A 43,670-nucleotide genomic window follows, 5' to 3' on the forward strand; every position below is an offset into this window, starting at 1 on the left:
AGACAGCGCATACCATCTAGAATACTTAGAAGCTACATCCTACGTGTTTGTAGCAAAAGGTCGGTGTCACAATTTAATCAAAGTTATCAAGTGAATCTTAATTTATTGTATGTTCTGTTCCGTGGAGATTGGGTTGTTGATTAAAAAAGGCTGATTTTAAGGTATTGACTTTGCGAAAATTTAAGTATATGAAACTAAGTTAACTTCATAGGCTTTTTAGGGATGCAATTAGGAATTACTGAGGTAAACTTGCAAGCAAGCAAACACAAAATATTACTGGGCGGCTTGTAGGTCTGGGCATCATTTACAATGGAACACTGGCAATTTCTGATACAGAGGCAAGGCGATCGCTCGTGGCATATCCTGGAATCGCCAAATTTACAAATTTTGGCAGGGCATTATAGAGTTCTGGCTCGTTCTAGCCTGCTAAATACAGATGTGGAAGTGCGCGTCACTCACTTTTCAACACACGAAGCTACACCAAAACGCCGAATTTTCAAGCGATCGCGTCGCACTAACTCAGAAGGCTTAATGGCGGTAATTCCTTTTACTGACTTTGAGCCAGGAGTCTGGCAACTGCGCTGTTCCGGCGATTTGATGTCAGATATGCTCGGTAAATCTTGGCAATACAGTATCGAAGTGCAAGTGGTGTGCCAGGAAGCAGACAACCAGGGGAGTAGGGAAGCAGAGGAGCAAGAACCAATAAAAGAAGTGACACCAAGTGTTTTCTCCATACCTGTTACTAATGTCCCACAAGCATTACAAACTCCAGATCTGGCCATCGCTACCTCCGCAGAACTGCCAATTCCTACAGATAACAGCCCTGACATAGATGTTGTGCCAAATGTAACTCAAGAAACATTTGTGCCAAATTTAACTGATTTTGAAGATACAGCTAGCAATGCTGACACAGCATTTGTGCCAAATTTAACTGATTTTGAAGATACAGCTGTTGCCCTAGATGTAACTCAAGCAGAAGATACTGCTAGCAATGCTGACACAGCATTTGTGCCAGATTTAACTGGGTTTGAAGATACTGCTATTACCCTAAATGTAACTCAAACAGAAAATACTGCTAGCAATGCTGACACAGCATTTGTGCCAGATTTAACTGGGTTTGAAGATACTGCTATTACCCTAAATGTAACTCAAACAGAAAATACTGCTAGCAATGCTGACACAGAATTTCTACTAGATTTCACCCAACCAGAATATACAGCTAATAATACTGATATAGAAATCGTCCTAGATGTAACTCAAGAAGAATATACAACTAGTACTACTGACACAATTACTGCCCTAGATATAACTCAAGCAGAACATATAAGTAGTAACACTGATATCGGTATTTTACCAGATGTAACTCTAGAAGAATATACAACTAGTAACACTGGTATGGTTTTTGTGCTGGAAGATGTAACTACGGAAGAAGATATATATAGCATTACTAATACGACTATTGTTCCAGATACAACTAAAAAACATATACTTAACAGTACTGAAACAGATATTGTCACAGATGTAACTAATGAAGAAAATATAGGGAGCGATCGACCAGTCAGTCCTGTATGGTTCAAAGGTGAGACGGTAGAACAAATTTTACAAAATTTAATAGAATTAGCTTTACCTGCTCCTGAACCGCTAACTGAAGAAGAAAATGTTATGGATTCTTCAGAAACACAACAGCTACCGCCATTATTGCTGACTTTAGATCGGGATACTTATATTGCTCGTTGGGGACAAGCTCTCACAATTAATGGATACGTAGAACTTGAAGAAAAGACGAATTCAGAGCTTGCTGAAACATTATCACCAAAAATTGTCCGTGGACTAGAACTAAAAATTGAACTGCGATCGCCTTTAGAATCGCAAATCTTGACCCAGGTAGTGCAACCATTACCAGACCAAGAACTACCTTTCAATATCAATACCTCCATTGATATTCCTGCTGAATGTGAATCAAAGTTAATTTTGGCGGATATCATTTTGTATGGTAAATTCACTGACACCAGTGAAGCCACACAGTTAGCCAACCAATCCTTCACAATTACAGCAGATGTAACAGAATTACTGACAATCACAGCCGCAGCAAAATCTAGTACATCGTCCAATAAGGTAATAGCACCATCGCTGTCCTCTAGCGATTCCACAGAACCAGAGCCAACTTTTAAGCTTGATTTAAAACTATTGAACCTGGTTAAAGTTAGAAAAACAGACCAGCCTCTGGTAGGTAACCCATCTCCAAACACACCCCTACCACCGCAAATAAACCTCCAACTTCTGCGAGAAGCCACTCGCGGCACATCTGAGCAGAAAATTTCAGCTAGTTCGCCTCAATTACCAAAATTGCCTCCCATTCAAATTGATGTCAATACCCCCACAGATGTTGTTGCAGAATCTCCTTTACAAAACGAGCTTTTGGAAAAGGATGCTACCATTGCTGCCATCAACTTAGAGCAATTAGTCATCAGGCAACGTCGAATACCAATAATCGACACGACTTTTCCATACTTGAAACGCTTACCAACTGTCTCAACTGCTACAGAAGAAGTAAAAGATAATGCTCCAGATACATTGGAAATTGTAGCGACTGATGACACATCGCAATTGGACGCAATTATCGATGAAGATAAAAATACAGCCCAAACACCAGTTGACACAAATTTAGAAGTCCAAGAACAATCTGTCGCTCAAATACCACCTCAAGCCAATTCACAACTCCAAGAACAATCTCTCCCTCCAACACCACCTCAAGCCAATTCACAACTCCAAGAACAATCTCTCCCTCCAATACCACCTCAAGCCAATTCACAACTCCAAGAACAATCTCTCCCTCAAATAACAATTCAGACAAATTCAGAATTCATTAAAACAAAACTTTACTCATCTCCCTTGCTCAGGAAGTGGATGCACAGCCAAGGATATTCTTTCCCTGAACCCATAAATGAGCTACCACCCCAAGACCACGATAACTATGTTCCAGATGAACACGTATCGCTTTCTGTGAGTGCAGAAACCCCCAATAGTGATGTTGATGCTGTTGATGTCAACTTGCTGTCAAGTGTAGATGCCAACACAGAAATACTGGAAGATACAAATACAGTAGAAAAAGTAGACCTGGTTATAGAGGAAAATACGGAAGTAGAAAAAGTATCAGAAGAACCAACATTTTCACCACCTTTGTTATCAGAAATACCGCCTCCTCCGCCGATTCACAGAAATACAGCGTCAGCTTGGTTGTCAGAGGAAGTTGTTGTATATGATACATATAGTGACTTAGAAACTGATACAACCAAGAGTTATGCTTTGGAAGAAGAGGAGCAAGCATCACCAGATTTATCTAGTGTTCTAGCTATAAATGTCGAAGCACTTGAGCCTTTACCAATTCCACAACTGTATGTACCAGAAGGCGAACTAATAGCTGGAAAGTCAGTGATAATACGGGCAGTAATACCTGAAGTATCTCGACCAGTTGCTATCAAGTTATGGGTTGAAGATTGTCAAACTCGTTGGTTATTAAATGGGCCTCATTTACTGACAAATTTACTACCCAACACCTTAGGAGGGTTGGAAGTAATGACGCAACTGAACATTCCCTTTGGCTGTTTGGAAATTCGCTTAGAAGCGATCGCTCTCGATCCAGCAACCCAACAAGAGAGCCACAAAGTTACAATAGTGCGAAGTGTGATTCCTCCAGACTTGCCCAATTTAGAAATAGATGAACTATTAGGTATTTAGGCATTGGGCATGGGGCATTGGGCATTGGGCATGGGGCATTGGGCATTGGGTAGGGGAAAAGGTTAAAGGTTAAAGGGGAAAGGGAAAAGCAATAAATTTAATCTTTCCCCTTTTCCCCGGTTGGTGAGCTTGTCGAACCATACCCCTTTCCCTTTCCCCTTGTCTTCTGAGTAGGGGATTGGTGGTTGGGCATTGGGCATTGGGCATTGGGTAGGGGAAAAGGTTAAAGGGGAAAGGGAAAAGCAATAAATTTAATCTTTCCCCTTTTCCCCGGTTGGTGAGCTTGTCGAACCATACCCCTTTCCCTTTCCCCTTGTCTTCTTAAGTATGCCCCACGCCCCATGCCCCATGCCCAATATCTGCTGTGTTAAAAATCTTTAGAATTTAAAAAATCTGACTCACTTTGCAGTAAGCTCATCTTGAATTGTAGTGTGATTTCACAGGGACTTGTTCTATGGCATTTGAATTTTTGCCTACTATTTTGGCTAGCACTTCCTATTTGCCTGCTATCTTCGTTCCCATCATTGGTTGGGTTTTACCAGGTGCAGTGTTCGCTTTTCTATTTTTATACATAGAAAGCGAAGATATTGCTTAACTGGTTTATTCCTTCATTGGTAATTGGTAATAAATTACTTTGCTTTTTACCAATTACTTGATTATCACACCAGAATTCTGAATTCTGATTCAGGATTCAAAAGTAAAACATTCAAGTATAGGTCAATCCAAAATCCAAAATTGATTGACTTTGCTTGCAATCTGCTGTAACAATACCGCCTATCTCAAAGAGACAGGCGGCTTTTTAATGCTGATTTCTCAACAAATGCTAAAAAATTCAGACTTTATAGTATTGGCTTCAAACTAGTTTTAGATTGAAGAACCCAGTCCGGCATAGGCACCATAAAAGAAAATGCCCAACACTGTAATTACACCTAATCCTGCGACCGTAGCGACGACCCACAGGGGAATTCTCCCACTTCCAGACACAGCTTCTCTCCTCCCTTAACAACAAATCAACACACGTTCAATAAACAAAGATTAACAATGGTATTTCTAGTTAGTTAAAGAAGTAACTAGAAAACAGAATTCCCAGAACAAAAATTAGTAGTAGTCCCAGGTATAGTGAAGTCCGGTTTAATTCAACCGGTTGATTATTAGGATTGGGCGATCTTTCCATAACTTGCTCCTAGCGTTGAATAAATTGCATTGCGGCGATCGCGCCCAAAAAGAATACAGTTGGTACACCTAAGGTGTGAACTGCCAGCCATCTAACGGTAAAAATTGGATAGGTAACTGGTTGATTGATGTTATTGCCGCTAGTCATGATCTCAAACTACTTTCCAATAAATTGTTCAACTTGTTGTTTTGCATCAAAACGGTTCTTCACAATTGGTACTTCTTGCCGCACTGGTGTGAAATATTCATTGGGGCGGGGTGTACCAAAAGCATCATAAGCCAGTCCGGTGCTGACAAATAACCAACCAGCAATAAACAATGCGGGAATGGTGATGCTATGAATTACCCAGTAACGAACGCTGGTAATGATGTCCGAAAACGGACGTTCTCCAGTGGTACCTGACATTTAGATCCCTACCTTCATAAAGAATGTATTGAGTTTATTATCCTACAAAGTTTAGAAAGAGTTACAAGTTGCAACGTTCTTCTCAGAAATGTCATTGGGAATATGGGGGGGTGGGGTGATTGGGGTGGTGGGGTGAAATTCTCTCCCCATCTCCCCATCTCCCTAGCCCCTAAGCTGCTTGTGCAGAAGTTGTTTCAGGGTTTGGTATGTATTTGAGCAAAACACCGCGATCGCCAATGACAAATCCTTGGTCTGGTTGAAAGAAAACAATCTTGTACAAATTAGCAGCTACTTCTTCTACATCACGGTCTTTTTCCCAGGTTTTGCCGCCGTCGGTACTGCGTAGCAAATTACCGCTACCGCCACCTATCCAAATTTCATTGGGCGTGCGGTATGCTAAGTCGAGTAAACCCCAACTAGTGGATAATTCTGGAAATTCTGCTTTTTGCCACTCGTCAACTTTAGTTGGTTCGCTAAACTGGATTTGGCCTCCTCTAGCTAGCATCCACAACTGACCATTATCAAGAAAACCCATATTTTCTACCCGCCGAGAACTATTGCGGTTGTGAGGAACCCAAGCATTTTCCCCTGGTTCCCAAGTCGAGTAGAAATTACCTTTAGCAGAAACGGCAACATATTTGCCATCGGTAGAACGTTCTAAGTTACGCACTACTCCCACCGCTGATTCTACTTGGGCTTTCCAGTTTTTGCCGCCATCTGTGGTTTGATAGATGGCTCCCACATCAGTAGCCAATTCGGCTGTGTTGTCGGCTAGTGCCTTAATGGCAATGGGGTTACCTGGTAGCTTTTCGCTCAGAGGAATCCGCGACCAAGAAGCACCTTCATCATTGGTATGAATTAAAAATCCAGGTTCTCCTGCTATCCACCCTTCTTTACCCAGAAAACTTACTGAGTTAAAGCGATACTTTTGCTCATCTAGTTGCAGTGTTATTGGTTTCCAAGTATCACCTCCGTCTTTGGTTTCCAACAGAGTGGTATTGCTACCTACCAAATATCCATGCTGAGGATTACCAGTAAATGCAATATCCAGCAACTTCTCATTTGTTGGCACAGAAATGATTTTCCAAGGATTGTAGCTAATAGAGGGGACTTTGCTACAACCAATACACATCAGGACTACGAGTAACAAGGCAAATATTCGTTGCCAACTTTTCACAATTGAATGCATCAGTATCTCTTACGATTGATTCTAAATTTGTGTAGGGGTTTTCTAAAAGGTTTACCTTAAAGGCTACAGTTGCTCTACAGACTACAGAATTCAGAACTCAGGACTTAGAACTCAGCACTCAGGATTCAGAATTTAGAACTCATAACTCCTAATTCCTAACTCCTAACTCCTAACTCCTAACTCAGCCCTCCCAAGCGGATGTTATTGTAAGCCGTAGAGACTAAGAAAAAACAAAAAGACAAGAGCCAAAGCACCAAAAATGAGAACATTTTTTTGGGTTGGCGTTAAGCTGTTGACACCCAAACCGTAACCGAGATTTTCTTTAAAGCCAGATGCCGCACCTACAGGCCCGATGTTGGCAAAAGCCGTTTTCTTGGCACTACAAACTGGACAGCGCCAAGTTATCGGCAGTTCTGCAAAGGGTGTTCCTGAAGTAATGTCATGTTTGTCATCTCCCTTTTCGGGTTCGTAAACATAACCGCAGGCGCGACACTCATAGCGGTCTAACACTGAAGTCTCAACAGCTGGTTCGCTCATGGCTAAGGCCTCGCAGAGGAGAAATCTTAAATATACGTTAAAAATTATGACATAACTGTTAGACTTTTCTATCAATACTAAAAACGAATCAAATACCTGAAGTCTATTTGTTTCGTAGATTTCAGAAAAATCAAACGGATATAATGTAAAAGAAATGTAACGCAAATCAAGGGATTGGGCATGGGGCATGGGGTATGGGGAAAGGTAAAGGGGCAAGGGGAAAAGGGGAAAGATTAAATTTATTCCTTTTCCCTTTTCCCGGTTGGTGAGCTTGTCGAACCATTAACCTTTTCCCCTGCCTCAAAAGCCTCCCCTGCTCCCCCTGCTTTCTCATTCCCCAGTCCCTAGTCCAACCAAAATACTTCATAGCGGTAGATACTCATTGTGTTTGTCCTCAGCGGTTACGAGTACTTACTAGGCTTCTTAATTATCTGTAGCCTAGTTCCTGCCTTAGCGCTCTCAGCATCCAAGCTCCTACGACCCAGTGGTTACAGTCCTGAACGGCGTACAACTTATGAATCAGGTATGGAACCCATTGGGGGAGCCTGGATTCAGTTCAATATCCGCTACTACATGTTTGCTCTGGTCTTCGTAGTTTTTGACGTGGAGACTGTATTCTTGTATCCTTGGGCGGTAGCTTTCCACCGTTTGGGGCTATTGGCATTTATTGAAGCGCTAATCTTTATTGCAATTCTTGTAATTGCTTTAGTTTACGCATGGCGTAAAGGAGCTTTGGAATGGTCTTGAATTCTAACTTAATAACCCAGGACAAAGAGCAAATCATCAACCCCATTGAGCGTCCTACTGTCACTCAAGACCTTTCAGAAAATGTCATTTTGACTACGGTTGACGATCTCTACAACTGGGCGCGGCTTTCTAGTTTGTGGCCGCTATTGTTTGGTACAGCTTGCTGCTTTATTGAGTTTGCAGCTTTAATTGGCTCGCGATTTGATTTTGACCGTTTTGGTCTAATTCCTCGTTCTAGCCCCCGTCAAGCCGATTTAATCATTACGGCAGGCACGATTACCATGAAGATGGCACCCCAATTGGTGCGTCTTTACGAACAAATGCCTGAGCCGAAGTATGTAATCGCGATGGGTGCTTGTACGATTACTGGCGGGATGTTCAGTGTTGATTCTCCGACAGCTGTACGCGGAGTTGATAAACTGATTCCTGTGGATGTGTATTTGCCTGGTTGCCCTCCTCGTCCAGAAGCAATTATCGACGCGATTATTAAGCTACGCAAGAAAATCGCCAATGATTCGATGCAAGAGCGGAATAAAATTAAGCAAACTCACCGCTACTACAGCACGACTCATAACCTCAAGCCAGTGGAAGAAATCTTAACTGGTAAGTATTTGCAGTCAGATACTCGCTCTGTACCACCGAAAGAATTGACAGAAGCCATTGGTATGCCTGTACCACCCGCGTTGCTGACAGCAAAGACACAGAAGGAGGAACAAAGCCGTGGCTGAAGAAGAATCTAAACCAGTACCAGCAGCTAAAGAAGATTCATTGGTAGAAGCTGGTAAAGTTTCCCAGTGGTTGACGGAAAATGGTTTTGACCATGAGGTTTTGGCACCAGACAAAAACGGGGTGGAGATAATTAAGGTAGAGCCAGATTTCTTGCTCCCCACCGCTACAGCCCTTTATGCCTATGGGTTTAATTATCTCCAGTTTCAAGGTGGTATTGACCTAGGGCCAGGACAAGAATTGGTGAGCGTGTATCACTTGATTAAAGTCGGTGATAATGCAGATCAGCCTGAAGAAGTCCGCTTAAAGGTATTCCTACCACGAGAAAATCCCAGAGTGCCTTCAGTGTATTGGATTTGGAAGACCGCTGATTGGCAAGAACGCGAGTCTTACGATATGCTCGGCATTATCTATGAAGGACATCCCAATCTCAAGCGAATTTTGATGCCAGAAGATTGGGTGGGTTGGCCTTTGCGGAAAGATTACGTCTCGCCTGATTTCTACGAGTTGCAAGACGCTTATTAATTTAATTAGTGCTGAGTTTAACCAGTGATTAACCCCTTTCCGGTGGCGGAGAGGGGTAATGTTTTTGATGTGCATCTAAAGTTAACTGTTGACTGTTCACAGTTAACAGTCAACCGTCAACCGTCAACAATAATGAAATATTTTCCTTGAAAGTGCGTCAATTACAGTATCAGGTTAATGCAAAATATGAAGTCTTGAACTTACCAACCGCCTTATCATGCTAAATTACTAAAACTTGAAGTTGGGAAACTCCGGTGAAATTCTGGGACTGTGCCGCAGCTGTGATGGGAACGCCTAAGTCAGAATGCCAACTTTCATGTCCTCAGGACATACTCACCGTCTACTCCCTGCGTTGCACGGGGAAGGAGTTCTCAGTTTGGTTTCTGGATTTGCCACTTGTCCTGGCTTGTTTTACGCGACACCCGCCGAAGATGGTATACTGTCTCGGATGAGAATCCCAGGCGGGATGATTAATAGCGAACAGTGTTACACCATCGCAGACATAGCACAAGAGTATGGCGGTGGTTATGTGGATGTGACTAATCGAGCTAACCTACAAGTCCGCGAAATCCGCACTTCCATCGATGCTCAAGTTCTCCAGCACCTACAGGATATGGGACTGGGTTCTCGCAACAGCAATGTAGACCACATCCGCAATATTATGACCAGCCCAACTGCTGGCATCGATCGCCTAGAATTAATAGACACTCGTCCTTTTGTTCGAGGTTGGGATAATTATCTTGCTACACATCCAGCGTTATCAGCACTGTCAGCAAAATTTAGCGTATGTTTTGATGGTGGTGGAATTGTTGGAGTAAGCGATCGCCTAAATGATATCCTATTCGCTGCGGTCTTAGTTGATGGCGATGTTTACTTCCGCCTCCATTTGTGTGTAGGCGCAAACAATCGATTAGCAAACGATACAAAAATTTTGTTAACACCAAATGATTGTTTACCAGTCTTGGCAGCTTTAACAGATGTCTATCTGTATCATACTCAGATAGATAATCAGCGTCGGCTACGTTTAAGAGACTTACTAAATACCTTTGGTTGTGAAAATTATCTTCAGCAAGTCCAGCAACGTTTACCGTTTCCCCTGACTCGAAGTGAAACATGCCCAACTGGACAAAAAATAGATACTAACTTTCAGCATATTGGCATTCATCCCCAACGGCAGCAAGGATTATTTTACATTGGTGTTGTCTTACCTCTTGGACGTTTAGAAAGTCGGCAAATTCGGGGGTTAGCAGATTTAGCAGCAAAATATGGTAGCGGAACTCTCAGGTTAACTCCCTGGCAGAACGTACTCCTGGCAGATATTCCTCAATCAAAGCTTAGCGATGTTCAAAATCAAATTACTCTGTTAGGATTAGATTCCTCAGCCACCAATATCAAGAATTCATTAATTGCTTGTTCTGGTAAGAAAGGTTGTGCCGCTTCTGCCACCGACACCAAAAGTCATGCATTGGCATTGGCAGAATATCTGGAAAATCGCGTCACTCTCGAATACCCAATTAATATCCACTTTACTGGCTGCCAAAAATCCTGCGCCCAACATAGCCAAAGTGAGATTACTCTGCTCGGTGTCAACTTAGAAACAGATAATAAAACCATCGAAGCCTATCATATTTATCTTGGTGACACCAACAGCAACCACAAATTCGGTCGCGAACTATACCAATACGTCACTTTCCCCGAACTACCCTTGTTAATAGAGCAAATTCTACAAACGTATAAATTTGAACGTCAAAACTCCATCTGAAATCTCTAATTCTCTTTACGCCTGGAACGCCTGTGCGTACAAATTCATCACTCCCCGCCATGCCCGACTACATCCGAGACGCCAACGAAATCTACCGCAATTCCTTTGCCATTATCCGTTCAGAAGCCAACCTAGATATCCTGCCATTAGATGTAGCAAAAGTAGCAGTACGTCTGATTCATGCCTGTGGAATGACTGATATCGTCACTGACTTGGGATATTCACCCACAGCAGTGCAATCTGCAAGAACAGCACTAGCAGCAGGAGCGCCGATTCTTTGCGATTGCCGGATGGTTGCTGAAGGTGTAACCAGGCGGCGCTTATCTGCAAACAATCAAGTTATCTGTACCCTGAATTATCCTGAAGTGCCAGATATTGCCAAAAGTCTGAATACTACAAGGTCAGCAGCAGCTTTAGAATTATGGCGATCGCACCTCGAAGGATCGGTAGTAGCCATTGGTAATGCTCCCACTGCCCTGTTCAGATTATTAGAAATGCTGGATGAAAAAGCGCCAAAACCTGCTATTATATTAGGCTTTCCAGTGGGATTTGTTGGCGCGGCCGAATCGAAAGCCGCATTGGCAGCAGATAGCAGAAATGTACCATTTTTAACATTACACGGTCGGCGTGGTGGCAGTGCGATCGCCGCCGCCGCCGTTAACGCCTTGGCAACGGAGGAAGAATAATCATGAATACCAAAGGTCGTCTCTATGGAATTGGTGTTGGGCCGGGCGATCCAGAATTATTGACTCTCAAGGCGCTACGGCTATTGCGTGCGGCTCCAGTGGTAGCTTATCAATCAGCCACAGATCGTGAGAGTATTGCTAGAGGAATTGTGGCGCAGTATCTCACCGGGGATCAAATCGAAGTGTTATTCCACCTTCCCCGCGCCTTAGAACCAGAAAAAGCCAAATCTATTTACGACAAAGAAGTTGAACCAATCGCTGCTCATTTAGCAGCAGGGCGAGATGTGGTGGTGCTTTGTGAGGGCGATCCTTTTTTCTATGGCTCCTTCATGTACCTGTTCACTCGGTTATGTGACGAATACCAAATAGAAGTCGTCCCTGGAGTTTCCTCACTGATGGCTTGTCCGGTAGCTTTAGGCGTACCTTTCACCTACTACAACGACATTCTCACAGTCCTACCTGCACCGCTACCAGCAGAAGAACTCACCACACAATTGTTAATGACGGATGCAGCAGCAATTATGAAACTTGGTCGTCATTTTACCAAAGTGCGCGACATTCTGCACAAATTAGGACTAGCATCGCGGGCAAGATATATTGAACGAGCAACAATGACGCAGCAACGTATTATACCCTTAGATGAAGTAGATCCCGCACAAGTACCGTATTTCGCAATGATTGTGATCCCAACCAAAAATCGACTTTGAAGAAGAATACAGAATTCAGAATTCAGAATTCAGAATCAAGACGCTCTCTACGAGACGCTACGCGTAGCTTGCTTAAGAGCAGGGGTACGCGGACACGGCTTAGCTGGGGGATTCCGACCCGCCATTGATTGTTCGCGTAGCGTCTCCCCTTGGGAGAAGACCACCAAATTGAAAATTTGGTGGGGGAAATAGCGGTCACAACTGGATAATTAATTTTATGACTAAGCTGATTTTACTGGAATAATACCTTTATCAAAAACGCTATTATCAGTAGCGATCGCTTTTATTTCTATTCTATCGGCATACACTTCATAGACTGCAAAACTCAACCTTTCAGCAGAATATTCCGTCCACTCAGAACGCCCCACAGGACGAGTACCCGCACCACCACCAGTAATTAAATAAGTCGTTCCATTAATTGCACGGGTGCGTTCGTAATGATGTTCGTGACCATTGATATAAACTTGAACGCCGTATTTTTGAAACAAGGGAGTAAAAGTTTTAATAAACTCTGGATTACTTCCATATACACCAGAAGCATAAATTGGATGATGACCAAATACAACTTTCCAAGCAGCATTACTGCGACTTAATTCTTTTTCTAACCAAGGTAACTGGTTTTTCCAATCAGCATTACTATTAGTATCTAAAGCAAAAAATTGTACAGTTCCCCGGCGAAATGTATAATATCGTCTGCCGTTCATATTAAAACCGACATACTTCACTTGTGGGTCGCCATTTGCAGTACGAATATCATGATTGCCTAAACAAGCTTGAAATTTAACACCCTGCTTGAGCAAAGCTTGATATGGACGCTCAAAAACTGCACTAATTTTTTCAATTTCGCCGTTATTGTAAATGTTATCTCCAGCTAAAATCACTAAATCATAAGGATTTTGTTTGTGATAAAAATTCATTGCCCCAGCCACAGCGTACTGTCCTTTAGCGCCAGTTCCTGTGTCTGCAACAGATACAAAACGTAATAATAAGTCTTTTTTCGGTGGGTTGGCGGCTATGGCTGTTGTGGAATCGCTAAGATCGGCATTTTGATAATTTTTCTGGCTTAACATCCAGCCTAAAAATCCCGTACCGATAGCACCCAGACTACTTAAAAATAAAAATTGACGGCGTTTGAGGTTCATAAGTCACCAAATTTAATAAATAGTTCGTTTCCAGAGAAGTAATGTGCTTTTGAAGTGATACATTAAGGCAAAAGAGGCAGCACAGTAATAATGTACGTTGTTTGTCTTTGATTCGCTGCTTTTGGTGAAAGTTCCATGTCACAAGACAATCCAAAACCGACCGATGAGCAGGTAACTAAACCTCCCCAAAAACCTTACCAAAGAGTTCAGCCAATTTGGAAGGCTACAATTATCCAAATTCTCAGAGGGACAATTGGGGTTTTAGAAGTAACAGTGGAAAAACTAGAAACAGCGCCCCCAACTGGTGCTGAAGAAACTCCTGGTTTTTTGCAACAGCTTCAGTCGCGCTGGGGTGGACTATTAAGGACAGTCCGCTTATTTTTACCATCAAATTTATCAACAAAGTTATCGGATACAGCTTTAACGGGAATTATTGCTGGAATTGCCATAATTCTTGTTTGGACAACTACAACTATTTTTAGTGGTAAACCAACGGAAGTAGCAACAGTTCCACCAGTGGAAGAAGTTCCCACAGCAACACCAACCATAACCACTCCGCCGGAGTTAGTTACACCAGAACCACAGCCACCAGAAGAAATTACGCCACCGCCAGAAGAAGTTACGCCGCCAGAAGCGCAACAACCACCAGAGGAAATTACGCCATCGCCAGAACCGGAACCGGAACCAGAAGTAATTCCCACGCCAACACCAACACCAACACCAACTATAGAATTGACACCCGAACAAGCCTTAATTGTGGCTATTGAAAATCAGGTAGCCGAAATTAGCGATCGCATCGCCTCCGGTCTGATAAAGTCAATTCAAGCCAACTTCCGCACAAGTAATCTCACCGTCATTATTAGCAACGATTGGTACACTCTCCCAGAATCTCAACAGAATCAACTCGCTGGTGAAATTTTACAACGTTCTCAACAACTTGATTTTACTCATTTAGAAATTCTCGATTCCCAAAACCGCCTGATAGCCCGTAACCCAGTTGTTGGTACTGAAATGGTAATTTTTAAACGGCAAGCAACAAGTTCAACAACTAGTTAAAAATTGGCGTTGCATATTTTGAGAACCAGGATTTTTAGATGGCAATATCTAAATTCTATACCTGATTTGTGCAACGCCCTCAAACCCCAAAATTGTTAAAAAATAAAATGTATAAAATCTGTTTTATCTCACTTTTTGTATTCATTAAAAAATCGATGATAGCCTGTTGCATTATCTACGATATAGGTGTATTTTAGAGATTGACTTTTTCACAAATTACAACAAGGCTCAATTGATATTTATCATTTGCAGCAAAACTTGTGTTGTAAATTTTTATAATCACCTAATTTAAAAGTTGAGCTTCAAGCATTTATGTTAGACAACGTTTCGCTATTGCTCCAAGCTTGTGAAAATTTAAATATCAGCTATGAAATTATTTATCCTGCTGAAAATTTAATTAAAGTAAAATTCGATGATAGATACCATTATTTTTGTAATTATAGTACCCCGTTAATTAATCAAGCAGTAGCAAAAATTTTAAAAGATAAGGAATATACTTATCATATTTTAAATAAAAAACTTAAACTCCCTCAAACAATTGGTTTTCTTTCGCCCTACTGCGATCTTAAATATAAAATGTACTTAAAATTTCCAACTATTGAAGATATTATATTAGAAATTACAGAAAAATTTTCAATACCTGTGATTGTCAAAAGAAACTCTGGTTCCAGCGGACACAATGTGTTTTTATGCCAGAATCAAGATGAAATTAGAAATGCTGTAAAACAAATTTTTGATATCAATAATAATAGATATGATTATATTGCTCTAGCTCAAGAATTCATTAATATAAAATCTGAATATAGAGCAATTTTCTTAAATCAAGAATTAGTTTTACTCTATGAAAAAGATATAAGTAACGCAAATTTTACAGGTAACTTAAGTCCTCTCCACTGGGATGGTGCAAAAGCTCAACATATCAGCGATGCACAAATATTGTCAGAAATTAATAATTTTGCCAGACCAATTTTTGAAGAATTAGATCTTGATTATTGTGGCTTAGATATTGTCTTAGATAAAGATAATCAATATTGGTTAATTGAAATCAATTCTCATCCTAATTACACTATTTTTACCAGAGATAACGGTAAAGAACATGTGTTGAAAGTGTTTGAAAAAATGCTAACAAATTTAGCGTCAAAATAATATTGGGTATGGGGCATGGGGCATAGGGAGATAGGGAGATAGGGAGATAGGGAGACAAGGGAGAACAATTGTTAACTCCTAACTCCTCACTCCAAACTCCAAACTCCTCACTCCAAACTCCTCACTCCAAACTCCAAACTCCAAACTCCAAACTCCAAACTCCTAACTCCAAACTCCTAACTCCAAACTCCAAACTCCTAACTCCTAACTCCTAACTCCAAACTCCTAACTCCTAACTCATAACTCAAGACTCACCACTAACTTTCATTGTCTGAGTTGGTATCCATACAGTAAAAATTGAGCCAACATTCACCGTTGATTCTACTTCGATTCGACCGCGATGGAGTTCTACAAGTTGTTTAGTTAAAGCTAGTCCCAGTCCAGTACCTTCATAGCGGCGGCGATAGGGTGTATCGAGTTGCTGGAATTTCTCAAATAGTAATGGTAATTGTTCTTCAGGAATACCAATTCCGGTGTCTTCGACTTGAAAAATCGCGGTATCGTCTTCTACCCAAAGACGCAAAGTAACACTACCATTTTCGGGAGTGAATTTAATTGCATTAGTTAAAAGATTCCAGAGAATTTGTTCTACTCGTTCGGAGTCAGCGATAAAGCGATCGCGCCTTTGGTCGATTTGCAAATCAAGTTTCAGATTTACTTGTTGGCTGATTGCTTTTTGCCGTAGTGATTCTATAGTTCTTTCGGCAACATTCACTAAAGAAAATTCACAAATATTTAAAGCTGTCTTCCCAGCCTCGATTTGTGATAAATCGAGGATGTCATTAATCATTTCTAATAAATGTTCTCCACTATCATGGATTGTTTGTAGATAATCCCGTTGTCGTTGACTTAATTCACCCAAAGGCCAGCGTAACAACGTCGAAGACATACCAATTACATAAGTTAAAGGCGTGAGTAATTCATGACTGATGGTAGCGAGAAATTCACTTCTGAGGCGGCTAGCAGCTTCGGCGGCCAGTAAGGCGTCCCGTAGCGCCCTTGTACGTTCAATAACTCGTTCTTCCAGCGTTTGTTTTTCTTGGGTGAGGGTTTGCATTAACTCAGCTTGGTGAATAGCGATCGCTAATTGTTCGGCGATGGAACTGAGCAAATTTTTTTCGCTATCAGTCCATTGACGCGGTCGATCGCACTGATGAGCAATTAACAATCCCCAGAGTTTTTCTTCAAAGATAATCGGTGCAGCTAACTTTGCCCGGACTTGGCATTCCCTTAAAAAATTTAACAAACACTCTTCTAAAGCATAAGTTTTTTCCACATCATCCACAGCTAAAGTAAAGCCTTGGCGATACTTTTTCCAACATTGAGAAGTTGGTAAAAAACAATTTCTTTCTCTATAATTCAATACCGATGTAATACCATCTTTACCACGGGCTTCATAGACTACATAACCACGATAATTTTGATATTCTTCTGGTAGAGATTGATTATTTACTGATACAGAAATCGGGGGTCTATGGTTATCGTTATCAGTAGAAAAATTTAAGTTTGGGTTTCCTTTAATTGAGATTTCCGGTTTGATACCACTAGCTAAAATTCCTTCTGTTGTCGCCAGTGCCGTACCATTGAAATTCATACTATCAAACTGGTATTGTTGAGTCTTGACTTGAGAACCCTGAAATTTATAAATTACTAATCTGTCTAATTCTAGAAATTCACGCACTTGTGTAATTGCTGTTGCCATAATCACCGGCAAATCAAGGCTTTTGCGGATCTGCGTTGTTACTTGATTTAACAGCTGTTCTTGGGAAACTTGTTTTTTGAGGGCATCTTCTACTGGTTGACAAATATAAACAGCTGGCCCCATCGCACTGGGAGGTGATATGATTTCTTGGTTTGGCTGAGCTAGAAAATACTCTAATAACAACAGTGTAAATTTACTTTGCAGCGTGGGATCGTTAGGTCTAATAACTTGGCGATAGGTTTCGAGATTTTGGTAAGTATTGGAATCGCACTCAAACAAGTCTCTCAATTCCGATATAAAAGAAGCGATCGCCTCTAAATTAAATGTCAATGTAGCATCTAGTACTGAATCCTCAGTACTGAATTCTGAGTTTTCAGCAGGTACTTGTTCTTGTTCATCCTTGACTGTGGGGGTTAGCGCTAGCGTCTGTGAAAGAGAAGCCAAAGCTACATCTTCCGCCAAATTAGCCACCAACAGCACACTAAACTGCTCAGAAAGGACTACTGTAAACCTCTGCCTTTGCCACTCCACAGGTATGCGAATCGAAGCCAACATAGCTTCTGTCATTACCACAGCTTGACTTCCCAGCGTTTGAGCCATCTGCTCTAACAATTCCCCTAGCCGATTGAAGACAACAACAGGCAAGGTTCGAGAAAGGCTCAAATCTGGAGAACTCAGCATTTTCAATCATTCTGTAAGAGAGGGCTGAATGCAAAGACGAAAGTTTACTTTTCTTAAAAAACTCAGAACTCAGGAACAAAGATAGAGATGCTCCACCAAGGTGTCAGAATTCACGAGAAATCAGAGCTTGAGTCGGTGATGAGTATTAGTGGAAACGTCGTCCCCTTGTGGGCGAAACAAAGTTCAGAATTCTTCATTATTAAAAATCCACACTTTGATGTATGGAGTCTTCTGAATTGGTGAATTCTGACTCCTTTTTTATTGTGTACTAACCAATAGTTTAAGACGGTAATACAAGATTATGCATCGTATTAGTGGCATATCGGGTGGATTCAATCAGTCAGAAAGTTTAATTTTTATAGAGCAAACTCCAGCCACTTTGGTCTTAATTACGGCTGCTGATACCGACATTCAAACCTTGGCCGCTGCCCTTGGCAAATTACCTGCGTCCTTCCCCACATTCAGAGTCGCCAATTTGTTGCAATTGCAGCAACAAATAAGCATAGATACTTACGCAGAGCAGGTTTTAGAACATGCCAAGGTAATAATTCTGCGCCTTTTAGGAGGACGTTCCTACTGGGCTTATGGTTTAGAAGTAGTGCAGGAAATTGTGCAACGTAATGGTACAACCCTTATTGTAATGCCCGGAGACGATAGTCTCGATCCCGACTTAATCTCTCAGTCTACCGCGTCTTTAAGCATTGTTAACCAGGTATGGCAGTATTTTAGCCAAGGCGGCGTAGAAAATTTTGTTCATGCTTTGCAATTTATCGCCGACACCTGTTTGTTAACTGCGTACAATCCTCCACCACCCCAGTGCATTCCACGTGTGGGATTGTATGAATGGGGTATGGGGCATGAGGGAGATGGAGAGACAAGAAAGACAAGGGAGACAAGGGAGCAGGGGAGTAGGGGAGCAGGGGAGATGAGTTTTTCCCCTCTACCCAATGCCCAATGCCCCATACCCAAAGTCGGCATTCTCTTTTACCGCGCCCATTATTTAGCGGGAAATGTCAAGGTAATCGATGCTTTATGTCAAGCATTGGTACAAAAAAATTTACAACCTGTGCCGATTTTTGTTTCCTCTTTGCGCGAAGTGGATGTTCAACTTGAGTTGAGTGAATTTTTTCAACCCAAAGAAGGTCAAGCAATTGCACTGTTGCTGAATACCACAAGTTTTTCTCTAGCAAGGTTGGAGAGCGAGACACCTCAAACCGAACTGTGGGAAAAATTAGATGTGCCTGTATTGCAAGTTATCCTCAGTGGGGGTTCTGTTGAACAGTGGGAGTTACAGTTTAAAGGTCTTTCTCCCCGCGATATTGGGATGAATGTAGCACTACCAGAAGTAGATGGGCGGATTATTACTCGTGCTGTCTCTTTTAAAGCGGTGCAAACTCGTAATTCCGATTTAGAAACAGATGTGGTAGTTTATGAACCAGTGAGCGATCGCATCGAATTCGTTGCTCAACTAGCAGCAAATTGGGTGCGCTTACGTTCCAAACCACCCCAAGAAAGGCGAATTGCCTTAATTTTGGCAAACTACCCCAACCGCAATGGACGCCTAGCTAACGGTGTGGGACTTGATACCCCAGCTAGTTGCTTGAGAATCCTGCAAGCTTTACACCAAGCAGGGTATCAAGTGGAAAATCCACCTACCCAAGGAGATGAGTTGATTCAACGGCTAACATCTGGCATCACCAACGATCCGGAAAGTCGAGAATGGCGTCCGGTGCAACAAAGTCTCTCTTGGACAGAATATCAAGAATATTTCGCTTCTTTGCCAGAACAAGTTAGGCAAGGTATTAGTGAACGGTGGGGAATGGAAGAGGACGCGGAGACTGGGAGACGCGGGGACGCAAAGACAAAAAAAGATATGCATGGGAGAGATCGTGCAGAGAGTTCTTTCCCCGCATCCCCGTGTCCCCGCGTCCCCGCGTCCTCCTTTCCCGTTCCCGGAATTCAACTCGGCAACATCTTTGTCGGAATTCAACCATCAAGGGGTTATGATAATGACCCTAGTTTGAATTATCATGCACCAGATTTAGAACCAACCCATGCTTATTTGGCTTTTTACTATTGGGTTAGAGAATGTTTTGGTGCTGATGCTGTAGTTCATGTGGGCAAACATGGAAATTTAGAATGGCTACCCGGTAAAAGTGTAGCTTTATCGAGTAATTGTTACCCAGAAGTAGCTTTCGGCGCACTTCCCCACCTGTACCCATTTATTGTCAATGACCCTGGTGAAGGTTCCCAAGCCAAACGTCGCGCCCAAGCGGTGATTATAGACCACCTGACGCCGCCCATGACTCGTGCAGAACTTTACGGTTCTTTGCAACAGTTAGAAAATTTAATTGATGAGTATTATGAAGCGGAAAGTTTAGATCCTTCCCGTTTACCAACGATCCGCGATCGCATCCAGGAATTAATTCTTAAAGAAAATTTACATCTCGATTTAGGAATTCAAAACGAAGAAATTTTAAATTCAGAATTATCAATTTTGAATTCATTAGATGGTTATCTTTGCGAACTCAAAGAAGCTCAAATCCGTGATGGCTTACACATTTTTGGGCAATGTCCCCAAGGACAGCAATTAAGAGATTTAATAGTAGCGATCGCCCGCATACCCAATCGCTATTCTGTAGGCATTACCCGCGCCATAGCCCAAGATTGGGGTCTAGACTTCGACCCCCTCACCGCAGACCCATCCATCACTAGCGGTGAATATTCAGTAGTCAATGGCACAGAATGTCGCACCAACGGTGATATTGTTGAAGTCCTAGAACAACACGCAGCGGTGTTAGTAGAACAACTCATCAGCCAGAACTCAGAACTCAGAATTCAGAACTCAGAATTCAGAACTCAGAATTCAGAACTCAACACTCCTAACTCCCCACTCCCCACTCCCAACTCCCCACTCCCCACTCCCAACTCYCCACTCCYMACTCCCAACTCTCCACTCCCACTCCTAACTCCCCACTCCCCACTCCCCACTACCCTAAATTGGATACGCCATCGCTTGCTTCCCGCTTTACAACAAACTCACCAAGAAATCAGCCATTTATTACACGGACTTAATGGCGGATACGTCAAGAGTGCCCCATCTGGCGCACCCACCCGTGGGCGTCCAGAAGTTTTACCAACTGGTAAAAACTTTTACTCTGTTGATATTCGCGCCATTCCCACGGAAACAGCTTGGGATATCGGTAGAAAGGCAGCTGAAAGCCTGATTGAATATTACACCCAAGAACATGGTGAGTATCCAAAAACACTAGGATTATCATTGTGGGGAACTGCCACCATGAGAACTGGAGGCGATGACATTGCTGAAGCCTTGGCTTTACTGGGAGTCAGACCCGTGTGGGATGGTGCAGCAAGGCGAGTTGTGGATTTTGAAATTTTGCCTCTGGCAGTTTTGGGGCGTCCGCGCGTGGATGTGACGTTGCGAATTTCCGGATTCTTTCGGGATGCATTTCCCAACTTAATAGATTTATTCGCTCAAGCAGTGACAGCAGTGGCAAACTTGGATGAACCCCCAGAACAAAATCCCCTGGCCGTTGCAGTTCGCCAAGAGACTGATTTATGGACTCAACAAGGTTTAACTTTAGAAACAGCAAAAGAGCGATCGCTTTATCGCATTTTTGGTTCTCGCCCAGGTGCTTACGGTGCCGGACTCCAAGGTCTAATAGAATCGCAAAACTGGACAGATGACCAAGACCTAGCCCGCGCCTACATCAACTGGAGTTCTTACGCCTATTCCTCAGGAGGGGCAGAGGGAGACAAGGGAGAGGGGGGAGACAAGGAAGAGAGAGGAGAAAATTCTTCCTTGTCCCCCTTGTCCCCCCCCTCTCCCTCATCCCCAGTCCCCACCCCCGAAATCTTCGAGCAACGCCTAGCCCAAATGCAAGTCGTACTCCACAATCAAGACAACCGCGAACACGACCTACTCGATTCTGATGATTATTACCAATTTCAGGGAGGCTTAACTGTTGCGGTGCGTTCTCTACAAGGAAAAAATCCCCAAGTTTATTTTGGGGATCATTCTATACCTGCCCAACCGCGAATCCGCCAACTGAAAGAAGAAATCGCACGGGTGTATCGTTCTCGTGTAGTTAATCCTAAGTGGATTGCCGGAGTTATGCGTCATGGGTATAAAGGTGCTTTTGAAATGGCGGCCACAGTGGACTATTTATTCGCCTATGATGCTACAACTAAATGTGTCGAAGACTATATGTATCAAGGCATTGTACAAGCTTATTTACTCGATCCTGTTGTTTTAAAATTCATTGAGGAAAAGAACCCTGATGCACTGCGTGATATTGCTGAAAGATTATTAGAAGCACACAAGCGCAATTTATGGCAGGATGTAAATATCGGAACATTAGAAACCTTGAGAAACCTAGTACATCAAGCTGAAGCAGTTATCGAAGAAAAATCAATGGTGTAGGAAAAAACTATGGAGAATCTTGCGTATTTACACCTAGCTTACGCCTACGAAGACGGCACACCCAGTGAATTGATTTCGCTCAGTTCTTTGTTAAACAATGCAACTGCACCAGACTGGGGGCGGCTTTCTGGAAAGGCTTGGAAGTATATGCTGCCCCTTGCTTTGTCTTTGTCTATTCTCAGTGCTGTCAGCAGCGTTATGGCACTGGAAAAAGGCGACCAAGGCCCTTCTGTCAGGAATTTACAACAAAAGTTAAAATCAGCAGGTTTTTATCAAGCTCCAATTACCCAAGTATATGATGCATCCACAGAAGAATCTGTGCGCCGCTTCCAAAAAGCTGCTGGCATACAAGTAAACGGTGTTGTGGGGCCAACCACTTTACAAAAATTAGACAACTGGCAAGTTAAAAAGCCCACTACCGCAACTACACAAGCTAAAAAAACTGCCGCAACTACACAAACTAAAAAAACCAGTACTACAAGTGCAGTTAATTCAGTAACCAACCAACGCCGCGATTCCAATTATTTGATGAAGGGAGATGAAGGCGAAGATGTTAGAGTTTTGCAAGAACGCTTAAGAGTTGCAGGCTTCTATTACGGGAACGCTACAGGAATATTTGGCCCGATTACTGAAGAATCTGTTAAGCGCTTCCAAGATTCTTACAACTTGAACGTTGATGGAATTGTTGGCCCAGCAACATTAAGTAAATTGCCACCAGTTGGCATTGGTGATGGAGAAGAAGCTCCTCAAAAGCCAGCAGATCGAAGCAAACTCCGTCTTGGCGATCGCGGCGAGCCAGTGAGATTACTTCAAGAACACCTAATTCAAGCAGGATATTTAGAGGGAGAGCCAAATGGCTACTATGGCCCCTACACTGCCGATGCTGTCAAGAGATTTCAAGCCGCTAATTTCCTAGCAGCAAGTGGTGTTGCTGGCCCAACCACGAGAGCTAAGTTGTATAGCTCAATCAATACCACCTCTAAAAGCGATTTTAGCGTCCTGGAAATCCAAACGCGATTGCGGGAGCGCGGTTTTTATAAAGGTAAGCTCAACGGTGTAATGGCAGATGACACCAAAAAAGCAATTAAACAAGCCCAAGAATTCTACGGCATTAGCCTCAAGGATCTTAAGAGCGGACGCTTTTAGGGAACTCCAAAAAATAAATGGTTCCGGTTCAGGTTGTTGACTGTTGACCGTTGACGGTTCACAGTCAATAGTCAACAATTGACAGTCTTATGCATGAATATTTTTTTACTTGGAAGTACCTTAGCATCCGCTTTCGTGTGGTCAGTATTAGTCCTCAACTGGTTGCTAGCCTCCAGTAACAGCAAAGAAAGGAACTGCTCAAAATGCCACTTATTTGGTTAATTTGAGTAGTTTCGTTTTTTTCTCTACCCAACTGCTAAAGCGGCATCAGCGCTCGTTGGCACTTAGGACATACCGCATGGATGGTCATTTGACAGTCAAGTAAATGAAAGCCTTCTTTTTGAGCAGTTTTCGCCCCAATTTTTAAAATTGAGTCATTTTTAAACTCAATTGTTGAGTTACAACGAACACAAATTAGGTGATGGTGGTGATGGGGATAAGGCTGGTTGAGTTCATAATGCTTATGTCCCTCACCTAATTCTAATTCCCGTAGAATCCCCATTCTCGCCATCAACTTCAAAGTCCGATAAATAGTTGACAGACTGATCCCTTCACCATCAGTTTCTAGCCGATGATAAAGATCTTCCGCACTTAAATGTTCGCCTTGCGGAAGTTCTTGAAAAATGTGTAAAATTGTTTCGCGTTGGGGAGTTAAACGCCAGCCTCTTTCATTCAGTTCTGCTTTGAGTGAAGTAGTTGTGTAGGCAGTCATAGCTAATATTTCTCAACAAAGCTTGTTAGTTGAGAATATAACAAATCTTGGGAGCAATTTGCAACAATCGTCGCCTATTGAGAATCTTTATTAAATCCTTAAGAAAAACTCATCAAACTATAGATAAAAAATCAGCTAACAATTGATCCCTAACTTCAGGGGATTCACAACAAAGGTCTAGAGAAAGTGCTAAACCCTTAGATGCAAATGATTTGCTACAAGCTTGTAATAAGTTTTGTGTCTGGGGATCGAATAAAGTTCTTTGTCGCTAGTCACTTGTCAGGTAAAGTTTTCAAATGACAAAGGGAAAAGTCTGAGTATCGGCTTGCGGTACTCAGACTTCCCAAGTAAAAAAATATTCCATTGTTATTTTTGGCTGCTGACTGTTAACTGTGAACAGTCAACAATCAACAACTTAAACCTGTCGTTTATTTCTTAGATTTCCCTAACTTAGAGACTCTAAATAATCGCGGATGAGGTTGCGACGCTTGGGTTGGCGTAGCTTTTGCAAAGCCTTGGATTCAATTTGTCGTACTCGTTCCCGTGACAAATCAAGAGCGCGGCCAATTTCTGCTAAAGAGTAAGGATGGCCATCTGCTAAGCCAAATCGCATCAAAATTACGTCGCGTTCGCGGCTAGTTAAATCTGACAACAGATGATGCAAGTCTTTTTGTAAAGATTCTCGCATTAACATTTCTTCTGGAGTTACATTGTCAGTTTCTAGTAATTCTCCTAACTCAGTATCTTTATCTTTTCCTACTTTGGTTTCCAAAGACACTGAGCGAGGAACCCGCAACAAAACTTCACGTACTTGCGTAGGTGTCATTTCTAACTCAGTGGCTAGATCCTCTAGAGTGGGGGTGCGACCTTTTTCTTGAGCAATTTTGCGTTGGGCTTTTTTAATTTTGTTGAGCTTTTCAGTAATATGAACTGGTAGGCGGATGGTGCGACTAGAAGTAGCGATCGCCCGCGTAATTCCCTGACGAATCCACCAGTAAGCATAGGTACTGAACCGATAACCCTTAGTTGGGTCAAATTTTTCTACAGCCCTTTCTAGACCTAAAGTACCTTCTTGGACTAAATCCAACAATTCCAAACCACGATTTTGGTACTTCTTAGCAACAGAAACAACCAGGCGAAGATTAGCCTTAATCATGTGTTCTTTTGCCTGGAGTCCTTGGGACTGGATTTGTTCCAATTCTTCCACTGTCAACTTGGCAATTTCAGCCCAGCGACGTTTACCCTCTGCCAAAATCGGTCTGAGATCCGATACGATGACACCAGCAGTAGCAGCCCACCTTTCTAAAGACGGGCGGTGTCCTAATTCGGAAGTCAAGCGCTCTTGAACTTCAATTAACCTCAGATAAGGTGAAATTACCTCATCTCCTTGCTTTGCGGCATTAGCAAGTACTATCCGCATCCGCAAATAACGCTGAACTTTTTGAGCTTCTGAAACCTCTTCATCGCGCCCTAACAACCTAACCCGACCAATTTCCTGAAGATATAGACGTACAAGGTCTGTACTGCGACGGTTAGCGTTAGCAGCTAAGTTAGCATGGTCTACAGAAGCCATTTCTAACTCTTGTAGATCCTCTACTGATAACTCACTTTCATCAACCGTGAGATCCGAGTCCAAAACCTGTCGGGACTTTTGGGTATTGTAGGCGGCATCTGCATAAAATGATGTTGCTGGCATAAAGCGTCTCAATGGCTCCAGGTAACAATAGATTAGGGTCAGCTTAAGATTACGGTCAGCTATTCAACTGTTGCTATTGTTCCCGTGATTTGCGAAGAAATAACACGGAAGAGAATTCCATTACAATTTTTTTAGGAAATTAGGTAATGGTTTTATTGAATACAGTATTACTGAACTTAATCGCTGCTAGGCTTCTGATTGAACCAATAGCTATTCAAATCCGCAGCTAGGCTTTCAATATCTAAACTACTTAGTTAAGATTTCAAATTTGATTGTTTTTGATAGTTACTTTTGTAACAACGTATAAACATAATTCAGTAAATATTTTGTTTATATTTGTCATAGTCACATTTACATGGCTACGAAAGTAATATCCTGACGATTTAGCAATTTTTTCTCAGGATTATTTGGGAATAAGTTTAACTAATAGATTGGGAATAACTGATTAGCGGGAAACCAGACGCGGGGAGTGGGAGACACGGGGATGGGGAGAGTGTTTGCGATCGATTAAGAGCGTCTCCGTATCCCCGCGTCACCGCATCACCGCGTCTCCGTGTCTCCCACTCCCCGCGTCCCCACGTCCCCATGTCCCCGTATCCGACAACTAGTAGTTATACTCAGGCTTGATATCTCGCAGCATCAATTCATCAAGTGCTTGTCGGGGTGTGATTTCACCCTGAAGTAAGTGGTAAACTTGCTCGGTAATTGGCACAGCAATGTTTTGTTGCTTGGCTCGTTGTATCAAAACCTGACAAGTGTTAACTCCCTCAGCGGTTCCTTGCAAATTTGTGAGAATTTCTCTGAGTGTTTTACCACCAGCTAGCTGATAGCCGACTTGATAATTCCGACTTAAGGGACTGTTACAGGTTGCTAACAGATCTCCTAGACCCGATAAACCATAAAATGTTTCCGTCTTCGCGCCCCAGTCATTACCAACGCGAATTATTTCTGTAAGTCCACGGGTGACTAAAGCAGCTTTGGCATTAGTTCCTAGTTGTAAACCATCGCACACACCAGCAGCGATCGCAATAACATTTTTCAGAGTTCCCCCTAGTTCAACACCAAGGGGATCGGGATTGGTATATACCCGGAAACGATGTGAAGAAAATACTAACTGCACTACTTCAGCAGCAGTGGAAATATTACTCGCTACCACTGTTGCTGCTGGTAACTGCATTTGAATTTCTTGAGATAAATTCGGCCCTGAGAGAACAACTACTGCATGGTTAGGAAATATTGTTTGCCAAATTTGCGATGGCGTACAGGTAGTTTGGGGGTCTAAGCCTTTCGTTGCTGTGATGAAAATTGTCTCTGGAGAAAGGGACAAAGAGTTTACTTGAAAAGCAACGTCTCTGACACCTGTCATAGAGATAGCCGACAAAACTATTTGGACATCTTTGAGTACTGTTTCGAGAGTTTGAGAACCATGACGCGACCAGAGACGCACCTCATGACCGTTTGCATCTGCCAGATTTGCCAGCGCCATACCCCAAGCACCCGCACCCAGAATTGCAACAGAGAATTTTGAGTTGGAGTACATCTGCTCGCTCATAACTCCTAATTCCTAACTCCTAATTCCAAACTCCAAACTCCTAACTCCTAACTCCTAACTCCTAACTCCTAACTTTTCACCGGGGATAACGTTCCATTAATTCCCTGACTTGTTCTGCATGATACGAACTTCTTGTCAATGGTGAAGAAACAATTTGTAAAAATCCGATTTCTTCGCCGAATGCTTTCCAAGCAGAAAATTGTTCTGGGTGGATAAATTCATCCACCTTCAGGTGTTTTTGACTCGGTTGGAGGTATTGCCCAATTGTTAAGATATCGCAATCTACACTTCGTAAGTCTTGCATCACTTGGCGGATTTCAGCATCAGTTTCACCGAGTCCAACCATGATACCGGATTTAGTGTAGGTGCTGGGAGAAAATTCGCGAGTCCGGTGCAACAATTCTAATGTGCGATGGTAGTTGCCTTGGGGACGCACCCGACGATACAAGCGTGGCACAGTTTCCGTATTATGGTTTAATACCTCTGGTGCAGCTTGGAGAATTACCTCTAAAGCATTCCAATTACCGCACAAATCAGGAATCAGTACTTCAATTGTGGTGTTGGGCGAGATGGTACGAACTGCATGAATACACTCTACAAATTGAGATGCGCCACCATCTGGCAAATCATCTCGGTTTACAGAAGTGATGACCACATGATTGAGTTTCATGCGGCGAACAGCTTCTGCCAGTCGTGCAGGTTCGGTGGGGTCTAATGCTTTGGGTTTTTTCTCAAAATCGATATCGCAATAGGGACAAGCACGCGTACAAGCCGGCCCCATAATCAAAAACGTGGCAGTACCAGCGTTGAAACATTCACCAATATTCGGACAGGACGCTTCCTCGCAAACTGTATTGAGGGCTAAATCCCGCAAAATGTCTTTAACGTTACCGATGCGCTCACGCGCAGGTGCTTTCACCCGCAACCAGTCTGGTTTTACAGTCACAATCCGCTTTTACCACTAAAGTTATACAAATTTTATGGTAGCAAGCAAACCCTTTGATGAAGCGATCGCATATAAATGTAATTTTGTCATTTGGCACAAGTTGTGATATTTTGGATTTATAATGCCAATTTTGTGGCGGGATGTAGCGCAGCTTGGTAGCGCACTTCGTTCGGGACGAAGGGGCCGCTGGTTCGAATCCAGTCATCCCGATATGTACATTCGCAAATCATATATCGCAATTCGCAAACTCATGTCGTTTTTTGCAAATTATTGTCGCTTTGACTGTTTTTTAGAGTCAAATTAGTTGTACTGAGTTTTCCCAAATTAATGTCGCAACTCTGATGTGATGGAGTGATTCCACTAAATTTCTAGAATATGCTAAAAAATTTTTTAGGAATTACCAGTGTATAACAGTCCTTTCTCTCTAAAAACGGGGAATTGAAGACGGTAAACCAACTCGCATAAATGATCTTGCGAATGCTTGAGAGAAGTGTTCTAAGTAAGGAGATTTTAACCGCCACCTAGAACCTATGTCGGTGCAGTGTTTTACAATATATTCGTAAGGTAAACTGTATATCTCTCTAAAATTTACAACCAGGGCTTCCCTGTTATTGTCAGGGTTGGTTGGTGATGCAAGTAAATGTAAGCCTTCGATTCTACCTGTTAAAACCTCATTCCACTTCCCCTTTTTTGCAAATACTGGGTTAGCTTCTTCAAATTCTGATATGAGGTTAATTCTACAGACAACTACTTGACTAACCTTTTTGTTGTCCAGATCGCAACTTTGAGTTAAAACAATTAAATCTAATTCGTTTACTTCTACCTCTACTTCTTGATTTTCATTGTCTTTTTTTCCAAAAGTTGTAGGGTCAAATAATGGTACTGGTACGAGACACCCAGGTAGGTAATCACCTTGCCTGAGTGTCTGTTCATTAACCTGCACCCAGAAAGGGTCTATCGTCATTCTTCGTCTAAAAGATACGGCATAGGTTTTTTACGCCCTTTGAACTGGGCACGCATAACTACCCGCTCTAAGCGCTTTGGTGGAACTGGATTGTAATCTACTTCATCAATACTTTTAATATACTCTAGGTATTCTTTAATCTGAGTCAAAACTTGCAAAGCATTTTCAGTTACTTCTGCTATCTTTCGCCCTTCTGGACTTTGCAACTGAGATGTAGCTCTTGGCTCAAGTACAATTAATCTGGGTTGGGTTGAAGTGTCATTAGGACGTAGAGGGGTTATTGTAGCCATTAGTTAATCAACTCCCTTGTGTGTTCTGTAATGCAAGCTTCAAAAGCTTTGTTCTTTTGTTCATGCATTTGTTCCACAACTTCCCAAAGTTCTATTCCATCTTTTGGGATATCCCGTTCTAGAAACAGGTCTAAATCCAACAGTATAGAAATAAAATCAGGTGTTGGAGGAGGAACTAGTGCTTGATTGAGAACAAGCATTGTTGCTAGTTTCTCTTGAGGAATTTGTAGCTGCATAAAGTAGCCACTTAGTCCTTGCGGCAAGTCAGAGGAAACTTCAGGAAATGTCCTTAAGTAATTGTTTAAATCACTAACAGGTAGGGGAATATCCAGCCTGTTAATGTACCTCACCGCTAACCGAGTAATGGCTGCTGGATTTGCCAACGACTGATAGATACTCCACAGTCGCTTTGCTTCATCTCGGAATGTTTCCCAGCAGTCGTAGGGAGCAAGGCGACTGAAGGTGAAGCCGTCCAAACGCACTTGAAGAATTTGTTTTTGATCGTTGCTGAAGGTTCTATAGCCGATTTGAGATTGGCTTGCTGTTGCTCCAACACTAGCACCAGCAATCATTTGTCCCTGAAATACAAGCATTTCCTCACGCTTGGGGTACTCAGTTTGAATACTTGAGTACACCTGCGCCAAAACATCAAGTTTAACTTCTTCTGGAAGTTGAACTTGTATATCAATCAACGCTTCGGTGATTGGGGCGCGTGAGTAGTGTTTTCCTGCTTGCATACTAATTATCGTAAACTCTCTGTGCCAACAGGGGCAATGTAAATTACAATGCCTTTACAATCTCCTCAGCTTGTTTTGCTTGAATTTTGCCTTATAGAAGTTTGGGTAGTAGATTATTGCCGATACTGACAAGAGTCTCGTTTGTTGCTTATTGCCCATTCCCTATAGGTATTGGTAAGCGCGTTAGCTTAAACTAATTGAGAAGCAAAATTTCAGCAATATGTACGATTGCATCATTGTCGGTGCTGGCCCAGCTGGTGGAACGGCTGCATATCATTTAGCTAAGCAAGGTCGCTCAGTATTAGTTTTAGAAAAAGAATCCCTGCCAAGATATAAACCTTGTGGTGGTGGTGTATCTCCAGCGATCGCTCAATGGTTTGACTTTGATTTTAGCCCAGCAATTTCTTTAAAAGCAGACTTGCTCCGCTTCACCTGGAAACTAGGCGACCCCGTGGAAGCGAAAATTGCCACCAAAGAACCAGTTTGGATGGTGCGGCGGGACGTTTTCGATTATTTTTTAGTGCAACAAGCCCAGAAACAAGGAGCTAAACTACGAGATAATACTGAAGTAACTGGTATCGAATTTCAAAGCGATTATTGGCAAGTGAACACAGCCAACGAGCCAGTTACAGGGCGTTACTTAATCGCAGCTGACGGCGCAAAAGGCTCGATGGCAAAATGGTTGGGTTTTCAACAACGCAAACGTGTGTTAACAGGAGCTTTGGAAGCAGAAGTTCCTGGTATTGCAGAACACAACCCGACAATTCATTTTGAATTTGGCTTAATTAAAAACGGCTATCTTTGGAACTTTCCCAAAGCTGATGGTTATTCCATTGGTGTGGGAACTTTCATTGGTGGTCAACCCCAAAACTTTAAAAAGATTTTGGATGAGTACGCCAAATCATTAAATGTAGACCTTACAACCAGCAAACAATATGGACATCCCCTTTGTATTTGGGATGGAAATCAAAAGCTGCACACTCAAAATGCGGTTTTGGCTGGGGAAGCTGCTTGTATAGTCGATCCGATGACGGCAGAAGGCATTCGCCCGTCAATTTTTAGTGGCTTACTCGCAGCCGCAAGTATCAATGAAGCACTTGCTGGAGACATTAACGCTTTAGAAAAATACAGCCAAGCCATTAACGAAGAATGGGGTACTGAAATGGCTTGGGCGCAAAAATTAGCCAAAGCATTTTATCTATTTGCCAACATTGGCTACAAAGTTGGTGTGAAGCACCCCTCAGCCCCGCAAGTCATGGGTAAAATCATGTGCGGCGAACTACGCTATGGCGACATTGCCGGTCGCGCCTTGAAGCGTTTAATTCCTGGGTTTAGCAATTGAGAGTTAGGAGTGAGGAGTGAGGAGTTTGGAGTCTGGCAGTGGACTGGCACAGTTAAAATAGTGCATTCGTTTGACTCTTGTGGGGTGGGCATCTTGCCCGCCCGAACGGGTGAGGACACCCATCCCACAATAAAATCTATTGCAACATTTTAGCCTTGACACGCCACTACAAAACCTCAACGTTCCAGTTCATCCCCCAATGCCCAATGCCCCATGCCCAATGCCCTAATCTCCTAAATAAATACCCATACCACGGGCAGTTTTAACTAAAGTTCCGTTGGGATCGACGGCGCTATATTGAGCGATCGCTTCTGTAATTGGTACGCTTAATACTTGGCGATTTTGCCAAGTTACCATACGGTCGTATTTACCCTCTGCAATCAGGTTAACTGCGGCTACACCAAAGGCTGTGGCCACTAATCTATCCAATGGCGAAGCAGTCCCACCGCGTTGAATGTGTCCTAAAACAGTGACTCGCGTTTCTACACCAATGTGCTGAATAACTTCATCAGCTAAATATTCACCTATTCCACCGTATCGAGATTGACCTAAGCGATTTGTAATCGTCAGGTTTTCGCCATTTTGAGTGCGAACAGCTTCAGAAACAATTATTAAACAATAATTTTTGCCTTTCTCTTGGCGTTCTTTAATTTTGTGGCAAATGTGTTCAACTGTGTAGGGAATTTCTGGAATTAATATTACATTTGCTCCGCCTGCAATTCCCGCTGCTATGGCTATGTGTCCGGCATCACGCCCCATGACTTCCAAAATCATGACTCGGCTATGACTGGCAGCGGTAAAATGTAACCGATCTAATGCTTCCGTGGCAATATTGACTGCTGTATCGAAACCAATGGCATGTTCGGTAATGCCAATATCATTATCAATGGTTTTGGGAATTCCAACTAAATTAATACCACCTTGTTGTGCGAGGCGGCGGAGAATTGCCAAGCTACCATCGCCGCCAATACCAATCAAAGCATCTAAACCTAGTTGATGATAACCTGCAATGATTTCTTGGGAGCGATCGCATACACATCCATCCGCCATTGGAAAAGCAAAAGGATCGCCTTTGTTAGTTGTTCCCAACATTGTGCCACCCGCAGTTAACAACGAATCAACTCGATCTATTTCTAAGTTTGTAAATTGTGGCGGACGCGCCATTAATCCCACAGTTGCTTGATGAATTCCCAAAACCTCCCAGCCATAAGTATTCACAGCACAATTTACTACAGCTCTAATGGCAGCATTCAAGCCAGAACAATCTCCTCCACTGGTAAGAATTCCAATGCGTTTGGGTTCTACCATATCTTTTCTTGACATTTTGATCCAAATATATCTACTAGCCTATTAAACTTAAGCCTGAGTAAGTAATAGATTAAACCTAAACAAACCTCTCACTGTAAATGCAAAGGTAATTTTATGTTGCTTTTATGTTTAAAAACAAAATTATCTTTAATAATTCATAACTTAGAAGTCAGAATTCAGAATTCAGAATTCAGAATTCAGGAGTCAGAATATATGAATTTTTTATAAATTTGAAGAAAGTCAAGCATCTAAGGATTCAGAATTCAGAATCCAGGAGTCAAAATTTATGAACTTTTTTATCCAACTTTCAAACTTCAACTTAATAAATTTGAACAAAGTCAACTATCCATAGTGACGTAATTTTTTAACCATTCTCAGGCGTTACTTGCTGCCGTTTCCAGTTTTACTCTTGAATTCTGGATTCTGAATTCTGACAACTAACTGACCCCAGCTGTAAAATATGAGTGTGCAGCTAGTAGTAGATTAAACCTCAAAAAGTAATCCCCGAAAATGCTAGGGTGATTCTATGTCTGTATTGAAATCGAGAAACAACCAAGTTATTCCAACTCTAAAAATATGAAGGTGGAGCAAAAGGTGACTAGTATTGATAATTACACCTTCTCTTTTTCAGGAGAAGTAACAATCCCTGTGGCTCCTCCTGATTTTAAATCAGGTTTTATCGGCATTATCGGTCGGCCAAATGTCGGTAAATCTACTTTGATGAATGAATTAGTAGGGCAAAAAATCGCTATCACATCACCAGTAGCGCAAACCACACGTAACCGTTTGCGAGGGATTTTAACTACATCAGAGGCGCAGTTAATATTTGTAGATACACCAGGAATTCATAAGCCGCACCATCAATTAGGGGAAGTATTGGTGCAAAATGCCAAAATAGCCATTGAATCTGTAGATGTAGTGCTGTTTGTGGTAGATGGGTCGGTAGTCTGTGGAGCAGGCGATCGCTACATTGCCGATTTGCTCAGTCGCAGCCAAACACCAGTAGTTATGGGTTTGAACAAAATCGACCAACAACCAGCCGATTCCCAGTTTTTAGATGATAGTTACGCCCAGATGGCCAAGTTCCATGAATGGGAAATCGTCAAATTTTCCGCCAAGACAAGCGCAGGATTACCACAACTGCAACAATTATTAATTCAACATTTAGAAATCGGCCCATTATATTATCCACCAGACTTGGTAACCGACCAGCCAGAACGCTTTATTATGGGCGAATTAATCCGAGAACAAATTATACTTTTAACTCGTGAAGAAGTACCCCATTCAGTGGCGATCGCCATTGACCAAGTAGAAGAAACTCCCAACATCACCCGCGTACTAGCCACCATCAACGTCGAACGCGATTCCCAAAAAGGCATACTCATTGGTAAAGGCGGTTCAATGCTCAAAGCAATTGGTAGCGCCGCCCGCGAACAAATCCAAAAATTAATAGCCGGCAAAGTCTACCTAGAACTATTCGTCAAAGTCGAGCCAAAATGGCGACAATCGCGGGTAAGTTTAGCTGAGTTAGGTTATCGCGTGGAAGAATAAAAGAAGTTAGGAGTTAGGAGTTAGGAGTTAGGAGTTAGGAGTTGGCAGTTGGGAGTTGGGAGTTGGGAGTTAAAGACTTATGCAACTCTCCATTCTTAGCTGTCATAGGTAGATTTTTTGGATTAAACCAATTAATTTTTTGGATTTTAGAACTAAGATAATTGTTTAAAATGTCAAGTACAAATTCAAGATTTCATATTTTGACTCACCAAAGTCCTAACTCGTAACTATTAATTTCTAACTTTTAACTTTTAACTCCTAACTCCTAACTCCTAACTCCTCACTCCTAACTCTTAACTCTTAGATTTATGTTAAAAGTATTAATTGTTGAAGACGATCCAATGATGCAACTGGGATTAGAGCAATCTTTAATGGCTCATCCCGATTTGGAAATTGTTGGACAAGCTGAAGATGGCTATTTGGGGGTGCAAGCTGCACTGCAACTTAAACCAGATGTGGTGGTTATGGACATTGGATTACCACGATTGGATGGGATTGCAGCGACGCAGCAAATTAAAGCCGCGCTACCTGCAACTCATGTAGTGATGTTGACATCCCATCAAACGGAGACAGAAATTATTGCTGCCCTATCTAGCGGTGCAGATGCATATTGTATTAAAGGTGCAAGTGTGGAACGATTGTTAAATGCGATCGCTGCCGCAGTTGATGGTGCAGCTTATCTCGATCCGCAAATTGCCCGAAGAGTAATTGACAATCTCAAACCACCCTCACCCACCAACAACACCGCCAACTTATCTGGGCGTGAATTAGAAGTATTAAAACTCATGGTAGACGGATTGAGCAACCCAGAAATTGCACAAAAACTTTATCTCAGCCCCAACACCGTTAAAACTCATGTCCGAGGAATTATGAATAAATTAGCAGTGGACGATCGCGTACAAGCGGCGGTAGTTGCATTGCGTTCAGGTTTAGTTTAATTACCCGATAATTCTCTTTAACGACTAAATATTGATAGCACTGACACAAAAACTCTCCGAAACTCTTATTTCTCTGTGTCCTCTGCGTCCTCTGTGGTTTGAAATTTTGGATTTTGAAGTTTTAATCCAAAATCCAAAATTGCGAGTCTAAAGTCCAGTGATTTATCTGTTTATTCATCTATCTATTTAGTTTTGATGTCCGCGTTCAACGTCTTGTGATATCAAAACTTGGTGTATATGCTCAGTATCCGCCTGTTCTTTTTCCAACAAATCTTCTCCTTTTCCTTCCCATGAGTAATTGCAAATTTTAGTACTCAGTACTAAACCTAGTGTTTTGTTAATCAAAAACGCAAAGCTATCGATAAAAATAAAATCCAAAGTTCGACTAATCATAAATTCCTTTTCAGTTTTGTAGGATCGACTAATATTTTCTACAAATGAGACAATGTAGTTTCCAGAAATTTACTATCTCAACATTTGTGAATTTATAATTCCTACAAACAAAAACTGCTGTGATATCGCCACAGCAGTCTTAAATCATTAGTGAAATCTTAGTGTCCAGGCTGTTGTTTATCTGGAGTTGACATTCAACATTTATCCCTGATATTTTTCTATATCTAAAGACATAGATATTAAGGGGTGTAGGGTTACACCCCCTAATAAAATTAATTCATGTATTTACTTCAACAGCCTGAAAAATAACATGACAAGGATTAAAAATTAATTAGTAGTAGACGATGGCGTGGAATCCTGCATGGTATTGTTAACGCTAGATTTAATCGATTCTTTATTAGAAGTTGCTAGATAGATACCTCCTATAATTAAAGCCAGTCCTAGCAAATTAAAAATACTCAAATTTTCCGAAAACAGTATCCAAGCAAGAATCGCCACAATCACTGGATTTAGTAACAGTAGTAATGAGATGAATCCTGAAGAAAAAGTTTTCAAGCTGTATACAATCAGCCCATGACCCAAAGCTTCACAAATCGCACCTAGAGCAAATACTACTAACCACCCTGATAAGGTAACTGGGAAAACTTGTTTTTCAAAGATTAACACTACTGGTATCATCAATGAAGTTGCGATCGCACAACGCCACACCAGTATGGTGAGAATTGAAAATTTATTACGGATCTGCTCGATCAGTAAAAAGTTTGCCGCATAAAAAACCGATGAAATGACGGAAACAACATCACCAGTAATATTATTATTAGAGCGCAATAAATCTTCAAATCCAACAGCGATGGCACCGACTACAGCCAAAATCAAACCGATGATAAATTTGCGCCCAAAAATTTGACCAAAAAATAGCCATCCACCCAATGTAGTGAATATGGGATTGAGACTACCCAAGGCGTTAGCATTAGCAGCACCAGTTTGAGTTAGCGCCCAAGTCCAAGATAATCGACCCAAGACATGAACCAAACCCACGCCTACTAAGAATAATATCTCTTTCGTTGCATAACGTTGCTCTGGTAAAATTGGTTTGTCATCTTTAATTTGAGTATTTACTTGGTTAATTCCACTCCATAATCCAAAGATAATAGTTGCTATCCACAAGCGATTAAATAATGTAGCAACAGCACTCATTTGGCTAACAGCAATTTTAATAAAAATTGCCGTTGTAGATAAAGCTAATAATGCACTTATGACTGTTATGATCGGCAGAATGTTTGAAGCTTTATCAGATTTTTCTTGTGTTAGGCTTAATTTATTTTCTACCATTTGATTATTATTGATGAAACAAACTGCCAATTTTCAATTGGTCATTAGTCATTAGTAATTGGTCATTTAGTGATAATAAAGGGTAAAAGACTGTCTTTTTCTATGGGAGATGCTGGGCTGCGCGAATACGTAAAAAAGTACAGTTTAGACGCCTATGAGTTTATTACTATTGGCATTACTGAGGTAATAGTGCCAGAGAAGTCTTGCAGCGATCGCTCGCCAAGGTCGCCAGTGTAGGGTCATTGCTTCTAATTGTGTTGGTGTTGGACGTGTCTCTAGGTTTTTCAGCTTTTGTAAAGCGATCGCTAATGCTAAATCCCCTTTGGGAAAGACATCAGGACGTTGCAATGCCATGAGTAAATAAATATCAACTGTCCAATCTCCAATCCCTTTGAGACGTTTTAATTGAGTTCTGATAGCAGTTTCGTCCATTTTTGAGAACTTACTAAGGTCAAGTTCACCACTGGCGACGACATCCGCCAACCCACGACAGTATAAAATTTTTTGGCGACTGAATCCAATCCCTTTTAATTGAGCATCATCTAATGTGAGAAAATTTTCAGGCGTTAATGTTACAACAATTCCAGATAAACGTCTAAATACAGCTTTTGCAGCAGCTAAGGAAACTTGCTGTTCCAGAATTATGCACACAAGGGTTGCAAAACCCGGTTCTCTTGACCATATTGGTGGAGGCCCCAGTGTTTCTAAAATCTGAGCCAAATCGCTATCAAGATTGGCAAGCACCATTAAACCACGGCTAAAACTTTCTTCAGTCAGCGATTCTAGTTCAGGCATTTGAGTCATGTTTTAAACAAGTCTCATATCTAGTAATTACTAATGTATCAACTTTAACGCAAAGCAAATGCAGCAAAATTCCAACACAAATCCCATCAAAACTGAGAATAGTGGTGTATCGAAACTAAATAATGAATTGGCAACTTTTTGCCCCAATAGCCGCGAACAATGGCGAAAATGGTTAGAAACAAACCATCTTACTTCTTCTGGGGTGTGGCTCATCTATTACAAAGTCAAAAGTGGTAAACCAAGTGTTCGATATAGCGAAGCAGTAAAAGAAGCCTTATGTTTTGGTTGGATTGATAGTAAAGTCAAATCATTAGATGAAGAACGTTATATGCAAATTTTCACACCTCGAAAACCCAAAAGTGTGTGGTCAAAATTAAATAAACAATATATTGAAGAACTTATCGAGCAAGGTTTGATTGCGAAAGCAGGTCTAGACAAAATTGCAATGGCAAAACAAAATGGTTCGTGGAATTCTTTAGATGCCATCGAAGCATTAATTATTCCTTCAGATTTAAATCAGGCATTAGAAGCAAACAAAACTGCTAAAGATTATTTTGAAGCATTGAGTAATTCATCCAAAAAGAATATCCTGTTTTGGATTGAGAGTGCTAAGCGTCCACAAACAAGGTTGAAGAGAATCGAACAAACTGTTAATTCCGCAGCACAGAATAAAAGCCCATTGTGACGTTAAATTTTTCAAATGTTAGTTAATTTGAATTTAAATTATATTTTTAAGTAGATGGATACAATTATTTAGAAGACGCATTTTGACTTCCCTCAATGCTCGGTAAGCTGATTCCAATAGGGTTGAGCGCAGTCGAAACCAGGCGATATCGAGTTAAGTTTAATTTAGTCCGTTTACTTAAAATACAAAAAAAATGACTTTTACAATTGAGTAAGATTCATAAATAAAGGCGTACATCGGTACGCCTATATAATGAATTAATTAATGACAAAGTTTTTTCCAAAATGGTTGAATTAAATGCATGTTAATTAAAAGATGTTGAGAATTGATTAGGATCTAAATCAGTAGGAAATACTACAATTTCGACACCTTCTTGTTTTGCTTTGTGGCACAATAAAATTGCCTTTTTTAAAGAGCAATATTTAATTGGAACCCACCCGTCGCTATAAAAGTAGACAGTTACTCGGCTCATTGCATACTCTTTCAACGGTAGTGGAAGATGCCAGGACGAGTCCACGATTTGACCCTTACCTGTTGAGTCCATGCTTTGAACCTCAGTTACTAAGTATATTTACCTCAGCGATTTCCTCCACTACTTTCGCCTACTCAGGTGAGTATTAGTAACTATCATAGGTAATAAAAGAATTTATCTGAAAGTCGCAAATTTCAGACATCTCAAGGAGTGTTAAAAAAATATTCCATAGAAGACTTTTGAGTGTTGACTGTTAACTGTGAACCGTCAACAGTCAACAATCAACACTTTAACCAGAATAATTTATTTTTTCGAGTTCCCTTAACTACTTGTTCACTACTTGTAACCGCTGAGTTACCATCGTCATTCCATTACCCCGTAGAATTACGGCAGAAATCCATTGGCTACCAGGAAGAGATGGTGCTTGTCCTTCTTTAAAGACTCCGCCAGATGTGAGCAATTGTAAATCCACCGATGTAGGGTTGAGATATTTTTCTGGTCGAATGGGTTCCTCTAGGGCCGTTCCTAAGAGAAAATCATCACCAAGTGGTTCTTGAACGATGGCATCAAAATTATACTTTTGTCCGATTTTTACTTGTTGTGGTAATTTCACATCAACTTGTGGCGGATTAGTTCCAGAGGTAAGTTGCGTGCGTTCTGACAAAATGTCTTGGCGGACTATCTTACCACCAACGACACGTTGACGCGATTTGATTGTGGCATTTAAAGCCAAATTCTTACTGTTAGCAGAGGGTGAACCAAGGATATTAGTTTCTGTTTCGGCAATAATGGCGTTACCTTCGGATTTTGCAGACAGTAGTTTAGTACTGTATTGCAATTTTGGATATCGTTGCCAAAGTGAAACTAGGGATTTTTCCAAGGTTTGGAGATTTAACCCATCCCCATGAGTGAAATTCGGCGCGTAAAACTGTAACACCCCTTTAATATCGCCCTTGCTGGCAGCAGCATCAACCTGTGCTAGGAGGTTTTTCAGTTCGGCTGGTGCATTTGGGGTTGTAGTTGCTTGGACTAATTGCTGTGGTGTAGTGGCTTGAGTTTCTTGCCAAGCATTTGTTAAACCAAGTGTTAACAGGAATGAAATCAGCCCGATGCTGGTTGATAATTTAAGTTGGCGTTTCACTAAAATGTTAGTCATTGGTGAGAATTTACTGATTTGATTAGAGAAGGTAAGGAAATTGCTTTATCTTAGTTAACCTAGACGCTAAACGGTAGAGGTTTGATGGCAAACGCACCGATAAAATTATTAATAGCTGCCAGTGGCACTGGTGGACATTTGTTTCCAGCGATCGCACTAGCTGAAAAACTGCCAGATTATCAAATAGAGTGGCTAGGAGTACCCAATCGCCTAGAAACTGAACTTGTCCCTCAAGAGTACCCCTTGAATACTATTGCAGTTGAAGGGTTTCAGCAAGGGTTTGGCATTTCTTCCCTTCGCACTTTAACCAGACTTGCAGGTTCAATTTTCCAAGTTAGGCGAATTCTCAAACAGGGAAATTTTCAAGGAGTTTTTACCACAGGCGGTTATATTGCTGGCCCTGCGGTAATTGCGGCGCGTTCCCTTGGTTTACCGGTGATTTTCCACGAATCTAACGCTTTGCCAGGTAAAGTAACTCGCTTTTTTGGCCCTTGGTGTAGTGTGGTAGCCTTGGGATTTGAAGTTGCTATTAAGTATTTACCCCGTGCTAAAAATGTCTGCGTTGGCACTCCTGTCCGGGCGCAGTTTCTCGATGGTGGAATCAATACACCGCTTGATTTAGATATTCCCGATGGTGTTCCTTTAATTGTCGTCTTTGGTGGTAGCCAAGGTGCAGTTGGTATCAATAAATTAGTGCGCGAATGTGCAAACGCTTGGTTTGATGCTGGGGTTTATGTAGTACATTTAACTGGCGATCGCGATCCCGATGCCGATAGCCTCAAACATCCACAATACATTGCTTTACCTTTTTACAACAATATGGCGGCATTGTTGCGACGGGCTACCATTGCCATTAGTCGTTCTGGTGCTGGTAGCTTGACAGAATTGGCAATTTGTGGAACTCCAGCGATTTTGATTCCTTATCCCTTTGCCGCAGAAGACCACCAATCCTACAATGCAGAAGTATTCACCAAAGCAGGAGCAGCCTTAACCCTCAAGCAATCACAGTTGACAGCACAAGAATTGCAAAGTAATGTGTTGAATTTATTGCACTCGCCCCAAGAGTTAGTCAAGATGGGGGAAAAAGCAAAGGCGATCGCAGTTCCAGATAGTGCTGAAAAATTGGCACAGTTAGTGCGTGAGGTAGTAGAAACCTAAAAATTGAAAAATAAAAATACAAATTTATTTTCAATTTGAAAAGCGATGGTGGCAGATAAATCACCCAAAATCTAATTTATTAACTCTTGTATAAAGTGGTTGTAGTATAGTTTTAAAATCAAAACTTACCTTAAAACCCAGATACCAAAAAACTTTTGCCAGCCTATTGCCTGCTATACTTCAACATTTAAAATCAAAACGAAAATGGTATTATTTAACCAAAAATTCCGGCTCACAGTGGGTTGCGCTGGTTTATTACTAGTAGGTTTAGCCAGTAGCTATCTATATACTCAATCAAAAACCAAATACCTCACGACACAAGCACAAGGCTTGACTCAACAAGAAAATTCTGCCTTACTGCAACCACATATTTCTTTGACTTCAAATCAAGTTCCTCATACACTCACCTCCAGTTTTCAAAATTCTTTTGTAGCTCCACAAAAAACAGACAAGCAAAATTTACCTTCATCTTCACAGGATTTGTTAGCTGCATCTACATCCTATCCAGTGGTTGATGAATTTAAAAAATATAAATATAGCGTTAAAGGCAGCCAAATTTTTTCTTCAGTCAAACTCCCAGGTAATAAGGTTAACTTCAATCAAACAGATTTATTAACTGTTCTTATCAATACTAGAAAATATTTTCAAGAATACGCTTCCCAAGACCCAGATATTCAGCGTACAGGAATTCTTGCTACTCAAGGAATTACAATCCAAGATGTCCTCAAAACTTTGGACTTCATGAGTGCAGTTTTAAAAGAAGATATTGCTAATCGTCGAGCTAGTCGCTTACAAGACCCAAAATTTATTAATGCTAACTTTCGAGTTATTAAATGGACTGCCTATAACCCCAAAAATAAACAACAAAAACAATTAAGAATTACTAAATACGCCGTTTTTACTCATAGTGGTTCTCGTAAAAAAACCTCTACCTTTAATACAGGAATTTATAGCCTCAAAGACAACTCTAATAGCGATAAATTCTACACTAGATACACAAAACAAGATGTTTTGTCAGGTATTTACGAACCAGGAGGTAGAGAATATGGCAAAGTTCAAAGTCTTGCTTATTTAACCAGAACTGGCTTAGAAGAAGCACTGATGCAGGGAACAGTTCTGATTAATTTTACAGATGGTTATAAGGCATTTTTTAACGTAGATAGAAATAATGGTATGGCTTATGTCCGTGGATTGAAACCAACAGCGCAAAAGCGTTATTGGTATTTTAGAGAAGTTGATGCCATTAAAGGTTACGGATACAAAATAGATGCAAAAATTTCCATCAAACCAGGAGTCACCTTTGCTGGAGATGTTCTCAACGTTGGTTTAGGCAAAGTAATTGTGATTGAGCAGACTAGGGGAGGTCGCAAACATCTGCAAATGGGAGTGATGGCTGATACAGGTGGAGCATTTCTACCAAATCTTTATCAACTCGATTTTTTGGCAGGCATTTTTAAGAATCAAAAAGAATTTGGTCAGTATGTCAGCCAATTACCTGATTATGCTACAGCATATTTCTTGGTGAAAAAATAAGTAAAAGGGAACAGGGAACAGAGACTGGAGACTTTAGGGACTTACAAGTAAAAAAATATTCTATAGAAGACTGTTGACCCTTCTCCTATGGTCGCCGCTACGCGTAGCTTGCTTCCACGTAGTGGTACGACTTCGCTCAGGGTCAAGGCTGAGCGGAGTCGAAGCCTTGACCGTTGACCGTTGACCGTTGACAGTCAATAGTGAATAGTCAACGACCTAAATCGCAATGATTTATTTTTTAGAGTTCCCTTAGACCCCCACCAATGCATACCACTACTTGCTGAGGAACTGTACTTCGTAAGCTAACCAATAAGTAAAAGTAATCATTGCCATTGACTCTACAAAATTTTTAGCACTTGATTAATTTTTGTAAAGCAGTGTAAAGTATACTCACAGGCGAAAACAAAACCGCCTGATACATACATCAAATTTAACCGCAATCATAAAACAATGACAGCAACCATTCAACAGCGCCAAAGCGCCAACGTATGGGGCCGCTTCGCCAACTGGATAACCAGCACCAACAACCGCTTATACATCGGTTGGTTCGGCGTCCTGATGATCCCCACCTTACTAGCAGCAACAGCT

At 41.6% G+C, this 43,670-nt stretch carries 39 protein-coding genes, 1 tRNA gene, 2 pseudogenes and 1 riboswitch; of the genes and pseudogenes, 21 read left to right on the forward strand and 21 right to left on the reverse strand.

The genetic code is table 11. The features are described 5' to 3' along the window. Positions 1-309: 309 nt before the first annotated feature. The 3 genes and pseudogenes from VF06_RS18255 to psaI all read left to right on the forward strand — a co-directional run. A pseudogene (locus VF06_RS18255) lies at positions 310-666 on the forward strand (hypothetical protein); the annotation flags it as partial. Between the two features lie 432 nt (positions 667-1,098). Further along, complete coding sequence (locus VF06_RS43625) at positions 1,099-3,738, forward strand: hypothetical protein (RefSeq protein WP_423752220.1); 2,640 nt, start codon at positions 1,099-1,101, stop codon at positions 3,736-3,738. A 454-nt stretch (positions 3,739-4,192) separates the two neighbouring features. Next, positions 4,193-4,333, forward strand: coding sequence for a photosystem I reaction center subunit VIII (psaI, locus tag VF06_RS18260; protein ID WP_099066072.1), 141 nt, complete (start codon positions 4,193-4,195; stop codon positions 4,331-4,333). A 269-nt stretch (positions 4,334-4,602) separates the two neighbouring features. On the opposite strand, the gene VF06_RS18265 is transcribed toward psaI, so the two are convergent. The 6 genes from VF06_RS18265 to VF06_RS18290 form a co-directional block, all read right to left on the reverse strand. Continuing rightward, positions 4,603-4,722, reverse strand: coding sequence for a photosystem II reaction center protein J (locus tag VF06_RS18265; RefSeq protein WP_073644363.1), 120 nt, complete (start codon positions 4,720-4,722; stop codon positions 4,603-4,605). A 70-nt stretch (positions 4,723-4,792) separates the two neighbouring features. Then, positions 4,793-4,912: a photosystem II reaction center protein PsbL gene (gene psbL / locus VF06_RS18270; RefSeq protein WP_096533973.1), complete on the reverse strand. Its 120-nt coding sequence runs from the start codon at positions 4,910-4,912 to the stop codon at positions 4,793-4,795. A 9-nt stretch (positions 4,913-4,921) separates the two neighbouring features. Further along, on the reverse strand, positions 4,922-5,059 hold the full coding sequence (psbF, locus tag VF06_RS18275; protein ID WP_015115279.1) for a cytochrome b559 subunit beta: 138 nt from the start codon (positions 5,057-5,059) through the stop codon (positions 4,922-4,924). Between the two features lie 9 nt (positions 5,060-5,068). Then, positions 5,069-5,317: a cytochrome b559 subunit alpha gene (psbE, locus tag VF06_RS18280; RefSeq protein WP_099066071.1), complete on the reverse strand. Its 249-nt coding sequence runs from the start codon at positions 5,315-5,317 to the stop codon at positions 5,069-5,071. 169 nt (positions 5,318-5,486) lie between these two features. Next, positions 5,487-6,506 (reverse strand): photosynthesis system II assembly factor Ycf48, encoded by a 1,020-nt coding sequence (locus VF06_RS18285; protein WP_099066070.1) that lies wholly within the window; start codon positions 6,504-6,506, stop codon positions 5,487-5,489. Positions 6,507-6,707: 201 nt separating this feature from the next. Then, complete coding sequence (locus VF06_RS18290) at positions 6,708-7,043, reverse strand: rubredoxin (protein WP_099066069.1); 336 nt, start codon at positions 7,041-7,043, stop codon at positions 6,708-6,710. Positions 7,044-7,427: 384 nt separating this feature from the next. Between VF06_RS18290 and ndhC the strand changes: the two genes are divergently transcribed. From ndhC to VF06_RS18325, 6 genes are all read left to right on the forward strand, one after another. Beyond that, positions 7,428-7,790, forward strand: a complete 363-nt coding sequence (gene ndhC / locus VF06_RS18300) for a photosynthetic/respiratory NAD(P)H-quinone oxidoreductase subunit C (RefSeq protein WP_099066067.1) — start codon at positions 7,428-7,430, stop codon at positions 7,788-7,790. Continuing rightward, complete coding sequence (ndhK, locus tag VF06_RS18305; RefSeq protein ID WP_099066066.1) at positions 7,781-8,518, forward strand: photosynthetic/respiratory NAD(P)H-quinone oxidoreductase subunit K; 738 nt, start codon at positions 7,781-7,783, stop codon at positions 8,516-8,518. The genes ndhC and ndhK overlap by 10 nt, the downstream gene beginning before the upstream one ends. Then, positions 8,511-9,041, forward strand: coding sequence for an NAD(P)H-quinone oxidoreductase subunit J (locus VF06_RS18310; protein WP_099066065.1), 531 nt, complete (start codon positions 8,511-8,513; stop codon positions 9,039-9,041). Before ndhK ends, VF06_RS18310 begins: the two co-directional genes overlap by 8 nt. Positions 9,042-9,268: 227 nt before the next feature. Beyond that, positions 9,269-9,359, forward strand: a riboswitch (adenosylcobalamin-variant (AdoCbl-variant) riboswitch). Then, the gene (gene cobG / locus VF06_RS18315; RefSeq protein ID WP_244918025.1) at positions 9,346-10,803 is read left to right on the forward strand and encodes a precorrin-3B synthase; all 1,458 of its coding nucleotides are present in this window, start codon (positions 9,346-9,348) and stop codon (positions 10,801-10,803) included. (Overlaps the previous riboswitch by 14 nt.) Before the next feature lie 59 nt (positions 10,804-10,862). Next, positions 10,863-11,489, forward strand: coding sequence for a precorrin-8X methylmutase (locus VF06_RS18320; RefSeq protein ID WP_099066063.1), 627 nt, complete (start codon positions 10,863-10,865; stop codon positions 11,487-11,489). Between the two features lie 2 nt (positions 11,490-11,491). Next, positions 11,492-12,196: a precorrin-2 C(20)-methyltransferase gene (locus tag VF06_RS18325; protein ID WP_099066062.1), complete on the forward strand. Its 705-nt coding sequence runs from the start codon at positions 11,492-11,494 to the stop codon at positions 12,194-12,196. Between the two features lie 221 nt (positions 12,197-12,417). Here VF06_RS18325 and VF06_RS18330 read toward each other — a convergent pair whose 3' ends face one another. Beyond that, complete coding sequence (locus VF06_RS18330; RefSeq protein ID WP_099066061.1) at positions 12,418-13,338, reverse strand: metallophosphoesterase family protein; 921 nt, start codon at positions 13,336-13,338, stop codon at positions 12,418-12,420. Positions 13,339-13,473: 135 nt separating this feature from the next. On the opposite strand from VF06_RS18330, the gene VF06_RS18335 reads away from it, so the two are divergent. Both VF06_RS18335 and VF06_RS18340 read left to right on the forward strand, forming a co-directional pair. After that, positions 13,474-14,394, forward strand: a complete 921-nt coding sequence (locus VF06_RS18335) for a hypothetical protein (RefSeq protein ID WP_099066060.1) — start codon at positions 13,474-13,476, stop codon at positions 14,392-14,394. A 312-nt stretch (positions 14,395-14,706) separates the two neighbouring features. Beyond that, positions 14,707-15,540, forward strand: a complete 834-nt coding sequence (locus tag VF06_RS18340; protein ID WP_099066059.1) for an ATP-grasp domain-containing protein — start codon at positions 14,707-14,709, stop codon at positions 15,538-15,540. Positions 15,541-15,784: 244 nt separating this feature from the next. Here the strand turns inward: VF06_RS18340 and VF06_RS18345 are convergent, their stop codons facing one another. After that, complete coding sequence (locus VF06_RS18345; protein WP_099066058.1) at positions 15,785-17,923, reverse strand: GAF domain-containing sensor histidine kinase; 2,139 nt, start codon at positions 17,921-17,923, stop codon at positions 15,785-15,787. 301 nt (positions 17,924-18,224) lie between these two features. Here VF06_RS18345 and cobN point away from each other — a divergent pair, with 301 nt between their 5' ends. Together cobN and VF06_RS18355 are read left to right on the forward strand one after the other, a co-directional pair. Continuing rightward, complete coding sequence (cobN, locus tag VF06_RS18350; protein WP_099084278.1) at positions 18,225-22,367, forward strand: cobaltochelatase subunit CobN; 4,143 nt, start codon at positions 18,225-18,227, stop codon at positions 22,365-22,367. Between the two features lie 9 nt (positions 22,368-22,376). Further along, a complete protein-coding gene (locus VF06_RS18355; protein WP_099066057.1) occupies positions 22,377-23,513 on the forward strand; it encodes a peptidoglycan-binding domain-containing protein in 1,137 nt (378 codons plus the stop codon). Positions 23,514-23,769: 256 nt separating this feature from the next. On the opposite strand, the gene VF06_RS18360 is transcribed toward VF06_RS18355, so the two are convergent. The 5 genes from VF06_RS18360 to lipA all read right to left on the reverse strand — a co-directional run bounded on the left by VF06_RS18360 (position 23,770) and on the right by lipA (position 28,419). Then, positions 23,770-24,225, reverse strand: coding sequence for a Fur family transcriptional regulator (locus tag VF06_RS18360; protein WP_073643287.1), 456 nt, complete (start codon positions 24,223-24,225; stop codon positions 23,770-23,772). 445 nt (positions 24,226-24,670) lie between these two features. Next, positions 24,671-25,921, reverse strand: a complete 1,251-nt coding sequence (gene sigC, locus VF06_RS18365) for an RNA polymerase sigma factor SigC (protein ID WP_099066056.1) — start codon at positions 25,919-25,921, stop codon at positions 24,671-24,673. A 419-nt stretch (positions 25,922-26,340) separates the two neighbouring features. Then, positions 26,341-26,508 (reverse strand): hypothetical protein, encoded by a 168-nt coding sequence (locus VF06_RS40960; protein ID WP_180267359.1) that lies wholly within the window; start codon positions 26,506-26,508, stop codon positions 26,341-26,343. A gap of 17 nt (positions 26,509-26,525) precedes the next feature. After that, positions 26,526-27,473: an NAD(P)H-dependent glycerol-3-phosphate dehydrogenase gene (locus VF06_RS18370; RefSeq protein ID WP_371411461.1), complete on the reverse strand. Its 948-nt coding sequence runs from the start codon at positions 27,471-27,473 to the stop codon at positions 26,526-26,528. 76 nt (positions 27,474-27,549) lie between these two features. Then, positions 27,550-28,419, reverse strand: a complete 870-nt coding sequence (gene lipA, locus VF06_RS18375) for a lipoyl synthase (protein ID WP_099066054.1) — start codon at positions 28,417-28,419, stop codon at positions 27,550-27,552. Positions 28,420-28,555: 136 nt separating this feature from the next. Between lipA and VF06_RS18380 the strand changes: the two genes are divergently transcribed. Continuing rightward, positions 28,556-28,629: transfer RNA gene (locus VF06_RS18380), tRNA-Pro, on the forward strand. 214 nt (positions 28,630-28,843) lie between these two features. Here VF06_RS18380 and VF06_RS18385 read toward each other — a convergent pair. From VF06_RS18385 to VF06_RS18395, 3 genes are read right to left on the reverse strand one after another with little or no spacing between them, the layout of a single operon-like run. Beyond that, positions 28,844-29,383: a hypothetical protein gene (locus VF06_RS18385; protein WP_099066053.1), complete on the reverse strand. Its 540-nt coding sequence runs from the start codon at positions 29,381-29,383 to the stop codon at positions 28,844-28,846. Then, positions 29,380-29,673, reverse strand: a complete 294-nt coding sequence (locus VF06_RS18390; RefSeq protein WP_099066052.1) for a hypothetical protein — start codon at positions 29,671-29,673, stop codon at positions 29,380-29,382. The genes VF06_RS18385 and VF06_RS18390 overlap by 4 nt, the downstream gene beginning before the upstream one ends. After that, on the reverse strand, positions 29,673-30,410 hold the full coding sequence (locus VF06_RS18395; protein WP_099066051.1) for a TIGR04255 family protein: 738 nt from the start codon (positions 30,408-30,410) through the stop codon (positions 29,673-29,675). The genes VF06_RS18390 and VF06_RS18395 overlap by 1 nt, the downstream gene beginning before the upstream one ends. A 220-nt stretch (positions 30,411-30,630) precedes the next feature. On the opposite strand from VF06_RS18395, the gene VF06_RS18400 reads away from it, so the two are divergent. Continuing rightward, positions 30,631-31,752, forward strand: coding sequence for a geranylgeranyl reductase family protein (locus VF06_RS18400; RefSeq protein ID WP_099066050.1), 1,122 nt, complete (start codon positions 30,631-30,633; stop codon positions 31,750-31,752). 225 nt (positions 31,753-31,977) lie between these two features. Here the strand turns inward: VF06_RS18400 and VF06_RS18405 are convergent, their stop codons facing one another. After that, positions 31,978-33,060 (reverse strand): ATP-dependent 6-phosphofructokinase, encoded by a 1,083-nt coding sequence (locus tag VF06_RS18405; RefSeq protein ID WP_099066049.1) that lies wholly within the window; start codon positions 33,058-33,060, stop codon positions 31,978-31,980. 576 nt (positions 33,061-33,636) lie between these two features. Here VF06_RS18405 and era point away from each other — a divergent pair. Together era and VF06_RS18415 are read left to right on the forward strand one after the other, a co-directional pair. Beyond that, positions 33,637-34,611, forward strand: coding sequence for a GTPase Era (gene era, locus VF06_RS18410; protein WP_099066048.1), 975 nt, complete (start codon positions 33,637-33,639; stop codon positions 34,609-34,611). 308 nt (positions 34,612-34,919) lie between these two features. Then, the gene (locus VF06_RS18415; protein WP_099066047.1) at positions 34,920-35,549 is read left to right on the forward strand and encodes a response regulator transcription factor; all 630 of its coding nucleotides are present in this window, start codon (positions 34,920-34,922) and stop codon (positions 35,547-35,549) included. Positions 35,550-35,735: 186 nt separating this feature from the next. On the opposite strand, the gene VF06_RS18420 is transcribed toward VF06_RS18415, so the two are convergent. The 3 genes from VF06_RS18420 to VF06_RS18430 form a co-directional block, all read right to left on the reverse strand. After that, complete coding sequence (locus VF06_RS18420; RefSeq protein ID WP_099066046.1) at positions 35,736-35,942, reverse strand: hypothetical protein; 207 nt, start codon at positions 35,940-35,942, stop codon at positions 35,736-35,738. A 327-nt stretch (positions 35,943-36,269) separates the two neighbouring features. Beyond that, a complete protein-coding gene (locus tag VF06_RS18425; protein ID WP_099066045.1) occupies positions 36,270-37,274 on the reverse strand; it encodes a DMT family transporter in 1,005 nt (334 codons plus the stop codon). 144 nt (positions 37,275-37,418) lie between these two features. Beyond that, a complete protein-coding gene (locus VF06_RS18430; RefSeq protein WP_099066044.1) occupies positions 37,419-38,078 on the reverse strand; it encodes a DNA-3-methyladenine glycosylase family protein in 660 nt (219 codons plus the stop codon). A gap of 58 nt (positions 38,079-38,136) precedes the next feature. On the opposite strand from VF06_RS18430, the gene VF06_RS18435 reads away from it, so the two are divergent. Next, positions 38,137-38,763: a YdeI/OmpD-associated family protein gene (locus VF06_RS18435; RefSeq protein ID WP_099066043.1), complete on the forward strand. Its 627-nt coding sequence runs from the start codon at positions 38,137-38,139 to the stop codon at positions 38,761-38,763. A gap of 797 nt (positions 38,764-39,560) precedes the next feature. Here the strand turns inward: VF06_RS18435 and VF06_RS18445 are convergent. Continuing rightward, the gene (locus VF06_RS18445; protein ID WP_099066042.1) at positions 39,561-40,391 is read right to left on the reverse strand and encodes a DUF8623 domain-containing protein; all 831 of its coding nucleotides are present in this window, start codon (positions 40,389-40,391) and stop codon (positions 39,561-39,563) included. A gap of 84 nt (positions 40,392-40,475) precedes the next feature. Between VF06_RS18445 and murG the strand changes: the two genes are divergently transcribed. From murG to VF06_RS18460, 3 genes and pseudogenes are all read left to right on the forward strand, one after another. Beyond that, a complete protein-coding gene (gene murG / locus VF06_RS18450; RefSeq protein ID WP_099066041.1) occupies positions 40,476-41,549 on the forward strand; it encodes an undecaprenyldiphospho-muramoylpentapeptide beta-N-acetylglucosaminyltransferase in 1,074 nt (357 codons plus the stop codon). 204 nt (positions 41,550-41,753) lie between these two features. After that, positions 41,754-43,082, forward strand: a complete 1,329-nt coding sequence (locus tag VF06_RS18455) for a hypothetical protein (RefSeq protein ID WP_099066040.1) — start codon at positions 41,754-41,756, stop codon at positions 43,080-43,082. Between the two features lie 450 nt (positions 43,083-43,532). Continuing rightward, positions 43,533-43,670 (forward strand): annotated as a pseudogene (locus VF06_RS18460) (photosystem II q(b) protein); the annotation flags it as partial.

Source organism: Nostoc linckia z4 (genome assembly GCF_002608075.1).
Lineage (GTDB): Bacteria > Cyanobacteriota > Cyanobacteriia > Cyanobacteriales > Nostocaceae > Nostoc > Nostoc linckia.

Bases quoted from the DNA above. Each gene is read 5' to 3' on its own strand.
- psaI (WP_099066072.1), top strand. From the start codon at position 4,193: ATGGCATTTGAATTTTTGCCTACTATTTTGGCTAGCACTTCCTATTTG.
- psbL (WP_096533973.1), bottom strand. From the start codon at position 4,912: ATGGAAAGATCGCCCAATCCTAATAATCAACCGGTTGAATTAAACCGG.
- psbF (WP_015115279.1), bottom strand. From the start codon at position 5,059: ATGACTAGCGGCAATAACATCAATCAACCAGTTACCTATCCAATTTTT.
- psbE (WP_099066071.1), bottom strand. From the start codon at position 5,317: ATGTCAGGTACCACTGGAGAACGTCCGTTTTCGGACATCATTACCAGC.
- VF06_RS18285 (WP_099066070.1), bottom strand. From the start codon at position 6,506: ATGCATTCAATTGTGAAAAGTTGGCAACGAATATTTGCCTTGTTACTC.
- VF06_RS18290 (WP_099066069.1), bottom strand. From the start codon at position 7,043: ATGAGCGAACCAGCTGTTGAGACTTCAGTGTTAGACCGCTATGAGTGT.
- ndhK (WP_099066066.1), top strand. From the start codon at position 7,781: ATGGTCTTGAATTCTAACTTAATAACCCAGGACAAAGAGCAAATCATC.
- cobG (WP_244918025.1), top strand. From the start codon at position 9,346: ATGCCAACTTTCATGTCCTCAGGACATACTCACCGTCTACTCCCTGCG.
- VF06_RS18320 (WP_099066063.1), top strand. From the start codon at position 10,863: ATGCCCGACTACATCCGAGACGCCAACGAAATCTACCGCAATTCCTTT.
- VF06_RS18325 (WP_099066062.1), top strand. From the start codon at position 11,492: ATGAATACCAAAGGTCGTCTCTATGGAATTGGTGTTGGGCCGGGCGAT.
- VF06_RS18330 (WP_099066061.1), bottom strand. From the start codon at position 13,338: ATGAACCTCAAACGCCGTCAATTTTTATTTTTAAGTAGTCTGGGTGCT.
- VF06_RS18335 (WP_099066060.1), top strand. From the start codon at position 13,474: ATGTCACAAGACAATCCAAAACCGACCGATGAGCAGGTAACTAAACCT.
- VF06_RS18340 (WP_099066059.1), top strand. From the start codon at position 14,707: ATGTTAGACAACGTTTCGCTATTGCTCCAAGCTTGTGAAAATTTAAAT.
- VF06_RS18345 (WP_099066058.1), bottom strand. From the start codon at position 17,923: ATGCTGAGTTCTCCAGATTTGAGCCTTTCTCGAACCTTGCCTGTTGTT.
- VF06_RS18355 (WP_099066057.1), top strand. From the start codon at position 22,377: ATGGAGAATCTTGCGTATTTACACCTAGCTTACGCCTACGAAGACGGC.
- VF06_RS18360 (WP_073643287.1), bottom strand. From the start codon at position 24,225: ATGACTGCCTACACAACTACTTCACTCAAAGCAGAACTGAATGAAAGA.
- sigC (WP_099066056.1), bottom strand. From the start codon at position 25,921: ATGCCAGCAACATCATTTTATGCAGATGCCGCCTACAATACCCAAAAG.
- VF06_RS40960 (WP_180267359.1), bottom strand. From the start codon at position 26,508: ATGGGGACGTGGGGACGCGGGGAGTGGGAGACACGGAGACGCGGTGAT.
- VF06_RS18370 (WP_371411461.1), bottom strand. From the start codon at position 27,473: ATGAGCGAGCAGATGTACTCCAACTCAAAATTCTCTGTTGCAATTCTG.
- VF06_RS18385 (WP_099066053.1), bottom strand. From the start codon at position 29,383: ATGACGATAGACCCTTTCTGGGTGCAGGTTAATGAACAGACACTCAGG.
- VF06_RS18390 (WP_099066052.1), bottom strand. From the start codon at position 29,673: ATGGCTACAATAACCCCTCTACGTCCTAATGACACTTCAACCCAACCC.
- VF06_RS18395 (WP_099066051.1), bottom strand. From the start codon at position 30,410: ATGCAAGCAGGAAAACACTACTCACGCGCCCCAATCACCGAAGCGTTG.
- VF06_RS18400 (WP_099066050.1), top strand. From the start codon at position 30,631: ATGTACGATTGCATCATTGTCGGTGCTGGCCCAGCTGGTGGAACGGCT.
- VF06_RS18405 (WP_099066049.1), bottom strand. From the start codon at position 33,060: ATGGTAGAACCCAAACGCATTGGAATTCTTACCAGTGGAGGAGATTGT.
- era (WP_099066048.1), top strand. From the start codon at position 33,637: ATGAAGGTGGAGCAAAAGGTGACTAGTATTGATAATTACACCTTCTCT.
- VF06_RS18415 (WP_099066047.1), top strand. From the start codon at position 34,920: ATGTTAAAAGTATTAATTGTTGAAGACGATCCAATGATGCAACTGGGA.
- VF06_RS18420 (WP_099066046.1), bottom strand. From the start codon at position 35,942: ATGATTAGTCGAACTTTGGATTTTATTTTTATCGATAGCTTTGCGTTT.
- VF06_RS18425 (WP_099066045.1), bottom strand. From the start codon at position 37,274: ATGGTAGAAAATAAATTAAGCCTAACACAAGAAAAATCTGATAAAGCT.
- VF06_RS18430 (WP_099066044.1), bottom strand. From the start codon at position 38,078: ATGACTCAAATGCCTGAACTAGAATCGCTGACTGAAGAAAGTTTTAGC.
- VF06_RS18435 (WP_099066043.1), top strand. From the start codon at position 38,137: ATGCAGCAAAATTCCAACACAAATCCCATCAAAACTGAGAATAGTGGT.
- VF06_RS18445 (WP_099066042.1), bottom strand. From the start codon at position 40,391: ATGACTAACATTTTAGTGAAACGCCAACTTAAATTATCAACCAGCATC.
- murG (WP_099066041.1), top strand. From the start codon at position 40,476: ATGGCAAACGCACCGATAAAATTATTAATAGCTGCCAGTGGCACTGGT.
- VF06_RS18455 (WP_099066040.1), top strand. From the start codon at position 41,754: ATGGTATTATTTAACCAAAAATTCCGGCTCACAGTGGGTTGCGCTGGT.